Annotated in this window: 54 protein-coding genes and 4 tRNA genes; 41 read left to right on the top strand and 17 right to left on the bottom strand. The window is 43.6% G+C overall.

The window, feature by feature from the left end; translation table 11 throughout:
- Positions 1-117: 117 nt before the first annotated feature.
- From BLP92_RS14500 to BLP92_RS14490, 3 genes are read right to left on the bottom strand one after another with little or no spacing between them, the layout of a single operon-like run.
- Complete coding sequence (locus BLP92_RS14500; protein WP_090843668.1) at positions 118-2040, bottom strand: PTS fructose transporter subunit IIABC; 1923 nt, start codon at positions 2038-2040, stop codon at positions 118-120.
- 1 nt (position 2041) lies between these two features.
- Positions 2042-2968: a 1-phosphofructokinase gene (pfkB, locus tag BLP92_RS14495; RefSeq protein ID WP_090843667.1), complete on the bottom strand. Its 927-nt coding sequence runs from the start codon at positions 2966-2968 to the stop codon at positions 2042-2044.
- Positions 2965-3723 carry a DeoR/GlpR family DNA-binding transcription regulator gene (locus BLP92_RS14490; RefSeq protein ID WP_090843666.1) on the bottom strand — a complete coding sequence of 253 codons (759 nt, stop codon included), beginning with the start codon at positions 3721-3723 and terminating at the stop codon, positions 2965-2967. Before BLP92_RS14490 ends, pfkB begins: the two co-directional genes overlap by 4 nt.
- Positions 3724-4459: 736 nt before the next feature.
- On the opposite strand from BLP92_RS14490, the gene BLP92_RS14485 reads away from it, so the two are divergent.
- The 5 genes from BLP92_RS14485 (at position 4460) to ytvA (ending at position 10260) form a co-directional block, all read left to right on the top strand.
- Positions 4460-5620, top strand: a complete 1161-nt coding sequence (locus BLP92_RS14485; RefSeq protein ID WP_090843665.1) for a galactokinase — start codon at positions 4460-4462, stop codon at positions 5618-5620.
- A gap of 48 nt (positions 5621-5668) precedes the next feature.
- Positions 5669-6667, top strand: a complete 999-nt coding sequence (gene galE / locus BLP92_RS14480; protein WP_090843664.1) for a UDP-glucose 4-epimerase GalE — start codon at positions 5669-5671, stop codon at positions 6665-6667.
- Positions 6667-8175 (top strand): UDP-glucose--hexose-1-phosphate uridylyltransferase, encoded by a 1509-nt coding sequence (gene galT / locus BLP92_RS14475; protein WP_090843663.1) that lies wholly within the window; start codon positions 6667-6669, stop codon positions 8173-8175. The genes galE and galT overlap by 1 nt, the downstream gene beginning before the upstream one ends.
- A gap of 15 nt (positions 8176-8190) precedes the next feature.
- Complete coding sequence (locus BLP92_RS14470; RefSeq protein ID WP_090843662.1) at positions 8191-9402, top strand: ROK family transcriptional regulator; 1212 nt, start codon at positions 8191-8193, stop codon at positions 9400-9402.
- Positions 9403-9480: 78 nt separating this feature from the next.
- Positions 9481-10260 carry a YtvA family blue-light photoreceptor gene (gene ytvA / locus BLP92_RS14465; RefSeq protein ID WP_090843661.1) on the top strand — a complete coding sequence of 260 codons (780 nt, stop codon included), beginning with the start codon at positions 9481-9483 and terminating at the stop codon, positions 10258-10260.
- 179 nt (positions 10261-10439) lie between these two features.
- Here the strand turns inward: ytvA and modB are convergent, their stop codons facing one another.
- Positions 10440-11105 (bottom strand): molybdate ABC transporter permease subunit, encoded by a 666-nt coding sequence (modB, locus tag BLP92_RS14460; protein ID WP_244516867.1) that lies wholly within the window; start codon positions 11103-11105, stop codon positions 10440-10442.
- Between the two features lie 27 nt (positions 11106-11132).
- A complete protein-coding gene (locus tag BLP92_RS14455) occupies positions 11133-11516 on the bottom strand; it encodes a hypothetical protein (protein WP_090843660.1) in 384 nt (127 codons plus the stop codon).
- 265 nt (positions 11517-11781) lie between these two features.
- On the opposite strand from BLP92_RS14455, the gene BLP92_RS14450 reads away from it, so the two are divergent.
- The 3 genes from BLP92_RS14450 (at position 11782) to BLP92_RS14440 (ending at position 14824) form a co-directional block, all read left to right on the top strand.
- Positions 11782-12738, top strand: a complete 957-nt coding sequence (locus tag BLP92_RS14450; RefSeq protein ID WP_090843659.1) for a D-2-hydroxyacid dehydrogenase — start codon at positions 11782-11784, stop codon at positions 12736-12738.
- 246 nt (positions 12739-12984) lie between these two features.
- Positions 12985-13428 (top strand): MarR family winged helix-turn-helix transcriptional regulator, encoded by a 444-nt coding sequence (locus BLP92_RS14445; RefSeq protein WP_090843658.1) that lies wholly within the window; start codon positions 12985-12987, stop codon positions 13426-13428.
- Between the two features lies 1 nt (position 13429).
- Positions 13430-14824 (top strand): MATE family efflux transporter, encoded by a 1395-nt coding sequence (locus BLP92_RS14440; protein WP_090843657.1) that lies wholly within the window; start codon positions 13430-13432, stop codon positions 14822-14824.
- Positions 14825-15346: 522 nt separating this feature from the next.
- On the opposite strand, the gene BLP92_RS14435 is transcribed toward BLP92_RS14440, so the two are convergent.
- From BLP92_RS14435 to BLP92_RS14425, 3 genes are all read right to left on the bottom strand, one after another.
- Positions 15347-15973, bottom strand: coding sequence for a class I SAM-dependent methyltransferase (locus BLP92_RS14435; RefSeq protein ID WP_090843656.1), 627 nt, complete (start codon positions 15971-15973; stop codon positions 15347-15349).
- 110 nt (positions 15974-16083) lie between these two features.
- Entirely contained in the window at positions 16084-16509 is a 426-nt protein-coding gene (locus BLP92_RS14430; protein ID WP_090843655.1) for a universal stress protein, read from the bottom strand.
- A gap of 14 nt (positions 16510-16523) precedes the next feature.
- Complete coding sequence (locus tag BLP92_RS14425) at positions 16524-17987, bottom strand: SulP family inorganic anion transporter (RefSeq protein WP_425284449.1); 1464 nt, start codon at positions 17985-17987, stop codon at positions 16524-16526.
- 288 nt (positions 17988-18275) lie between these two features.
- Here BLP92_RS14425 and BLP92_RS14420 point away from each other — a divergent pair, with 288 nt between their 5' ends.
- The 5 genes from BLP92_RS14420 (at position 18276) to BLP92_RS14400 (ending at position 22733) form a co-directional block, all read left to right on the top strand.
- Complete coding sequence (locus tag BLP92_RS14420) at positions 18276-19094, top strand: HAD family hydrolase (RefSeq protein ID WP_090843654.1); 819 nt, start codon at positions 18276-18278, stop codon at positions 19092-19094.
- Positions 19095-19181: 87 nt separating this feature from the next.
- A complete protein-coding gene (locus BLP92_RS14415) occupies positions 19182-19619 on the top strand; it encodes a hypothetical protein (RefSeq protein WP_090843653.1) in 438 nt (145 codons plus the stop codon).
- A 194-nt stretch (positions 19620-19813) separates the two neighbouring features.
- Entirely contained in the window at positions 19814-20014 is a 201-nt protein-coding gene (locus BLP92_RS14410) for a cold-shock protein (protein ID WP_090843652.1), read from the top strand.
- Between the two features lie 219 nt (positions 20015-20233).
- Positions 20234-21226 carry a LacI family DNA-binding transcriptional regulator gene (locus BLP92_RS14405; RefSeq protein ID WP_090843651.1) on the top strand — a complete coding sequence of 331 codons (993 nt, stop codon included), beginning with the start codon at positions 20234-20236 and terminating at the stop codon, positions 21224-21226.
- Between the two features lie 130 nt (positions 21227-21356).
- Positions 21357-22733, top strand: a complete 1377-nt coding sequence (locus BLP92_RS14400; protein WP_090843650.1) for a sucrose-specific PTS transporter subunit IIBC — start codon at positions 21357-21359, stop codon at positions 22731-22733.
- 740 nt (positions 22734-23473) lie between these two features.
- On the opposite strand, the gene BLP92_RS14395 is transcribed toward BLP92_RS14400, so the two are convergent.
- Positions 23474-25297: a BCCT family transporter gene (locus BLP92_RS14395; protein WP_090843649.1), complete on the bottom strand. Its 1824-nt coding sequence runs from the start codon at positions 25295-25297 to the stop codon at positions 23474-23476.
- Positions 25298-25882: 585 nt separating this feature from the next.
- Here BLP92_RS14395 and csaA point away from each other — a divergent pair.
- Positions 25883-26215 carry a chaperone CsaA gene (gene csaA / locus BLP92_RS14390; RefSeq protein WP_090843648.1) on the top strand — a complete coding sequence of 111 codons (333 nt, stop codon included), beginning with the start codon at positions 25883-25885 and terminating at the stop codon, positions 26213-26215.
- 10 nt (positions 26216-26225) lie between these two features.
- On the opposite strand, the gene BLP92_RS14385 is transcribed toward csaA, so the two are convergent.
- Together BLP92_RS14385 and BLP92_RS14380 are read right to left on the bottom strand one after the other, a co-directional pair.
- Positions 26226-27062 carry a DUF2628 domain-containing protein gene (locus tag BLP92_RS14385; RefSeq protein WP_090843647.1) on the bottom strand — a complete coding sequence of 279 codons (837 nt, stop codon included), beginning with the start codon at positions 27060-27062 and terminating at the stop codon, positions 26226-26228.
- Between the two features lie 194 nt (positions 27063-27256).
- A complete protein-coding gene (locus BLP92_RS14380; RefSeq protein ID WP_090843646.1) occupies positions 27257-28114 on the bottom strand; it encodes a GerMN domain-containing protein in 858 nt (285 codons plus the stop codon).
- Between the two features lie 422 nt (positions 28115-28536).
- Here BLP92_RS14380 and BLP92_RS14375 point away from each other — a divergent pair, with 422 nt between their 5' ends.
- Positions 28537-29175, top strand: a complete 639-nt coding sequence (locus BLP92_RS14375; RefSeq protein WP_090843645.1) for a hypothetical protein — start codon at positions 28537-28539, stop codon at positions 29173-29175.
- Positions 29176-29527: 352 nt separating this feature from the next.
- On the opposite strand, the gene BLP92_RS18085 is transcribed toward BLP92_RS14375, so the two are convergent.
- The 4 genes from BLP92_RS18085 to BLP92_RS14360 all read right to left on the bottom strand — a co-directional run bounded on the left by BLP92_RS18085 (position 29528) and on the right by BLP92_RS14360 (position 32919).
- On the bottom strand, positions 29528-29683 hold the full coding sequence (locus tag BLP92_RS18085; RefSeq protein WP_175444314.1) for a hypothetical protein: 156 nt from the start codon (positions 29681-29683) through the stop codon (positions 29528-29530).
- Between the two features lie 66 nt (positions 29684-29749).
- Entirely contained in the window at positions 29750-30757 is a 1008-nt protein-coding gene (locus BLP92_RS14370; protein ID WP_090843644.1) for a glycine betaine ABC transporter substrate-binding protein, read from the bottom strand.
- Between the two features lie 70 nt (positions 30758-30827).
- Entirely contained in the window at positions 30828-31730 is a 903-nt protein-coding gene (locus BLP92_RS14365) for an ABC transporter permease (RefSeq protein WP_425284448.1), read from the bottom strand.
- A complete protein-coding gene (locus tag BLP92_RS14360; protein ID WP_090843643.1) occupies positions 31723-32919 on the bottom strand; it encodes a quaternary amine ABC transporter ATP-binding protein in 1197 nt (398 codons plus the stop codon). The genes BLP92_RS14365 and BLP92_RS14360 overlap by 8 nt, the downstream gene beginning before the upstream one ends.
- Before the next feature lie 538 nt (positions 32920-33457).
- On the opposite strand from BLP92_RS14360, the gene BLP92_RS14355 reads away from it, so the two are divergent.
- The 4 genes from BLP92_RS14355 to BLP92_RS14340 all read left to right on the top strand — a co-directional run bounded on the left by BLP92_RS14355 (position 33458) and on the right by BLP92_RS14340 (position 38178).
- On the top strand, positions 33458-34018 hold the full coding sequence (locus BLP92_RS14355; RefSeq protein ID WP_244516865.1) for a GbsR/MarR family transcriptional regulator: 561 nt from the start codon (positions 33458-33460) through the stop codon (positions 34016-34018).
- A 312-nt stretch (positions 34019-34330) separates the two neighbouring features.
- On the top strand, positions 34331-34879 hold the full coding sequence (gene sigX, locus BLP92_RS14350; protein ID WP_090843642.1) for an RNA polymerase sigma factor SigX: 549 nt from the start codon (positions 34331-34333) through the stop codon (positions 34877-34879).
- Complete coding sequence (locus BLP92_RS14345; RefSeq protein ID WP_090843641.1) at positions 34876-36219, top strand: hypothetical protein; 1344 nt, start codon at positions 34876-34878, stop codon at positions 36217-36219. The genes sigX and BLP92_RS14345 overlap by 4 nt, the downstream gene beginning before the upstream one ends.
- A gap of 225 nt (positions 36220-36444) precedes the next feature.
- Positions 36445-38178: an ABC transporter ATP-binding protein gene (locus BLP92_RS14340; RefSeq protein ID WP_090843640.1), complete on the top strand. Its 1734-nt coding sequence runs from the start codon at positions 36445-36447 to the stop codon at positions 38176-38178.
- Here BLP92_RS14340 and BLP92_RS14335 read toward each other — a convergent pair.
- Positions 38175-39551: a sigma-54 interaction domain-containing protein gene (locus BLP92_RS14335; protein ID WP_090843639.1), complete on the bottom strand. Its 1377-nt coding sequence runs from the start codon at positions 39549-39551 to the stop codon at positions 38175-38177. The two genes, BLP92_RS14340 and BLP92_RS14335, sit on opposite strands and share 4 nt — an antisense overlap.
- 383 nt (positions 39552-39934) lie before the next feature.
- Between BLP92_RS14335 and BLP92_RS14330 the strand changes: the two genes are divergently transcribed.
- The 5 genes from BLP92_RS14330 to BLP92_RS14310 all read left to right on the top strand — a co-directional run bounded on the left by BLP92_RS14330 (position 39935) and on the right by BLP92_RS14310 (position 46586).
- Positions 39935-40843: a proline dehydrogenase family protein gene (locus tag BLP92_RS14330; protein ID WP_090843638.1), complete on the top strand. Its 909-nt coding sequence runs from the start codon at positions 39935-39937 to the stop codon at positions 40841-40843.
- 73 nt (positions 40844-40916) lie between these two features.
- A complete protein-coding gene (gene rocF / locus BLP92_RS14325) occupies positions 40917-41786 on the top strand; it encodes an arginase (protein WP_244516873.1) in 870 nt (289 codons plus the stop codon).
- A 276-nt stretch (positions 41787-42062) separates the two neighbouring features.
- A complete protein-coding gene (locus BLP92_RS14320) occupies positions 42063-43121 on the top strand; it encodes an ABC transporter ATP-binding protein (RefSeq protein ID WP_090843636.1) in 1059 nt (352 codons plus the stop codon).
- Positions 43122-43498: 377 nt separating this feature from the next.
- The gene (locus BLP92_RS14315) at positions 43499-44704 is read left to right on the top strand and encodes an extracellular solute-binding protein (protein WP_244516863.1); all 1206 of its coding nucleotides are present in this window, start codon (positions 43499-43501) and stop codon (positions 44702-44704) included.
- Between the two features lie 232 nt (positions 44705-44936).
- Positions 44937-46586 carry an ABC transporter permease gene (locus tag BLP92_RS14310; RefSeq protein WP_090843635.1) on the top strand — a complete coding sequence of 550 codons (1650 nt, stop codon included), beginning with the start codon at positions 44937-44939 and terminating at the stop codon, positions 46584-46586.
- 33 nt (positions 46587-46619) lie between these two features.
- On the opposite strand, the gene BLP92_RS14305 is transcribed toward BLP92_RS14310, so the two are convergent.
- A complete protein-coding gene (locus BLP92_RS14305) occupies positions 46620-47384 on the bottom strand; it encodes a rhomboid family intramembrane serine protease (RefSeq protein ID WP_090843634.1) in 765 nt (254 codons plus the stop codon).
- A gap of 202 nt (positions 47385-47586) precedes the next feature.
- Between BLP92_RS14305 and acpS the strand changes: the two genes are divergently transcribed.
- The 17 genes from acpS (at position 47587) to BLP92_RS14220 (ending at position 57670) form a co-directional block, all read left to right on the top strand.
- On the top strand, positions 47587-47937 hold the full coding sequence (gene acpS / locus BLP92_RS14300; RefSeq protein ID WP_090843633.1) for a holo-ACP synthase: 351 nt from the start codon (positions 47587-47589) through the stop codon (positions 47935-47937).
- Positions 47938-48181: 244 nt separating this feature from the next.
- Complete coding sequence (locus BLP92_RS14295; protein ID WP_090843632.1) at positions 48182-48460, top strand: antitoxin; 279 nt, start codon at positions 48182-48184, stop codon at positions 48458-48460.
- 5 nt (positions 48461-48465) lie between these two features.
- On the top strand, positions 48466-48816 hold the full coding sequence (locus BLP92_RS14290) for a type II toxin-antitoxin system PemK/MazF family toxin (RefSeq protein ID WP_090843631.1): 351 nt from the start codon (positions 48466-48468) through the stop codon (positions 48814-48816).
- 469 nt (positions 48817-49285) lie between these two features.
- Positions 49286-50116 carry an STAS domain-containing protein gene (locus tag BLP92_RS14285; RefSeq protein WP_090843630.1) on the top strand — a complete coding sequence of 277 codons (831 nt, stop codon included), beginning with the start codon at positions 49286-49288 and terminating at the stop codon, positions 50114-50116.
- A gap of 2 nt (positions 50117-50118) precedes the next feature.
- Positions 50119-50475, top strand: coding sequence for an STAS domain-containing protein (locus tag BLP92_RS14280; protein ID WP_090843629.1), 357 nt, complete (start codon positions 50119-50121; stop codon positions 50473-50475).
- 3 nt (positions 50476-50478) lie between these two features.
- Positions 50479-50880: an anti-sigma regulatory factor gene (locus BLP92_RS14275; RefSeq protein WP_090843628.1), complete on the top strand. Its 402-nt coding sequence runs from the start codon at positions 50479-50481 to the stop codon at positions 50878-50880.
- A 15-nt stretch (positions 50881-50895) separates the two neighbouring features.
- Entirely contained in the window at positions 50896-51909 is a 1014-nt protein-coding gene (locus BLP92_RS14270) for a PP2C family protein-serine/threonine phosphatase (RefSeq protein WP_090843627.1), read from the top strand.
- A 58-nt stretch (positions 51910-51967) separates the two neighbouring features.
- Positions 51968-52297, top strand: a complete 330-nt coding sequence (locus BLP92_RS14265) for an STAS domain-containing protein (RefSeq protein WP_090843626.1) — start codon at positions 51968-51970, stop codon at positions 52295-52297.
- On the top strand, positions 52297-52791 hold the full coding sequence (rsbW, locus tag BLP92_RS14260; RefSeq protein WP_090843625.1) for an anti-sigma B factor RsbW: 495 nt from the start codon (positions 52297-52299) through the stop codon (positions 52789-52791). The genes BLP92_RS14265 and rsbW overlap by 1 nt, the downstream gene beginning before the upstream one ends.
- Positions 52751-53548 carry an RNA polymerase sigma factor SigB gene (sigB, locus tag BLP92_RS14255; RefSeq protein WP_090843624.1) on the top strand — a complete coding sequence of 266 codons (798 nt, stop codon included), beginning with the start codon at positions 52751-52753 and terminating at the stop codon, positions 53546-53548. Before rsbW ends, sigB begins: the two co-directional genes overlap by 41 nt.
- Positions 53549-54157 carry a SpoIIE family protein phosphatase gene (locus BLP92_RS14250; RefSeq protein ID WP_090843623.1) on the top strand — a complete coding sequence of 203 codons (609 nt, stop codon included), beginning with the start codon at positions 53549-53551 and terminating at the stop codon, positions 54155-54157.
- 144 nt (positions 54158-54301) lie between these two features.
- Positions 54302-56461, top strand: coding sequence for a Tex family protein (locus tag BLP92_RS14245; protein ID WP_175444313.1), 2160 nt, complete (start codon positions 54302-54304; stop codon positions 56459-56461).
- Positions 56462-56593: 132 nt separating this feature from the next.
- Entirely contained in the window at positions 56594-57088 is a 495-nt protein-coding gene (locus BLP92_RS14240; protein ID WP_090843718.1) for a SprT family protein, read from the top strand.
- A 135-nt stretch (positions 57089-57223) separates the two neighbouring features.
- Positions 57224-57298 (top strand) — tRNA-Asn (locus BLP92_RS14235).
- Positions 57299-57302: 4 nt separating this feature from the next.
- Positions 57303-57393: transfer RNA gene (locus BLP92_RS14230), tRNA-Ser, on the top strand.
- 8 nt (positions 57394-57401) lie between these two features.
- Positions 57402-57476: transfer RNA gene (locus tag BLP92_RS14225), tRNA-Glu, on the top strand.
- A 118-nt stretch (positions 57477-57594) separates the two neighbouring features.
- Positions 57595-57670 (top strand) — tRNA-Val (locus BLP92_RS14220).
- Position 57671 lies beyond the last annotated feature (1 nt).

Raw genomic sequence — 57671 nt, 5'->3', positions numbered from 1 at the left:
TTTGTTTATTTGAAGAATGACTGAAAGATAAATATGTACCGCCTGGGAAACAGTTCCCGGGTGGTTTTTCTATGCAAAAAAACCCCCGTTTCTTAATAAGAAATGGGGGAAGATTTATTATGCAGCTTTTGAATTTGTCGTTGTTGTCGTACCTGTACTGATATCTTTCTTTAAAATCTTGAGCATGATTGCCGTAACGAAAGCTCCGGCTAAAATTGCTACGATGTACATCGGCCAATTTTCAACCAGAAGGAGAACGAATACTCCGCCGTGAGGAGCAGGCGTTGCATTTCCGAACAGCATTGCTAGTGCACCTGCTGTTGCGGACCCGGCAATCAGCGATGGAATTACTCGGGCTGGATCAGCCGCTGCGAACGGGATCGCACCTTCTGTGATGAAAGAGGCACCCAGGATATAGTTTGTCTTACCTGCATCCTGCTGTTCTCTCGTAAACTTGTTTTTAAACAGTGTTGTAGCAAGTGCGATTCCAAGTGGCGGAACCATACCGCCGGCCATAATTGCAGCCATCGGCATAAGCGTGTTTGCCTCAAGCATTGCAATGCCAAATGCATAAGCGGATTTATTAACCGGTCCGCCCATATCTACTGCCATCATACCTCCAAGGATAATACCAAGGATGACTGCGTTTCCTGTTTCCATTCCGCTGAGCCAGCCGACAAGTGTTGTCTGTACCGCTGCCATCGGCACTACAAGGAAGTACATAATGAAACCTGTTAAAAAGATACCAAACAATGGAAGAATCAAGATCGTTTTAATGCCTTCAAGTGACTTCGGCATAAAGTTAAAGACTCTGCGAATTCCAAGTACAAGGTAACCTGCAAGGAAACCTGCGACAATACCGCCGAGGAAGCCCGCTTCTCCGGTGCTTGCCATTAAACCACCGACCATACCGGCCGCAAAACCAGGACGGTCAGCAATGCTGTAGGCAATGAAACCGGCAAGTACTGGCACGAGCAGGAAGAACGCGTTTGCGCCGCCGATCGTGGAAAGAATTTCACCAAACCAGGTGATTTCACCATTTACCGGGTCTTCGAAAAAGAAGGAAAGCGCAATGAGAATACCACCACCGACAACGAAAGGAAGCATATTGGAAACACCGCTCATCAGGTGCTTATAGATTGCAGCACCGACAGAGCGCTTGCCGCCTGTGCCTGCTTCTTCACTTCCGCCGCTTTCACCGGAAGCGCGGTGTACAGAAAGGTTGCCTTCATAAGCATCTTCAAGCAGTTTCGTCGGCTTTCGGATACCTGCTGTTACAGGTGCGTTAATCAATTTTTTACCGTCAAAGCGGTCCATTTCAATTTTCGTGTCTGCTGCGATGATAACCGCATCAGCGCGTTCGATATCTTCTTTCGTAAGACGGCTTTTCACACCGTCAGAACCATTTGTTTCCACTTTGATATCATAGCCAAGCTTATTTGCTGCATCTTTCAGTCCGTCTGCCGCCATGTACGTGTGGGCAATCCCGGTAGGGCACCCTGTAACAGCGACAAAGTAAGGCTTGGAACCATCTTTGGCCTGTGTTTTTTCTTTTTCCTCTTCTGCATCCTGTGCACTCAGCTTTTCTTTCTCTTTCAGATCCACTGCTTTTAAAATTGTGCCAGTCGAATCAGCGCTCATAAGGGACTCACGGAACTCTTCGTCCATTAGGAGGGTGGATAGACGGGAAAGTGCCTGAAGGTGAGTTTCATTCGCACCTTCACTCGCTGCAATCATGAAGAAGAGATGGCTCTTTTCGCCGTCGAGTGCGTCATAATCAATGCCTTCTTTGGAACGGCCGAACACTATCGCAGGCTCTGTTACTGCTGCTGTTTTCGCATGGGGGATAGCAACGCCTTCCCCGATCCCTGTGGAGCTCTGGGATTCTCTATTTTTAATAGCTTCGATGAAGGAAGCACGGTCGGATAAATGGCCGGCATCATCAAGCTTCGCAGCGAGTTCTTCAATGGCTTCATTTTTAGACGTTGCCTGCAGATCTAAAATCATCGTTTCTTTTTTTAGAAGCTCTGTAATTTTCATTTTATTTCCCTCCTATTTGAAATGTTTTTACCTGAATATCAGGGAGGAGCCGCTGAAAGGTTTCTTCAGTGACAAATCCCTGGGAAAAAGCAGTGGCTGATCCGAAGGCGACGCTTGTCTTAAGTGCCTGCACAAGGTCGTCTTTCTCAGTAAGGCTGAAAAGAAATCCTGCTACCATAGAATCACCTGCCCCGACAGAGTTTTTAACTTCTCCTTTTGGAACGGAAGCTTCCAGCACCTGCTCTTTACTTACCAGAAGCGCCGGGCTGCCGCCGGAAGAAACGAGCACATGCTGTGCACCGTCTTCTACAGCTCTTTTTGCTAAAGTAATAACTTCTTCCTGCGTTTCTGTTTTTGTATCGTAAAGCGCCTCCAGTTCAGCGATGTTCGGCTTGATGAGAAAAGGATTCGCTTTCAGGCCGGACCGGAGTGGTTCTCCACTCGTATCAAGCACAGTTCTTATATTTTTCACCGCTGCAGCCTCCATCAGGCTGGCGTAAAAGTCAGGGGAAAGATTCGTTGGAAGACTTCCCGATAACACCAGCGTATCTTCTTCCTGAAGCTGATCCAGCTGTTTAATGAGCTTTGCTGCATCCTGCTCGGTAATCTCCGGAGACTGGCCGTTTACTTCTGTTTCAGCGTCCGTTTTCAGCTTTACATTAATTCTCGTCATTCCTTCCACTTCGATAAAGCTGGTATCAAGTCCCTGCTTCTGAAGTGTGTTTTGAATGAATTCTCCGGTGAAACCTGCGGTAAAACCGAAAAGCTTCGTGGGAATATGAAATAACTGAAGGACTTTGGAAACATTGATTCCTTTTCCGCCGGGAACCATCCGCTGGGTATCCGCACGGTTCGTTTTACCAAGCTGGAAATTGTTAACGCTTACCAGATAATCCACGGAAGGATTCAAGGTCATCGTATATATCATATTTTCACCGCCTCTACAGAAGTTTGTTCTGCAAGTTTATGCAGATATTCTAAGGTGTCTTTATTGCTGTCTGTCAAAAGAGTGGCATCTTTTAAAGAGCCGAAGCAGGTAAAAGACGTCTGATCGAGCTTGGAAGAATCCGCAAGTATGAAAGCCTGCTGGGATTCGCGGATTGCAAGTTCTTTGATATATGCTTCCTCCGGATCGGGGGTGGAGTATCCAAAGGTAAGGTCGACTCCGTTCGTTCCGAGAAAAGCTTTATCAAAGCGGTATTTCTGCATGGCTTCTGCAGCGGCTTTCCCGATAAAAGCGTGTGTTCCGGTTTTAACATATCCTCCTAACACATAAGTATAAAAATCATGCTGGATGGAAGTGTTGATAATATTTAGTCCATTCGTGACAATGGTGACGTTTTTCGCAGTGATTTTACTGATCATGGCTTCGGTCGATGTGCCGGCATCAATGTAGATGGAATCATTATCCTCCACGTAGCTTGCTGCCAGTGCGCCGATTCTCTCTTTTTCTTTCGTAAAAGCAGTGATTTTCTCTGACATTCCAGGTTCATCTGATTTACGGGAGGGAAGGGAGGCACCGCCATGTATGCGCTTTAATTTTTGCTGTCGCTCAAGTTCGCTCAGATCGCGTCGAATAGTTGATTCAGAGGCACCTGTAGCATCGATAAGCTCAGCGATTTTAGCAATCTTCTGCTTTTGCAGCAGATTGAGGATTGCGTGCTGTCGTTCAAAAGTTAACATTCGCTTCACCTCATTTGGTTGTTAACTACATCATAAACGATCAAACAATCAAAATCAATCATTTTATTTCAAAAACAATCAAAAATATTTAAAACCAGTCATAGGCGGTTTTTTGAAGGGAGACTTTAGGAAAGGATGACTGCTCTCCTGTGCTTAATTCAAAACATCAGCCAGCTGGGGGATGGGGGACGCTGGTTAAAAATGAATTCCACGTCCATAAAAGTGAATAAATAGGAATATACCTTTTAAAAAATGAGTAACGCCCTCCAGCGCGAGAGTAAACAGACAGCACGTGAGTAAATCCTGTGAAAAATGAGTAAACTGCAATGGTAGATGAGTAACCCTTGTTACTGCGAGAGTAATGCCCGTTTTCTCACAGGTTCTTTGAAAACCTGAGATTAGGAAAATGTACTATTTCAAAAAGTGGTATTTCGTTAATGATGAATTAAGCTCCAATAACGATGAATAAAAGCAAAATTCCCTAAATTAAAATCAGATTCGTCTTTCATAAAATCAGAAAGGGAGCTTATTGACAGAAGACCACTAATGACAGAAAACCGTTCTTTTCATTAAACACGCTGAATCAGAGAGAAATAACTTAAATACTGTACCTGCCCCAAACTACCTTTATATAGAAGAACCCTTTTTCTTTCCCAAAAAATAAGTTATACTAAAACTAATACTTAATTAATTATTTTAATTAAGAAAGAATCCAACGGAAAGCGGGTGGCTTTTTATGAAGGAAAAAGTGCAGAAATCGTATAAAGAAATCTACGGTCATTCCCCGGAAAGAGTATTCTTTGCACCTGGAAGAGTAAACTTAATAGGAGAACATACGGATTACAACGGAGGTTACGTCTTTCCATGTGCACTGACGGTAGGAACATACATGGCAGTGTCGCCAAGAGAAGATCGGGAAGTTCATTTATATTCCGGTAATTTCACAGACAAAGGAGAAATTACCTTCTCGCTGGATGAACTGCAATATGAGGAAGCACACGACTGGGCAAATTACGTAAAAGGGGTGCTCTCTGTATTCGCAGAAGATGGTTATACGGGTACCAGCGGATTTAACGCATATGTTTACGGAAATATTCCGAACGGGGCAGGGCTTTCTTCTTCCGCTTCCATTGAACTTGCAGCGGCGGTTGCCTGGGATGCAATGCAGCAGTTTCACATGGACCGCATCCGGATGGTCCAGCTGGCGCAAAAAGCGGAAAATGAATTTATCGGCGTCAACTGCGGCATCATGGATCAGTTTGCGATCGGCATGGGGAAGGAGAATCATGCCATGCTCCTCGACTGTAATTCTCTGGATTACGAATACGCACCGGTCGAGCTGAAAGATATGAAACTTGTGATTGCAAATACCAATAAAAGACGTGGACTGGCCGATTCCAAATATAATGAAAGAAGAAGCGAATGTGAAGCAGCGCTGAAAGATCTGCAGCAGGAACTCGATATCGAATATCTCTGCCAGCTGACGCCTGGAGAACTCGCGGAAAAATCCCATCTCATTCAAAACGAAACAAATCTCCGCCGTGCAAAACATGCGGTGAAAGAAAATGCACGCACAGTAGAAGCACAGAGGAAACTCAGTGAAGGGAATCTGGCGGCCTTTGGCAAGCTGATGAATGAGTCCCACACTTCGCTGCGGGATGATTACGAAGTGACAGGAAAAGAACTTGACGCACTTGCAGAGGCAGCCTGGAACCAGGAAGGCGTGATCGGCTCAAGAATGACTGGTGCCGGGTTCGGTGGATGCACGGTAAGCTTAGTCAAAAAAACAGGAATGGATCAGACGCTTGAAGCAATCGAAGCAGACTATGAAAAAGCGACAGGGGTCAAACCTGATTTCTACGTAGTGGGAATTGGTGACGGCGCGAAAGAACTGTAGCAGCTTCATGGAAAGCAGCTTCGGTATAAATAAAAGGAGGAATGTACAATGGCAGTATTAGTTTGTGGAGGCGCAGGTTATATTGGAAGTCATGGAACAGCGGAGCTGATAGATCAAGGAGAAGAAGTAATTGTACTTGATAATCTGCAGATGGGACATGAGCAGGCTGTAATGGATAAAGCCGTCTTTTATAAAGGGGATTTAAGAGACGATAAAATACTTGACACCGTTTTTTCAAATCACCAGATTGAAGAAGTAATTCATTTTGCAGCAGATTCACTAGTAGGAGTAAGCATGGAGCAGCCTCTCGATTATTATGATAATAACGTTTACGGTATGCTCTGCCTTCTAAAGAAAATGAAGCAGTATGGCGCAAAAAGAATTGTATTTTCCTCTACTGCTGCGACCTACGGTGAACCTGAAGAGGTGCCTATCACTGAGGAGTCTGTAACGAAGCCGACCAATCCTTACGGACAGACGAAGCTTGCCATGGAAGAAATGATGCACTGGTGCAAAGAGGCGTATGGAATAGAATACGTGGCACTCCGTTATTTTAATGTTGCAGGCGCACATTCCAAATATGATATCGGCGAAGACCATCATCCGGAAACTCACTTGATTCCTATTATTCTGCAGGTCGCCCTTGGCCAGCGGGAGAAGATCTATGTTTTTGGAGACGACTACCCCACTGAAGATGGAACATGCATCCGTGATTATATTCATGTAGAAGATTTAATTCAGGCACATGTAAAAGCGCTGAATTACCTGAGAGAGGGAGGCGCTTCCGATGTATTCAACCTGGGTAACGGCAATGGCTTCAGTGTGCAGCAGGTGATTGATACCGTCGAAGAAGTGACAGGGAAAAGTATTTCCCGGGAAATTGCCCCCCGACGAGCGGGAGACCCTGCAGCGCTTGTAGCATCTTCTCAAAAAGCGCAGAAAACACTTGGATGGAAGCCGGAGTTTTCCGATTTGAAGGCAATTGTAAAAACGGCTTGGGACTGGCATCAAAAATATCCCCAGGGGTATAAAGCAGGTGAGAAGTAATGATAGATGCATTATTAAATGAGCTGATCGCTTATGCAAAAAAGAAGGCACTGGTGGAAGAAGAAGATATTGTTTTTATAAAAAATCAGCTGATGGAAAAGCTGGGGCTGCAGGAATCTTTAGAAATGCCTGGAGCGGACCTTGAACCACGCGAGCTTCCGGAAATAAAAGCTGAAATTCTTGCCTGGGCTGCGGAAACGGGTGTATTAAAAGATAATACTGTCACAGAACAGGACCTGCTGGATACGAAATTGATGGGCGTATTGGCAGAGCGTCCTTCTGGAATTATCAGCTTTTTCAGGCAGATACAGGAGGAAAAAGGAGTGGAAGCAGCAACTGCCTGGTTCTACAAGTGGAATCAGGATATTGATTATATCCGCAGAGACCGTATTGCGAAAAATATGAGCTGGCGGACTCCGACAGAATTTGGAGATCTGGATATTACTATCAATTTATCAAAGCCGGAAAAAGATCCAAAAGAAATTCAAGCAGCAAAGCAGGCTGCCACGGCGAACTATCCGCTCTGCCTGCTCTGCCGGGAAAATGTCGGCTATGCGGGAAGAATGAATCATCCAGCAAGACAGAACCTGCGGACGATTCCTGTAACGCTTGCAGAGGAAAACTGGCATGTGCAGTTTTCTCCATATGTGTATTATCATGAGCATGCAATCGTCTTAAAAGCTTCCCACGATCCAATGAAAATTACGAAGCAGACATTTCAGCGGCTGTTGGATTTTGTGGAACAGTATCCGCATTATTTTATCGGATCGAATGCGGATCTGCCGATCGTAGGCGGCTCTATTTTAAGTCATGATCATTATCAGGCAGGGAAGTATGAGTTTCCGATGGCAAGAGCGGAAGAGGAAGAAACTGTGGATGTGAAGCATTACAGCGGCGTTACTGCAGCGAAAGTGAAATGGCCGATGTCCGTGCTGAGAGTAAAAGGAGAAAACAAAAATTCTGTAGTGGAAGCATCTGATTATATTCTGGCTCAATGGAAGCAATATGAGGACACAACTGCAGAAATCTATCCGTTTTCAGGAAAAGAACCGCACCATACCATTACTCCTATTGCCCGTTACCGGGAAGGGAAGTATGAACTCGATCTCGTCCTTCGTAACAACAGAACTTCTGATGAGCACCCGATGGGGATTTTCCATCCGCATCAAGAAGTGCATCATATTAAAAAGGAAAATATCGGCTTAATTGAAGTAATGGGGCTCGCAGTGCTTCCAGGCAGATTAAAAGATGAACTGCAGCAGCTGGGGGAGGCTCTTTTAACGGAAGAACCTGAAGTGGAAATAGCTGCAAATGAAACAATTTCCAAGCATTTAAACTGGGCGCTGGAAGTGAAAAAACGTAATCCTCATATTTCTCTCGATAATTATCAGGAAATATTGCAGCAGGAAGTCGGATTGATTTTTGCGGAAATTCTAGGGCATTCCGGTGTTTTCAAACGTTCGGAAGAAGGACAGAAAGCTTTTGTCCGTTTTATGGAATCGCTATAGGCAGGAGGGAAAAATATGCTTTCGCAGCAGACAGGCAGTTTCCGTCATATGAAATCGTTAAACCGTTCTTTAATTTTGAATACGATCCGGCGGCACCAGGCGATTTCACGCGCGGAAATTGCAAAAGAAACTAACCTGACACCTCCTACCGTAACGAACATCGTAAACGAACTCATAAAGGAAAACATGGTATTTGAAAGCAGTGCTGGAGAATCCAAAGGTGGAAGAAAGCCGATTTTACTAAAGATAAAATCTGACAGCCGTTTTGTAATAGGAGTGGATATTGGGGTAAGCAAAGTGCGTCTTGTAGTGAGTGATCTGGAAGCATCCCTCTTTGAACGCAGCGTATTGGATACTCCGGCACATCTGACACGGACAAGCTTCCTCGAATTCATTACCAGTGCGCTGCAGGCTTTTTTGGAAGAACTCGGCAGTAAGAAGGAAAAGCTGATCGGTATCGGCGTAGCAATGCACGGCATTGTCGACCATCGTACCGGCGTTTCCATTCATGCACCGACACTTGGGCTTATGAATGTCCCTGTAAAAGAACATCTGGAACAGCATCTGCAGCTTCCGGTGGAAGTGTCCAATGACGCCAAAGCACTGGCAATCGCAGAAAAGTGGTTTGGCGCAGGAAAAGCCTTTGATAATTTTCTTTGTCTGAACATTGTAGAAGGCATCGGTTCCGGGCTGATTATTAATAATGAGCTGTTTCATGGGCATCACAGCCTGGCAGGAGAACTTGGACACATGCCGGTTTCTCAGGAAGGACCGCTTTGTTCCTGTGGCGCAGAAGGATGCCTGCAGACATTCATCTCCGAAAATGCGATCCAGAGAAATATGGAAGAGAAGCTGCTGGCCGGGGAAGGAAGTTCTCTACAAGCATCTTTTGAAAAGGACCAGACCCCGGATATGCAGCTGATTTATCAGCATGCTGCTGCAGGGGACGAATTAAGTAAACGGGTGTTTGAAGAAGCGGGCAGGTACCTTGGACTCGGTTTAACCAGTGCCATTCATTTTATGAATCCTCCGCTGATCATTCTCGGCGGCAGTATATTAAAGTATGTGGACGTGTTACTTCCGCCGATGAATAAGGTTCTCACAGGCAGGGCGCTCACAGAAGCTGCTGCTTCCACAAAAATTGAGATTTCTGAACTAGGGGAAGACGGCACATTAAAAGGTGCATGTACGCTTATTCTGGCAAATCTCTTTCAATCAGGAAACTGACTGGAGTCCTTTCTTTAATTATCGCAGGTTGTCGGGTACAATAGGAAATGTGCGAAATATGAAGAAGGAGGAGATCCTGTGGCAGAAGATTTGCAGGCTTTAAAAAATAAAGTGCTGGAAAAAACACAGCTCGTTTTTATTATCTGTGATCCCAGCAAGCCGGATAACCCAATTATCTATGCAAACCAAGGTTTTTCAAGGCTGACTGGCTATGAAAATGAGGAAATCATCGGTAAGAACTGCCGGTTTCTTCAAGGGGAAGACACTGATCCGGAGACGGTGGAAACGATCCGTAAAGCTATTAAAAACAAGGAGCCTGTTTCTGTAGAATTATTAAATTACAGGAAAGACGGAACTTCTTTCTGGAATTTACTTCATATTGATCCTATATACTTAGAAGATGAGGAACAGTTCTATTTTGTCGGGATTCAAAAAGATATCACTGCGTATAAAAAAGCTGAGCAGAAGCTGGAAGAGTACAATAATGAGATTGATCTTCTTTCTACGCCGATCGTTCCCGTAAAATCCGATGTGTCTGTTCTTCCGTTGATTGGTAATATTGATGAGAGAAGAATGAATGTTATTGTGGAAAGAATTCTTCCGGAGCTTAACAACACAAGTGTGGACACTCTTATTGTAGATCTTTCAGGGTTTCAGGACATCGATGAAACAGCAACCGGAAGCATCTTCCGGCTTGCAGATCTTTTAAAGTTAAAAGGAATAGAGATGATTCTTACAGGGATTACTCCTAAAATTGCGATTCGTGCAAGCGGGCTGGATATTGATCTCTCTGCTTTAAAGACCTATGGTTCTGTAAAGCAGGCGCTTGATACGCTTGATTCAGTAAAAGAATCTTAAAAAAGACCCCTGAATCAGCGGAGACTGCTGTCGGCCGCTTTCGGCGGAGGGTTTCTTTGCTCCAGAGACATTTCTTTATGAGTGTCTGCCATATATGTTTAAGCTGTGCAGATTTCCGGCACAGCTTTTTTGTGCCTGTATATATTGTACAAGAGGACCATTTGCAGGGAGGGCTGTCCTCAGACTTTTGCGGCGAAGCGCCGGTGCACGAGATAAAGAATGGCAACTGTGAAAGCTGTTAACACTGCCGCCATAAAATTTGCTTCTGCAATCCTGTCTGCCTGAACTGCATCATAGATTGCGATGGAAAGTGTCTGCGTCCGGCCCGGGATGTTCCCGGCAACCATCAGCGTTGCGCCAAATTCGCCCATTGCTCTCGCAAAGCCAAGGACTACCCCTGCAAGTACACCGCGCCAGGCAATCGGCAGAATAATAAAGCGCAGCAGCTGAAAGGAGGAAGCACCATCAAGGCGTGCCGCTCCTAAATAGTCTACATCAATAGACTCGAAAGCTGCCTGCATCGGACGAATGAGGAGAGGAAGCGCAGCGATCGCAGCCGCAGCAACCGCTGCCTGCCAGGTGAAGACAATGGGCCCCCCAAAGAGAGCTTCGTAAGTCTGGCCGATCACACTGTTGCGCCCGAGCGTTACCAGAAGATAATACCCCAGGACTGTAGGAGGGAGAATTAAGGGAATGGTAACGATAATAGATAAGAAGCTTGTGAGTTTATTTTTGTGAAAAGCAAAAATCCAGGCAAGCAGCACCCCTGCCGTAAACGCGAAAAACGTAGCGAATATTGAAATCTGCAGCGACAGCCGAAGCGGTCCCGCGATAGATTCAATCAAAACAATTTCCTCCCTCCGGTTCCCGGGTTATTCATCAGGGGTCTTTAACGCAATGATAAAGAAAAGAAAAAAGCTGAGCATTAAAACAGAACCGCTGATGATATAATACAGCAGACTGAATAAATCCGGGAGAGGTATTGTATCCAGCATAAATACGTACATCCCGGAAGTAAGTCCGATCGTTCCGATAATAGCTGTCCAGACATGCAGTGTCGTTAAGAGGCTGAGTTTCGGCCGGTACACTTTATAGTAGATGGACCAGACAAACAGTGACAGCCAGCCGACAACAAGAATATGCGCATGCACAGGCCGCAGAGCAGGGGAACCTGCCCCAGCCATATGTCCGCCCATAAAAGTACCGAGTACTCCAAAAGCTGCGGCTGCAATCAATAATTTTTTACTATGTGACATTTAAGAAAACTCCTTTGTTATTACTTACATACCAACTAATACAGTATAATAAATATTATACAGGTGTGCCAATTTCGTAGTATTTCTTTTTAAAAATTGTGTGAAGCGGATAAGATTATTAAAGAAAATGAGATTCGTTCGGCGTAAACAGGGAATTATATAATGAAGTACATAATAAAAGTAGACTTTCGGCAGGCATGCGCATGCAGCATGAACTAATATCCATGAGAAGAGCTGTTGTGACAGGGAAGAGGAGGAACTTAAAATGAAAAACACACTGATAGTAGCGCAGGATTTAAGCGAGCAGCTTCAAGAGGAAGTACGTGAGGCAGCGAAGGAATGGAAAGTAATTTTCGGACGTAAAGGGGAAGAGTGGAAATCCGAAATAAATAACGCTGAAATTGTAGCAGGCTGGAAACCGGAAATGGAAAAAGAATTGAGCAAAGATGCACCGCTGCGCTGGATTCAAACATGGAGTGCAGGGGTAGACAGTCTTCCATTGGATACTTACGAAAAGAAAGGTTATATCGTAACGAGTGCGAACGGAGTACATGCTTATCCAATTTCAGAAACGATTTTTGCCCTGCTTCTGGGGTGGACGAGGAAAATTCATAAATATGTGCGTCAGCAGGGACGGAAAGAGTGGCATCACGCACATTTAAATGGAGAAATTCACGGGAAAACAATGATGATATACGGAGTTGGAGCGATTGGGGAAGAAACTGCTAAAATAGCACAAGCCTTTGGCATGAAAGTAATAGGAGTACGAAAAAGTGGAAAATCTTCAGCGAATACAGATGAGGTTATAACTACAGCTGAAGCGGATCAGCGTATCAATGAAGCTGATGTTATCGTGAATGCCCTGCCGCTTACAGACGAAACGAAAGAATATTTCACGCTGAAAAGATTTCAAAAAATGAAAAAAGAAGCTTTTTTTATTAATATCGGCAGAGGAGATACTGTAGTGGAAGAAGCACTGATTGCAGTACTGGAAGCCGGGCAGCTTGCAGGAGCAGGGCTGGATGTGTTCCAAACAGAGCCGCTGCCAAAAAGCTCCTTGCTTTGGAACATGGAGCAGGTAATCATCACTCCCCATACCGCTGGGTCTACTGCGCTTTATAATGATCGGGTCATCCGCAATATCTTCCTGCCAAACTTAAAGGCGTATTTAAACAATGAGGAGCTTCCGGTGAACGTAGTGAATTTTAAAGAAGGGTATTAAGCAGAATATTTTAGGTGTATTTAGGAGAGCCTGCTGTTCATCCAGCAGGCTTTTTAAGTTGTCCAGGAATTTTCTATAGGTAACCTGCAGAGATAGAGTGCAGGGAGAGGGGGCATGCGGACGAACCTTGTTCCTATACTCAGAAATTTCGTTATGTAGATAAAACCAAAAGCATTGACTATTTATTTCGGTTAGCGTAATGTTAGGTAGCGAAGTAATCAGCAGAACGGAGAAAGAAGGACGAAAATGAATAATAAAAGAATGGAAGAAGCAGTGGGATATCAGCTCAGTCTGACTGCTCATTTAATTCACAATCAGCATAATCGCAGCTTAGCCAATAGAGGGCTGAGCCGTTCGCTCGTGAGAATTCTTTATCTGCTCAGAGAAGACGGCCCGCAGTCCCAGACAGAACTGCAGAACAAATTAAGGGTGCAGGGTTCCACGATGAATGGTCTTATTGAATCTTTATTAAAGAAGAACTTGATAATTAAAGCAGAAAGTGAAAATGACAGAAGACGGAAAGTCATCGAAATTACCGAGGCAGGCAGAGAAGTGGAAAGTGCTGTATGGAAAGAAATGCGTGAAATGGAAGAAGAACTTACTGCGGGAATCAGTGAAGATCAGCAGCAGTGGCTTTTAGAGACGTTAAAAAGCATGCAGCAGAAACTGGAACAAAGAAAGGAGCAGTGAAATGGTACAGCAAAAAGAACAAAGCACAAGGCTGGGCACTGAGCCGATTCCACAGCTCCTGAAGAGTCTTTCCATCCCGGCAATCATCGGAATGCTGGTCATGTCACTGTATAACATTGTAGATACAATCTTTATTTCCTATGCAGTAGGAATTGATGGGGTAGCAGCAGTAACCATTGCTTTTCCAGTGATGATTATTATGATGGCGCTCGCTGCTGCGCTTGGCATGGGTGGTTCCTCAGTTATTTCAAGAAGACTTGGGGAAAAACGGGAAGCAGAAGCAAATAGAGTGTTCAGTAATATCATAAGTCTCGTAGTCGTTCTCGGACTGCTCGGAGCAGCAGCTTCTTTTACGCTGCTGGAGCCGGTACTTACGATTTTTGGGGCGACTGAAAATATTATAGGATTGGCACATGATTATATATTTCCGATTACCCTCGCTACGATTTTCTTCACCTTTTCTTTTACGACGAACGCTATTATACGTTCTGAAGGAAACGCCCGCTTTGCGATGGTCACGATGATTATTCCTTCGGTGCTTAATATTATTTTAGACCCGATCTTTATTATCTGGCTGGACATGGGAGTACAGGGAGCATCGGTTGCTACGGTAATCTCCCAGGCAAGTGTTTCTTTCGTGGTGCTTTATTATTTTCTCGCCGGCAGGAGTTCACTTTTCATTCGGCTCAGCGAAATGATGCCGGAATTGAAAATAGTGAAAGAAGTATTTATTGTCGGCCTCCCCGCATTTGTCCGGCAGGTAGCGGGAAGTGTAATGATGGTAGCAATTAACGCGATGCTGATTCAGTACGGCGGTGAGTTTTACGTTGGCGTATTTGGAATCGTGCAGCGGATTGCAATGATTACTTTAATGCCGATGATGGGAATTTTACAGGGAATGCAGCCGATTGTCGGATATAACTATGGAGCACAGGATTTTGCGAGAATGCAGGAAGCAATTAAGCTCTCCTTAAAAGTAGTTACTGGGTTTTCAATAGGGGTGTTTTTACTTGTCATGCTGATTCCGCAATGGCTGATGACTGTGTTCACCTCAGATCCGGAAGTTATTGAAGCAGGTGTCTATGCGATGCGGATAATATTTGCGGCTGCTTTTGTAATTGGTGTGCAGGTAATCAGCGGCGGTTTGTATCAGGCACTCGGAAAAGCAAAACCGGCCTTAATTCTCTCGATGGCACGGCAGGTACTGTTTCTAATACCGCTCGTACTGATTCTGCCGCAGTTCATCGGCGTCTGGGGCGTCTGGATTGCATTTCCGGCAGCGGATATTCTGGCATTTGCCCTGTCCCTGTATTTCCTGTATAAAGATAGAAACTTATTCTTCAAAGGAGGAAATACTATCCACCGTCCGGAAGAAGTAGTAAGAACAGGCACTTAAGCCAGGGAAAATAATTTCAAAACAAAGAACCTGTTCCCTTCATCAGCAAGGGAACAGGTTCTTTTTATTTCTGTTAATATTCACTGGTGATAGAAGGAAACTTCGCTCCAATGACCTTAGATCTTCAGCTTCCTCGCTGTGGGATCTTCCCAGCTCTCTCTAAAAAGGCGTTTGCTGGTTTCCACTTTTTTCTTACTCCTATTACAAACTTTTTTTAACCAATAAAAAGTGAAGCCAAAGTGGTGTAGACGCCTGCGGAAAAAGGCGCCGCAGGCTTACCTCTCTTATATCAACACCTTAACAGAGACACTCATGCAAAATTTTTGCACCATGAAGTATGAAAATTAATACTGCTGTGTAACGAAGGAGAGGACGCCCAAAGGACTAGCGCAGTTGGAGAATCCATTTTGGCGGACGTTCTTTCCGTCAAAATTAGTCGAGAACAAGCCCTTGGGCAAGTCTCTCCGAAAGTGAAGCAGTATGATTACTTCTTTTTAGCAAAACTTTTATTTCAAGGCAGCCTTATTTTTTACATACTGCAATACCGATAGGATAGTGCACCTCTTCCCGTGGCTCTCGTTCAAAGCTTACTCCCGCCTGATAATAATATTCTACATGAGAGAAGCCGTAGCGGGATTCCTGGAACAGGGCAGTGAACTCTTCTTTTGTAAGCTGGAAGTAATGAAATGGAGTCCCGGATGGCTGGTTTCTTCCTGCCCCAAAGGGAGTAGAAAGAACAAGTGTACCTCCTGGATTCAGCATTTTTACAAGCTGTGCCAGAAACAATCGATCATCAGGTACATGCTCCATCGTTTCAAAAGATAAAATGGTGTCAAAGGTACCGAGCTTTTCTGGTAAAGAAGGGTCTAAAATGTCTCCCGTAATGAAATCTACTTTCGGATGGTAGTGTGCGCCTTTTGCGTATATGACTGTATCTTCATCCCGGTCGACTCCAACAAGGCTCGTAATATGTTTCTTGCGGGATTTTGCTGTCAGCTTTGTTCCATACCCGCTGCCACAGGCTATATCGAGCACACGCCCAGCCGCGTAGGGGAGTGCAAAATAATAGCGGGCAAGATGTTCAAGCCACATGCCGTTGTCAGGCTTCATGTATTCTGGAATCACTCTTTCTCCCGTATCTTTTAACATTCTACAGCACCGCTTTCCATAAGCTCTTACCGTTAGTTTAGCATACTTCCTATTCAGGTCCGGATAAGGAAAAACAGCCTCTCTTCATGGAAGAAAGGCTGTTTTTTAAATTACTTGACCATTAATACAGGAGCTTTTACGTACTTTACTACCTTGTGGCTGACACTGCCGAGCACCATTGTCTGCATCGTATTCAGTCCGCGGCTGCCGAGGACAAGCACGTCATAATCATGCTCATTTGCATGAGCAATAATAGCTTCCGCAGTTCCGTCTTTTCCATGGAGTACCGTAGTATCCGTAGAAATATTTTCTGCTTCGATCATTTCCTTATAATCAGCAAGCAGACGTTTACGCTTAAGAGAAGCGGTATCTGAATCCCCGTAATGCAGCACATCAGATTTCGATTTGTTGCCAGCAACTACATACAGCATTTCAATAGAAGCACTATCCTGCAGCTTGGCCAGTTCAATAGCTTTTTCTGTAGCACGTTCACTGTGTTTGGACCCGTCAATTGCTAAAAGAATTTTCTTGAACATTTGTTCAGCTCTCCTTAATGTCCGGAAGCTTTGCTTAAACCGCCGATTTTTTCCATAAGCTGCGAACTTTCTTTGTTCAGGCCTGTAATTTCTACAGTAATATTGCGCAGCCCATATTTATGCTCAATTTTGTCAAGCGCTCCTACCGCAGAATCATCCCACAAGTGAGCATTCGATAAATCAAGGATAACATGTTTTGCATCAAGTTCGTAATCCAGCTGAGTAACAAAATCCTGTACAGAAGCAAAGAACAGCTGGCCGTGCACTTCGTACGTCATCGTCTTCATTTTCATACTGTAATGCTCTTCAATTTTCACCTGAGAAAGCTTCCAGGCAAAGAAGATGGCACTCAAGATAACCCCGGCAAATACTCCGATAGCGAGGTCGTGCGTGTAAACTACGGTACCTACAACAGTGACCATAACAATGGCATCAGTACGGGGAATTTTATGGATATTCGTAACGGATGACCAGTCAAAAGTTCCAATTGAAACCATGATCATTACCCCGGCGAGCGCGGCCATAGGAATCTGCACGACCCAATTTCCGAGAACAATAATCAGAAACATCAGGAAGACTCCGGCTACAAGTGCGGACAATCTGCCGGTTCCGCCGGACTTCACGTTGATGACAGATTGCCCAATCATCGCACAGCCTGCCATTCCGCCGACAAATCCGGTAGCTACGTTCGCGATACCCTGTCCACGGCTTTCTTTATTCTTATCACTATCTGTATCTGTCATATCATCTACGATAGAGGCAGTCAGCAATGATTCCAGAATCCCTACCATTGCCAGTGCAAGAGAGTAAGGGAAAATAATTGCCAATGTTTCAAAGTTTAAAGGAATATTTGGAATCAGGAATACAGGAAGAGTATCCGGAAGTGCTCCCATATCTCCAACTGTACGAACTCCGAAATTCATCATAATCGCAAGCGCAGTTACTACTACAATAGCAACGAGTGTAGAAGGAACAGCTTTCGTAAAACGGGGCAGTATATAAATAATAACGAGCGTTAATGCTACTAAGGCATACATCACCCAGGTTTCATTTACAAAATGCTGCAGCTGCGAGGTGAAGATTAAAATTGCCAGTGCATTCACGAAGCCTATCATGACAGACCTCGGCACAAACTTCATCAGTTTCGCAAGTTTAAACACACCAAACAGGATCTGCAGGATACCAGTTAGAATCGTGGCGGCAAGGAGGTATTCTAAGCCATGGTCTGCTACAAGAGTAATCATGAGCAGCGCCATTGCTCCAGTTGCTGCGGAAATCATTCCGGGACGTCCGCCGACAAAAGAGATTATCACAGCAATACTGAAGCTGGCATACAAGCCAACCATCGGATCAACACCGGCGATAATAGAGAAGGCAATTGCCTCAGGGATCAGCGCGAGCGCTACTACCATCCCAGCAAGAACATCTCCTTTCACATTGCTGAACCATTCATTTTTAATTTTTTCGATCGTAGTCAAGCCGTGCACCTCTTTCCATATATTTTATTTTGAGCTCTTCCTCGAAGAACTCGGTCCGTAGTGAACACACGGATTATAACAGCTGCCGATCAAAAAACAAAATGGAATGTAAGCGTGCGTCATTAGCTGTTTTCTTCTATTTACTGTATTTAACTGCATAATTCTTTTATTCACATAAAATTGTTTACATAATATTAATGAAGAAAATAAAAAACTTACACTCTCTTTATACTGTCTTCATGTTGAAATGTTACGTTGAGAGCAAGCCGGACTTAGAGGAGTTTGAATATGAAAATAAAAGCGGTATTTATTGATATGGATGGCACACTGTTACAAAAAAATAACGAAATTTCTCCACTTACGCTTGCAGTAATCAGGGAGATTGCGAACCGTGGGGTGCATGTATTTCTTGCTACAGGAAGACACCTGGATATTACACTTCCCTATCACAGAAGACTCGGATTAAAAACACCGCTTATCTGCTTGAACGGGGCAGGTGTATACGACTGGTTTTCTTTAGATCCGCTGCAGCTGCGGACCATCCCTCCAAGCAAAGAACTTCACGCAGCACTTGTGAATAAAAAGCCAAGAAACATGATGATCCACACCGCAGATTCCCTTTATTGTGCAAAAGAGGACGAAATTACTGAGGGCTGGACTGCAGAAGCGAAAAGAAAGCCGCATTATATTGGGGATCTTGAGACGGTGGAACCGGAAAATATTTTAAAATACAGTATCAGATCACATGAAAGAATTGAGCTGCCGAAAGGAATATACGAAAAGAACTGTAACTTCATCAGGTGGGATGATGGATTTGAACTTGTACGAAAAGAAGTATCTAAATGGTCTGCTATCGAATATCTGCTGCATCAATATGGAGTCTCCAGACAGGAAACTGCAGCATTCGGAGATGGACCAAATGATCTGGAAATGATCCGTAACTGCGGGATGGGTGTGGCTATGGGCAATGCCATTACTCCGCTGAAAAAAGCAGCCGATTTTATTGCAGGTGACCACGAAGAAGACGGACTCGCACAATTTTTAGAGAGTTATATACTGAATACGCCTCTGAGGTCTTTGAAAAACGCAAAACCATTTGTTGTATAAATATATTTTCTCCTGAAATTACCAATTCGCCTGTTTACGAACTTCCGATATTTTCGTAAAATAAGGAAGAGACAGGGGGAGATAGGCATGAAGATGTTGTTCAAATTAATAGCTGCTTCCGTGATCACGCTGCAGGGGTGCAATGAAGCAGGGGCCCATGAAGAAGTAACCCTATCCTTAGCGCCTGAGTACAGCGGCGGCACTTTGTACGTATCACCCGTCGTTACATATGAAGGGGAAGAGGAAGCGGTTTTTCAATTTGGCCATAGTATAGCGAGGATTGTAGAAATTCGGGAGGAAGATGAGCTCCTGTTTGAAGGAGAAGAAGAAGATGTTGATGTGGACCAGCAGACGACAATGGAAGAAGATGATGAGCGGACAGGCTACACTGTAGAATTGGATGTGGAGCCGGGAATATATACGATAAAAGCTGAAGCAGAATATCATATTGTAACGGCAGAAAACGAATTGGAAAAATACAGACATGAACTTCAGCAGAAAGTAGAAGTGCAAAGTGAGAGATAAGTCTTTCATGACAATGTATAAAGCGCTGTCAATTTTCAGATTTTTTAAATTACAGCATTGATTTGAATTGGGAATAATGGTATTATTTCCATGTAGTTTATTTGAATTGAGAAACATTTTAAGGCCTCTTTCAAAGAAAAGGCAGGAAATGATTCAAACGATTCAAAGAATTTTATTTAGGAGGCCGATGAAGAATGGAAAAAGGAAAAGTAAAATGGTTTAACGCAGAAAAAGGATTTGGATTTATTGAGCGTGAAGATGGAGACGATGTATTTGTACACTTCTCTGCTATTCAGGCAGAAGGTTACAAAACGCTGGAAGAAGGCCAGGAAGTTGAATTCGAAATTACTGAAGGAAGCCGTGGGCCGCAGGCAAGCAACGTTACTGCAGTTTAATACACTCATAACAGGAGACCACCTTCAGGGGTGGTCTTTTTCATGCTTCCGGCAGGGTGGATCCACGGAGACAGTACCCGCAGAAAACCTTCCTTCCGTGAGTAAAGAGGCGGTTATAAAAGGGATGTTTTTTGGAAAGTTTACCTGCAGAACATCAGGTTTCAATTCATTAGATTTCAAATTATTTTAGTGGTAGGATATTTTAGGGGAGGTGAAATAATGGTAAATATCAATGAAATCGCCAGGCTTGCAGGAGTTTCGCGTACGACTGTATCACGTGCTTTAAATCAGTCAGGATATGTTAGTGAAAAAGCGCGGAAAAAAATAACGAAAGTAATTGAAGAAACCGGGTACGTTCCAAGTGAGCAGGCTAAATCTCTGCGGCTCCAAAGAACAAAAGTTATCGGGGTGGTACTTCCAAAAATCAGCACAGAAACGCTGGGCCGGATTGTGGAAGGAATAGATGAAATTTTAAGTGCATCCGGGTACCAGATTCTGCTTGCGAATTCCAGTTTAAATAAAGAAAAAGAAATTGCGCAGCTGAAGCTGTTGGAAAGCAGAAGAGTAGATGGCATTATTTTAGCCGCAACGAACCGGGAAGAAACGCTGATGCAGACGATCCGGGAACTGCGTGTGCCACTGATTGCGGTAGGACAGGATCTGCCGGAAGTTTCTTCAGTTATATATGACGATTTCAATGCAGCAAAAACAATAATGAAGAAAATGATTTCCAAAGGCTACCGCAGGATCGGCTTTATTGGAGTGGAAGAAACGGATCAGGCAGTAGGACAGTTTCGAAAACAAGCATATCTCGATGTAATGAACGAAGAAAATATTGAAATTCAGGAAGGCTGGATGCAGCAGGCTGACTTTAACATTCAGTCCGGGGAAGCTTCGATGGAGGCAATGCTGCAGGTATGCAGTACCAGGCCGGAAGCTGTCTTTGCAGTGACAGACCGGCTGGCAGTAGGGGCGATGCAGACTATCCGGAAGCGGGGACTCCGGGTACCGGAGGAAATTGGAATAGCCGGGATTGGCGCTTCGGAAATTTCCAGGTACGTCACACCGCCGCTTACAACGATTGATTATCAATATGAAGAGGCAGGAAGGGAGTCAGCAAGGCTGCTATTAGAGCAATTAGAATCAGGTAAAAAGAGTGTAAAAAAATCAGTAATGAACTATGGACTTTTAGAACGAGATAGTTTAATATAATAAATGGAATCGATTTCATAAATCGCTTTCATTTTTATTACCGTAAAGTGGAATCGATTACACATTCCTTCCATTTTTGAATTTTATATGGTGGTTAGTTAATTTTTTATTAAAGAAAGGGGCAGGCAGCATGGCAGAAGAAAACCGCAGAATAGCCGAGGAGCTGATTGAAGCCGTCGGCGGAGAAGACAACATTTTATCAGCTGCGCACTGTGCAACAAGACTGCGTTTGATGGTAAGAGACAAAGAGAAAATTGACCAGGAGAGGGTCGAAGAGATAGATAAGGTGAAAGGAGCTTTTTATAATTCCGGACAGTTCCAGGTAATACTTGGTACAGGAACAGTCAACAAAATTCATCATGAAATTGTAGAACTGGGAGTTTCCGAATCCTCAAAATCGGAGCAGAAAGAAGAAACGAGCAAGCAGGGAAATGCTATACAAAGATTGCTTCGTACTTTTGGAGACATTTTTGTTCCGATCATTCCTGTTCTTGTAGCAACGGGTTTATTTATGGGACTGCGAGGATTAATTACCAACGTATATCCGGACGCACTTCCAGATAACTTCCTTCTTTACACACAGGTACTGACTGACACCGCCTTTGCATTCTTGCCGGCGTTAATCGCCTGGTCCGCCTTCCGGGTATTCGGAGGAAGTCCGGTTATTGGTATTGTACTCGGCCTGATGCTTGTAAATCCGGCGCTTCCGAATGCTTATGATGTAGGTTCGGGAGACGTAGATCCGCTGCTTTTCTTTGGATTTATTCCGGTCATTGGCTATCAGGGCTCTGTACTGCCAGCATTTATTGCCGGATTTGTCGGTGCAAAGCTGGAAAAATGGCTTCGCGCTCGTATTCCGGAAGCACTGGACCTTATCTTAACACCGTTCTTAACGCTTTTGATTATGATCACAGCTGCATTGTTTGTACTTGGACCAATCTTTTCTGCTGTAGAAGCGGCAATTATGGCTGGAGCTACAGTAGTACTTGAGCTTCCATTTGGTATCAGCGGCTTAATCATTGGCGGCCTTCACCAGGTGATCGTTATTACAGGGGTACACCACATTTTCAATCTGTTTGAAATCCAGCTGCTGGCTGATAATGGATTAAATCCATTTAATGCGCTGATTACAGCAGGGATTGCAGCACAGGGTGGTGCAGCACTGGCAGTCGGACTGAAGACGAAAGCGAAAAAATTAAAAGCAATCGCGCTTCCTTCCTCGCTGTCTGCTTTTCTCGGTATTACAGAGCCGGCCATCTTTGGTGTAAACCTTCGTTACGGAAAGCCGTTTGTAATGGGGCTTATCGGGGGAGCAGCAGGTGGATTCTTTGCAGCACTTTTCAACCTCCAGGCAACAGGAATGGCTATTACTGTTATTCCAGGGTTCCTGTTATATCTTGATACTGTTACAGGTGCTTTATTATACGCACTTACAAATGTTATTGCAGCTGGAACTGCATTCCTTCTTACTTGGATGTTCGGCTACAATGACGAAATGCAAAAATAAAAAAAAGCTCCTGTCGATTGACTTCGGCAGGGGTATTTTTTATGGGAGGGAAAGGGGAACCTTCCTGTAAGCAGCCGGAGTCAGTAAAGCGGAAGCTGCCTTTTCCTGTATTTTCCCCGCCTATAGGTCCTGCTTTCCTCTGCAGAGCATATGAGCCTGTTTTATTTTTACCGGTTGGCATAAAAATCAGCTGACATTCTCTTCCTGCTGCGCTATTTTACTGTGGGCGGCCTTATTATCCTTCGAAGCTTCTATAATTTACTCTGGACCGCTTATATTTTACTCCGATCCCGCTATACTTTACTCCAATCCGCTTATAATATATTCAAATCCGCCTATGCTTCATCCTCACGGTCCTCTCCTGTGATGATCTTAGAGCCACAACCCCTTGCAGAGCATATGAGCCTGTTTTATTTCTACCGTTTGGCATAAAAATCAGCTGACATTCTCTTCCTGCTGCGCTATTTTACTGTGGGCGGCCTTATTATCGTTCGAAGCTTCTATAATTTACTCTGGACCGCTTATATTTTACTCCGATCACACTATACTTTACTCCGATCCACTTATAATATAATCAAATCCGGCTATGCTTCATCCTCACGGTCATCGCCGGACGTTACGGAGAAACGAAATCCACATAAAAAATATGCGGATTTTTACTGTGTCGGATAAATACCAATCTCTCTTATCCTCCAAAAAACAGCCCTCACAAATGCGAGGGCTGCCAGGTTAAAACTGTTTTATTTATTCTCCGGTGGTTTTTTCTCCGTAGTGTCATCGTTATTATTAAACTGTTCCTCAAACTCATCCCGAAGGTCTTCGTAAATCTTTTCTTTAAATTCCTGATATGCTTCTTCTTTAATATCGTCATATACTTCGTCTTTTACCTGTTCGTAAACTTCCTCTTTCACATCTGCCTTAATATCATCGTAGAGCTCTTCACGAACATCTTCTTTTAAATCATCCCGTATTTCTTCATCAAACACGTTTTCCTTCATTCCGCCGAACACTTCATCTTTCACCAGGCGGCGTTCTTTCTTTCGAACCTTTATTTTGTCAGCTTTCAAGTCTTTAGACATCATAATTATTAATGAAAAGATCATGACAACCATGATGATCGCGAAAGGAAGTGCTGCAACAATGGAGGCAGTCTGAAGACCTTCCAGCCCGCCGCTTAATAGAAGAACACTTGCTGTTCCTGCAATTAGGAGACCCCATAGGATTTTAACTGCAAGTTTAGGACTGAGGCTGCCGCTGCTCGTCATTGCTCCGAGCACATACGAAGCGGAGTCTGCAGAAGTAATGAAGAAGATAATAATTAATAAAATAGCGAGACCGCTCATCAGGCCGGCTAAAGGAAGCTCGCCAAGCGTTGCAAAGAGAGCCAGCTCGGCATCGGCTGTCACCATATCACCAATCACATCGTTCCCGCCGAGAATTAAATTCAGCGCGGTACCGCCAAATGTCGTAAACCATACTGCTGCCAGAATAGAGGGCACAATCAGTACGCCGGCAACGAATTCCCGAATTGTCCTTCCGCGGGAAATACGGGCAATAAAGATACCCATGAACGGTGCCCAGGAAATATGCCATGCCCAGAAAAAGATAGTATTATTGCCAAGCCACTCACCATCGCCATAAGGGTCAAGATCAAGGCTCATGGATAGAACGTTGGACAAGTAGCCGCCTATCGTTGTTACAAAATTCTGTGCAATAAATAATGTCGGGCCAACAACAATAACAAATAAAAGCAAAAGTGATGCAAGAGAAAGGTTAATCGTACTCAGAATACGAATCCCTTTGTTCACCCCTGTAGCAGCTGAAAACATAAACAGTACGGTAACAATACCGATAATTGTCAGCTGGGTTGTTGCTGTATTTTCAATTCCATCAAACAGGTAGGAAAAACCTCCAGAGATCTGCAGCGCGCTCAATCCGAAAGTAGTAGCGACCCCGGTAGAGGTGGCGAGCACAGCAAGAGTGTCTATCCCTTTTCCGAAAGCTCCTGAGGCTTTATCGCCAATAAGCGGATGAAATGCAGAGCTGATTAACGCAGGCTGATCTTTTCGGAACTGTACATAAGCAAGCGTTAAAGCTACCAGGGAGAAAATTGCCCAGGGATGCAGTGCCCAGTGAAAAACACCATATCGGAGTCCTGCTGTTGCTCTTGTGCCTTCTGTCGCACCTGCATAGTCAGGGTGAGGATCAAAGAAATAAAGTACAGGTTCTGCAACGCCCCAGAAAACAAAACCTACCCCGATTCCGGCAGAGAACAGCATTCCAAGCCAGGTAAAAAAATTATACTCAGGTTTTTCATCAGGTTTCCCCAGCTTTAACTTTCCGAAGGGGCTGGCGGCGAGAAAAAGAACAAATCCAATAAAGAAAGCGGTCGACAGCATATAAAACCAGCCGAAATTGTTGAGCGTGAAGGCAAGCCCTATACCGGAAGCCTCCTCCAGTGAACCTGGAGAAAAAAGTCCCCAGAGAACAAAGGCAAGTACAAGTGGTGCAGAGATGAAAAAAACAATACTTGGTTTTTTCGTTTCATAGGAGTAATTTTTCATATAGTAGTGTGATCTGCTGAGATGCAGATACTCCCCCTTTTTTAAGATTTTTTTCGACGAATTAAGAAATTAATACTGCTGGATACAATAAAGAGGTTATTCATCAGAAAGAAATATCCAGAATAAAAGAAAATGCATTTTTTCATCTGGAGGGCTTCCTTTTCCGCGCATACATCCTGTTTCTCAAAAGTATCTCCCTATGTTACTCATCGAATCGTACAGAAAAATAAAAGAGCAGCTGTAAATTAAGAGTACTGAAATAATTATGTATTTCTTCTGGGAAAGAAGTGACAGCACTCATCATATTTTATTATTCCCTAAGTGTCTACCCTCAGAAACGCATATTTATTTCAATAATAGGAAGAAGGAGGTAAATTGTCCTGTAAAGCAGGAAAAAGAGGAGAAATGTTGAATGCTTAGACGAGGAAGAAATTCAAAAGCAATGCAGACGGAAAATAAATAAGGAAATAAAGTATATTCAGGATTTAAGCTGCGCATGTTCGCCGATACACGAAAGCAGATAAATAAAGACCTGTATTCGCAGAATTATTTTTTATCGTCTGTATAAAGAAGGAGAGAAAAAACATGGCAGAATTTGAAGATTTTTTAAAGCTGGACATTCGGATTGGAACAGTAATAGAAGCAGGGGAGCTGGAAAAAGCAAGGGTGCCAGCAGTGAAAATGGTGATTAATTTCGGTGATGAGATAGGAAAGAAGCAATCAAGCGCCCAGATTACGAAGCGGTACACCCCGGAAGAAATGGTAGGAAAACAAGTTGCAGCTGTTGTAAATTTTCCACCGCGGAAAATTGCCGGATTTACTTCAGAAGTTCTTGTGCTGGGAGGCATTCCAGGGGAAGGGGATGTCGTATTATTAAATATTGACGAGCCGGTGCCGAACGGAACAAAAATAGGCTGAACCAGATTCATTAAGAACCTGGTGCAGCCACATAAAACGTCTGTGAATCGTAGAGCTGTGTATCAATAAAAAGATCTACGCGGTATTCTCCTGTTCTGACCGCAGGATCTTCGGCGTCCAGTAAGCCGAGAGAAAGCCGGTCCTGGGAAAAGAAAGTAAAAGAACGGTCGTTTATACTTTCCCAGATACCGTTATTTAGAAAAAACAACTCAAAAGCTAATGTGCGGTTTTCCAGTGATTCACCTACATAAAGAAGGTTAATTCTGGCGTCATACTTTTGGAACACAGGCTCTTCGGCGACATTGATTTGTCCAGCAGGGGTCTGGGCTTCGTCATTATATACATATATCCCATTTTCGAGCGGAGGATTATACATCCATTCTTCTGCAAGTACAAACGGATAAGCAGTCAGGGCTGCCAAAAGCGCTGTTACAAGTACTCCTGCAGCAGTACTCCGTCCGGAAGCGCGAAACAAAGGTGCAGTGCTTTTTCCACTTTCCTGCATCTGCAGCTGCCTGCGGATTTTCCGAAGGTACAGCGGATTTCCTGCCAGCCCAAAAAACGAGTGAAGCAGCAGCATTGGAAAAACTAATAAAAACAGCGAAGGCTCCGCATCGGCAGTAAGGTTCAGCAGCGCTGGCAGAAATGATTCTATTAACAGGAATAACAGCACCGTACCAAAATATGCTGCGCTGAGTATGTACATATGTCTTGAAGCGGCCCAAAAAGGTGCAAGCAGAAAAGCAGCCCAGTTCCAGCCGGAAAATCGAAAAGGGTTCTTATAAGATGCAGCATTATAATAGTAATTACTGTTTTGGCCGACAAGGGTGTGAGGGAAATTATCCATATTTCAAGCTCCTTCTAAAACTTACATTCCAACATTCAGTGTAGCATGAAATGAATAAAAAGAAGAAGTGACGAATTCTTTACAGCCGGAGAAATACTGTGATGAAACTATTAGAGCCGTGATTACCCATAAAAAAGCTGAGCATCTGAAAATCACTTCAGTATGGCTCAGCTTTCTAAAGATAGTTATACTATTTATTCGAAAATTTCATATTCATCCGGGCTGCCGGCTTGGATTGGAGTACTGAGATCCATATGCCCAAGAAAATTTTCGGATGTTTCACCATCAATTAAGATAAGTGTTTTCTCCGCATTAAACTGCTCCATCATCATAGCCACCTGCTCTGTAAGCATGCCTTCGCCGCTTGAGCCCAGATTCGCATCTTGAATTTCAGAGGAAAATGAAACGTGTGCTGTATCATCTTCAAGTTCCACGGACTGTACACTGACACCTTCAGGAAGGAGGCTGTAGAGCTCTTCAGAAGTAGGACCGGCTGCCCAGAGCTCCATGGCTTCCATCGCACCAGCTTCATTCAGGGGCACATCTGTATCCGCTTCTACACGATAAGTATTCATTAATTCAGCATCTGAAAAGTAAAGATATAAAGGGGATACTCCTGCAGCTGCCTCTGCTTCCCCCTCATTGCTCTCTGTATTGGCATCTTCACTTTCATTATCTGCTTCTTCATTGTTATTGGAAGCATCTGTAGGATCTTCAATCACCTGATCATCTTCTTCAATTACCTCTGCATTATTATCTGCAGCGTTATTTTCCGTATCGTTATTTTCGTTGTTTCCACTGTTGTTCTCAGTAGAAACTTCATTATCCGTGTTATCAGCATCTGCTTCGTTTGTATCGGAATTCTCTTCCACATTGTTGTTTTCATTATTTTCTTCAGTTAGGTTATTTTCCTCGTTCACTTCATCCAGATTTTCTTCCACTTCATCCGCTCCACCGATATTTTCATTGTCAGTATCTTCGTTTCCCTGCCCGCATGCTGCCAATGTACCAATAACGAAAGTACTAAATAAAATATAAGATAATTTCTTCATAAAAAACGCCCCTTTTATATTTATATTATGTAATGAATGTTCTCTATATTAGACGGCTTTATAGGAAAAAGGTTACACGTTAGAAGACAGAATGTTATCTCGCTTTTTTTTTTTGAGGAAATTCGTCGAATAAAAGTCCTTGGAGCAGTCTCTCCGAAAGTGAAGCAGTATTATTAACTTCTTTTTAGCAAAACTTTTATTTTCAAGGCAGCCTTCTCTCCATTCGATGGAGCTTGTTAATACTGCTTTTATAAGGAAGAAACAAACTTAATGATAACCAGGAAGTGACAATCACTTTTTATGCGTAAGAGCCATGAGCATTAACTGGGCTAAAATAATAAGAGAAATCTTCAGGGAAGTTAGAATGAGGTAGAAAGAGGGAAATTGTTTGGTTATAGTAGAAGGAGGGAGGGGGATAAAGTTTGAAAAACAGAAGTATTCCCGAGATGATATACGAAGGTTTTATGGTGCTTCTGGCTTTTGCTGCCGTAGCAACCATCTGGTATGAAACGAGATTCGAAGATGTGATTGTCTGGGGAACATGGGGAATCTTTTTTGTGGATTTTTCCATTCGTTTTTATAAAGCAGAGAAAAAGTGGAAGTTTATTAAAGGGCATCCTTTTATGGTAATTGCTATTATACCGCTGGATGCGATTTTTCAATTTGCGAGAATTGCCCGGGTACTGCATTTTTTCCGGCTGAAAGTAATGACAAAATATTATACGAAGCCAGCCATTAAATTAATTGCGAAACAAAAATTAACACATATTATTCCTGCTATTATACTGCTCGTATTTATATGTACGATCCCCCTTTATTTAGCGGAGACAGAACAGCTGGAGCATTATGCAGAAGCATGGCTCGGGAGTGTGGCTTCGCTTGTGTTTTTTGGATACGCCTATATTGACCCGCAGACAACAACAGGGACGATCATTGTTACACTTCTTACAGTAAGCGGCGTAATTATGCACACAGTGGCGATCAGGTTTATTATTTACTGGATCCGGGACACCTATGTGGCTAAGAAAGCACAGAAAAAAGCAAAAAAAGTAGTCGATTGATTTGAAAATAAGTATCAAAAAAGCGGCCCCCAAAGGGACCGCTTTTTACAAGCTGTTGAAAAATATTTTTCTGTATAAGTATGTGCTTTTATGCTTTGCCTTTGAAGGTACGCTTTCCGGAGGGAACTCTCTCAGCTGACCTGCCTTTTTAAAAGAGGAGGATGGCTTCACGCAGCCAAATCATTGGCTGGTTTCTCGCATGCTTACTATATTCTCCCGGTAAAAACACTTGAGAAGATTTAAGAATCGTTCTTCATCCTCACGGGAGTCGACCTTCTGCGGCTGCAGCTGAAAAACAGGATTATATTTTATACAGCGTCTCCAGTACAAGCGCAGCTTTTTCTATAAAAAACTATTCTCCATATCTTCCGGCGGTGACGCCTGTGGAATTGAGCGCAGTCTGAAGATCCTTTCCAATGCCCACGGGTATTGGAAATAGCTGAAGACCAGCCCACGGCAAGCTTCCGCCGGAAAGCGGAGGAAAACCCATACCCAGCAAATCATACATATACAAAAATCCTTGCTTTATAAACACTCTAAAAAAAGCGGCCCCCAAAGGGACCGCTTTTTACTATTACTGCTGAAGATCTTCGATAGAATCAATATCCATGTATTCAGGAACTACAAGTCCAGTGCGTGCACCTTCAAGGTTTGCTCCGAGATCTTCCATAGAATCACCGTAATCTTCTAAAAGATGCTCATGTGTGCCCGGCAGCCAAGCAGCTACCATTGCATCAGCTTCACCTTCAGAAACAGCCTGGAACATAAAGTTTGCTTCCAGTGGATTCATTGTTACATCGTAACCAAGATCTTCAAGAACAAGTGCAATCATATTCGTAGAAGCAATTTCAGAATCCCATGCTACGAATACAAGCTCGATTTCTTCTCCATCGACAGAATCAACACCATCTGTCCACTCAGAAACCATATCTTCGTTTTCATCAACCCAGGCGCGTGCAGCTTCTTCTTCATCTTCGCCTTCCTGGATAGCGGACATGATTTCACCCATTTCATCTTCTGACCACTGGAAGTTATTTAGTACTTCATAAGCTTCCGGCATATCGTCAGAAAGACCTTCACGTACGAAAGTGTGAATATCTTCTGCTTCACCGAACACGTTTTCAGGGTCGTCAAGGAACTTCAGGTCGAATTCCGCGAATTTCCAGTGAGGTGTCCATCCAGTAACAATCACCGGCTCTTCATTTTCATATGCATCTGCAAGTGCCTGTGTCATTGCAGCATCAGAGCTTGCCTGCACAGTCCAGTCTCCAAGCTCATAAACTTCCACTGCTTCTTCTGCTGCAGACATAACGCCTGCTCCAGCATCAATACCAGTGATTGTGTAATCAAGCTCTTCACCATAGTCGCCGCCGGCAGCTTCACCGTCTTCTGCGTTATTGTTTTCTGCATCGTCCGCTGCATTGTTTTCCTCGTTCGCATTATTATCTTCTGTAACGTTGGCATTGTTATTATCAGCCGCGTTATTCGTGTTGTCTTCGTTCTCTGTGTCGTTTCCGCAGCCTGCAATAACGAGGCCTAGTGATAAACTTGCAGCTAGTCCGAACTTATTCATTTTCTTCATGGTAATAACCACTCCTTTTGTTTCTATTTTTTCTATATCATCCTTTTTGAGAAAAAGGCGAAAACCATTTTTATGCTTTACGGCTGGCTGGATTTAAAGCCTGCGTCAAGCGGTCAAGAATAATTGCGAGAATTACAAGGCTGATACCTGCTTCAAAGCCCATCGCCATGTCATTTCGTCCTACCGCGTAATAAACCTGGCGGCCGATACCGTCCGTACCGATCATCGCAGCGATTACTACCATGGAAAGGGCAAGCATGATTGTCTGGTTCACACCAGCCATCATTGTTACCTTGGCCATCGGCAGCTGTACTTTAAAAAGTTTTTGTTTGGAAGTAGAACCAAACGCATCTGATGCTTCAATAATTTCACTTGGCACCTGCCGGATACCGAGGTTGGTAAACCGGACCGTAGGCGGCATTGCGAAAATAACTGATGCGATAACCCCTGGCACAATACCAATGCTGAAGAAAGCCACGGCCGGGATCAGGTATACGAAAGCAGGCATAGTCTGCATGAAATCCAGTATTGGAGTAACTATATTCCTTACAAGATCACTCTGCGCCATCCAGATTCCAACAGGAATACCGATAATGACGGAAATTAATGTTGCTGTAATTACTAGGGAGAGGGTAAGGATTAAGTCATCCCAGTAACCGATACTTTCAATAAAGAGCAGGCCGAAGAATACTAAAATCGGCAGTCCATACTTACCTGATTTGCGTACAAGCAGGTAACTGAGAACAGTTAAGATAAGAATAAATAACACTGGGGGAATTAAACTGAAAAAACCATCAAATAATTCCGTGGTCCAGCCGACTGCTCCCCGGATTCCGCCGAAGATAAGCCCGGCAAACTCTGCGCCTCTCAGCCAGTCAACGAAATCTTCAATCCACGTGCCGACCGGCAGTTCAGGGAGAAAGTCAAGAATAGCATCAAACCAGTTATAAATTGCTTCCCATGCTTCACTCAACGATATTCACCTCTTTTCCAGACAACGCAGCAAGAATTTGACTGCGGATAACAATGCCTTCCAGTTTATTGTTTTCGCCGACCACCGCAATTGGAACGGAGGAGGTTGAAGTTAAATCAAACAGGTCATGCATCGGCATTGTTTTTTCGCAGGTTGGCACGTCCGTCTGAATATAAGGACGGATATCCCGCTCATCATTTTTTACAGCTTCTGCAATATCGGCAGCGTGGACAATTCCCTGCAGCTGCCGTGAGCGGTTGACTACATAAATGCTGGATATATTCGCATCACGCATGCGTTTCAGCGCCACACGGGCACCATCTTTTTCGCCGTTGATTGTTTCGGGACGAATCATAATATTTTCTGCTGTATAAACTTTAGAACGGTCTACGTCTTCAACGAAGCGTCTGACATACTCATCCGCCGGATTCATGAGAATATCTTCAGGCGTACCAATCTGCACGATGGCACCGTCTTTCATAATCATGATGCGGTCTCCAATTCGCAGTGCTTCATCCAGGTCGTGTGTAATAAAAACGATTGTTTTCTGCATGGTCACCTGCAGATCAAGCAGTTCATCCTGCATATCTTTTCGAATAAGCGGATCCAGAGCAGAGAAAGCTTCATCCATCAGCAGGATATCCGGATCGTTCGCAAGTGCACGCGCAAGTCCTACACGCTGCTGCATACCTCCGGAAAGCTGGTCAGGATATTGATCCTCATAACCTTTTAGTCCTACAAGCGCTAAAGATTCCGTAGCTTTCTTTTTACGCTCCGCTTTTTCCATCCCTTGAATTTCAAGCCCATATTCTACATTCTGCAGAATTGTTCTGAATGGGAATAAACCAAATTTCTGGAACACCATACTCATTTTTTTTCTGCGCACTTCATTTAACGCCTGTTTATCCATCTTCGCCAGGTCATCTCCATCAAGCTGGATCTGCCCGTCCGTTGGATCAATCAATCTGTTTAATAGACGCACCAGAGTAGACTTCCCGCTTCCGGAGAGGCCCATGATTACAAATACTTCTCCCTCTTCTACATCGAAGGTGGCCCGGTTTACGCCGACTGTTAATCCTGTTTCTTTAAGGATTTCATCTTTCGATCGCTTTTCCCGCAGCATTTCCAGTGCAGGTTTAGGACGTTTACCAAAAATCTTTGATAGGTTGCGTACTTCGATTTTAGCCAAGAGGATCACCTCGTTTCATAATTTTTTAAAGCATTCCTAAGTAAAACTAAATTTTACGAATAAATCTCTCAAGCTCCGCTTTCTCCGTTTATGTAATATCACTGAAGAAAACAGTACGCCCAACTTTAGGTCAAAGGAAAAGTGGACTTTCAAACGGGCGGAGAATAAACTTCTTCGTTGAACAGCTTCTGCAGCCAGAAGATAGATGCTATGTTCACTGCAGCAGAGAAAGTTTTTACGGAACTTTTCTATGCAGTAAGGTAGAACAATAGCCGCATTTCCATTGAAAAATGTAATAATCTCAAATAAAAATCGGACCTTTCATACTATACGTGTAATAGATTTAGAATTCAAATGATAAAATTCGACAAATACGTATAAAAAGTTCGTACAGAAAAAACTGTACAAAGATTATATAAGCATATCTCTATAATACTACAATTCCCTCTTGCTTACACATTGAAGTGGTATTTTTGAAAGGGAAAGCGCTTTGATACTATAGGTAGATAAGAAGTTAGGAGTAGGGAGGACTGACACCGTGAATGAACAGCACCAGGAAGAAATGGAGTTAGACAAAGCCAGGGACCGTTTTATTACCGAAATTGCAAATAATGTACATCTATATGATATCACGAATTCGATAGGGAGGCTTTACGGCACTATTTTCTTCGCAGAAAAGCCAATGACGCTTGATGAAATGAGTGAGTCTCTGGGCATGAGTAAAACGAGTATGAGCACTGGAGTGAGAGCACTTTCTGAAGCAAACATGATAGAAAAAGCCTGGGAGAAAGGTGTGAGAAAAGATCTCTACCGGACGAACCCCGACTGGTATAAATCTTTTTCAACCGTATTTATTAAACGCTGGAGCCAGTCGGCTGCCAAGAACCATCAGGCGTTGTGTGATACAAAGCAGAAGCTGCAGGAATTAAGTAAAAATGCAGACAGCGAAGAAGTAAAACATAAAGCATCTCTTGATTTGGAAAAACTTCGCTCTGCTGAAGCATATTATGAATGGTTAAATGAAGTCATTTCCCTTTTTGAAACAGGAGAAATATTTAATATTGTTCCAAAAAGAAATGAACCATCTCAAAAAGTATGAAATAATATACTTACAGGAAGCCGTCGGTTTAATCCCGGGGGCTTTTTAATTGTGTTCAGCGGTCTATCGATATTTCAAAATTATTTCCCAGATCAATTTCATCATGGGGTGTTTGAAAGGGAACGAACGATTTTGAAATCACTTCTCCTGAAAATTGAACAGGAATGCTTCTTTTTAAGGAATATAAGGAGAAAAAGGTTACATCCTTTCCCCAGAATAATTCTGGTACAATAGAGCATGTACATATTTCAAATTATGGTGTAACATTCACCAATTGAAAACGACAAATAGATTAAGCAGGGAGGTAATGTTGTGAGGGAGGAGTTTGAACGGCTTTACTCTGCCTACCATCAGCAATTATTCCAATATTTATTTTACCTCGTCCGAAATCGTGAAACTGCGGAAGAACTTGTGCAGGAAGTATATATAAAAGTACTCCATTCGTTCGAAACCTTTGAAGGAAAAAGCAGTGAAAAAACCTGGCTGTATTCGATTGCAAAGCATGTAGCCATCGACTGGATCAGAAGGCAGTCTCGAAAAAAACGGAAATTTGAGGGCAAAGAATATGAGTGGAGCGAACGCGAATTTGAAATAGAAGATAAGCAGCCGCTTCCGGATCAGATTGTTGCACAGCAGGATGAGATTCAGCACATATATAAAATGCTCGAAAAATGCACACATGATCAGCAGCAGGTAATGATCCTCCGCTATGTGCAGGCCCTTTCCATTGCAGAAAGCGCTGAAATACTCGGCTGGTCAGAAAGCAAAGTGAAAACAACCCAGCACCGGGCAATTAAAGCACTTCAAAAACATTTAAAAGCATATGAAGATTCTTTTGAAAGAAAGGAGGAAACGCAGTGAGCAAGAAGGACTGGTCTGAAGAAGAGATTGAGAAAACATTAACAAAACTGCCGAAAATTGAAGACAGCCAGACGAAAGATGAATTGTTCCAGGCGATAGAACAGCGGAAGGCTTCCGGAACACCTTCCAGAATAAAACAGCAGCATGGGAAACAGTGGTTTTTTCCAACGCTTGCTTCAGCGGCAGCTGTACTTCTCGTCATATTAATGATCCCTTCATTTATGAACAGCGGGATGTTTATGTCCAGTGAAAACCAGGCGCCTCAAAATCAAATTGCAGTAACCGGGAATAACGTTCCAGATGAAAACAGTACAGACAATGCAGTTCCTGCGCAGGAAAGTGATAACAACACTGCATCGGAATCTGAAGAGTCTGCTGCAGATGAAGCAGCAGAGAGCAGTAATGAAACTGTGAATGACCCGCAGGAGGAAGGTGTCCCATCTTCTTCAGATAACAGCAGCAATATAGATAATGAAGAAAACATTTTTACAGCAGCAGGCGAAGAAAATAATAGTGAAGAAAATATGAATGAAGAAGAAGCTTTGGAAGAAAACGGGAACGAAATAAATGCTGTAGAAGTGGAGTATGTATATGAAGAAGAAGGAACCACATATGTTACTGCCTCTGTAAGCGATTTAGATGGCGGCCAGGTCATTTCTCTTTCCACTGTGGAAACTGCAGGAGTGACAAAAGAGGAAGCTTCCTTTATGGCAATTCAGGATAGTCTCGCAGTATCGACCGAGGCGTTTGAAGCTTTGGAAGAAGTAGCTTTTGATTCCCCATCCCCGGGGGAGGCGACTCTCATTTTTGAAGAAGACACTATGCTTGAGTCACTGGCAAGTACTGAACAGCTGTATGCAGCGGATATGCTGCAGGAAATTCTGTCTATTCATCAAGTGACGAATGTACATTTTCTTGCGGGAAGTGAAGAGGTGTCCTTTGGACAAAGTGGGGAAAGCTATCTCGAACTGTCTTTAATGAATCGTGGATACTATCTTACAGAAGGTGATGAATTTGTGAGTGCACGTGCGGCTGGTGAACAAATGACCAACGGTGCGGGAGACCCGCTCTCATTTGATGAAACGCTTGAAAGAATGGAGAATCCTTCAGCAGGCAATCCTTATCTGTCACCGATTACCGAAGACATTGAAGTAGAAGATGTAAGATATGAAGAAGAAATTGCGTATGTGTTTTATCGTTTTTCCGGAAACGATACCGAAGATCTGGCATTGTTTCAGGAAGCTGTAGAGCTTACGGCCAAGTTTTTCAGTTTGGAAGAAGTCCAGTTTGTTAATGAGGAAAGAGAAGAGATTACTGTAGTACCGGTCCAGCTTCCTTAAATTTTGAGGGAAGGCTCAGTTAACTGCACTTATAACTTATCTGTCTCTTCTATATTATGTTCCGCGGGGGCACTTCTTGTTTCTCCTGGCAGAGATGTAAGACCACTCCGCGGCAGTTTTTGACTGACCTGAAAACATTCAATGAGTGACGTCATTTAAATAATCTGTAAAACGAAGGTGTCCTTGAAGAAATGAGGAGACCTCCTTTTTGTGGGGAGGAATAAAATGTCTGATGAAAAGAAAATAAACCAATGGCGCCCTTTTCTGCGATTAATCCGGGAAACGAAGCCGCCTGTCTGGATCTTAAGTTTTGCGATTGTTTTGAGCATCGTAGAAACTGCGGTGGGGCTGATGATTCCGTTATTCACGCAGCAGATAGTGGATAATATTGCAGCAGGCGGAATTGAATATACATTTGTATTTCTGTTTTTAGGGCTGTTTTTTGTACAGGCTTTAAGTACTGGTTTTTCTTTATATCTGCTTACATATATCGGGGAATACATCGTGCGCGGACTGCGGACGCGGATATGGAAAAAAGTGCTCGCACTTCCGGTCAGTTATTTTGATACACAGGAAACCGGTGAAACAGTAAGCAGGCTGACAAACGATACCAACATTGTAAAAAGCCTGATTACAAGACACCTGGTATCTGCGGTTACAGGTGTTTTATCTATGGTCGGAGCCGTGGCAATTCTGCTTTGGCTTGATTGGCAGATGACCGTAGTAATGCTTACTTCTGTACCGGTAATGCTGTTTGTGATACTGCCGATCGGGCGGAAGATGTACCGGATCTCCAAATCACTGCAGGGAGAGATGGCAAAATATACAGCTGTGTTAAGCGGCGTGCTTTCAGAAATCAGGCTCGTAAAAATGTATACTTCCGAGCGTCAGGAACAGGAACGCGGCACGGAACGGACAAATGAATTGTTCCGCTACGGTTTAAAGGAAGCGAAACTGATGGCGATACTTAATCCGCTGATATCTCTTGCGATGATGCTGATGCTTGTCTTTATTATTGGATACGGTGGTGTACGCGTAGCGGCAGGGGCACTTACTGCCGGGGAACTGGTCGCCTTTATCTTATATTTGTTTTTAATTATCGTTCCCGTGACGCAGTTTACTTCGTTCTTTGCGGAGCTTCAAAAAGCGATGGGAGCAACGGAGCGCATCCGGGAGCTCCTGGAACATGAAGAAGAAGAAGGCGGGAAATACGAATCAGCAGCTTCTCACAAATCAGTTCTTTTTGAAGAGGTGTATTTCAGCTATCCCTCCTCCAGTCCTGTCCTGAAAAAAGTATCTTTTGTCCTTCCCGCAAATCGAGTTACTGCGATTGTGGGACCGAGTGGAGCAGGGAAAACAACAGTATTTTCTCTGCTGGAAAGATTTTATCAGCCGGTCGAGGGACGTATTCTCTATGGAGAGCAGCGGATAGATAAGCTGGAGCTGAAGCAGTGGCGCCAGAAAATCGGCTACGTTTCGCAGGACAGCCCCCTCATGGCAGGATCGATCTGGGAGAATTTGAATTATGGACTTCCGGAAGAAGCCGCTGAAAAAGAAAGTTGGGCTTCTCTGGAAGCAGCGCATGTAAAAGACTTTGTGGAGTCTCTGCCGGACAAGCTGCATACACAGGTGGGAGAGCGGGGAATTATGCTTTCCGGAGGGCAGAAGCAGCGGATTGCGATTGCAAGAGCACTGCTTCGTGATCCGGAGATACTGCTGTTGGATGAAGCAACAGCAAGTCTTGACAGCCAGTCTGAAAAACATGTGCAGGATGCACTTGCGAAACTGATGGAAGGGAGAACGACGGTAATTATTGCCCATCGTTTCTCCACGATTACCGGAGCTGACCAGATTATTGTATTGGAAGAAGGTGAGGTCACAGGTAGCGGCACGCATGCTTCTCTGTATGAAAATCACCTTCTTTACCGAAAACTCGCAGATCATCAAATGAAAAGTTAAAATTCAAGACGGCGGATTCTGTACTGCAGACTCTGCCTGCTGACGCCAAGCTCTGCTGCGGTTTTTGTGACATTCTGATTGTTGCGGGCGAGCATCTGCTGAATGTACTCCCGCTCCACGTCTTCCAGGTAAGTTTTCAGCGGCTTGGCCACAAAGGTGGATGCCTCTGCCTCAAGCGGGGGGAGCATGTCCATTGAAGTAGAGAATTTTGTACGCAGATGCAGCGGAAGGTGGCTGTATTCAATTGCTTCGCTGCTGTAAATTAAATTCATTGCCCCTTCAATCATATGTTCAAGCTCACGGATATTTCCCGGCCAGTCATAGCGGTTGAACACTGCTTCTACTTCCTCCGTAATTGCAGGTACTTCCAGCTGGAACATTTCATTATATTTGGAAATAAAATAACTTGTTAATACAGGGATGTCCTGCCTGCGCTGTCTTAAAGGAGGTACAACGATTGAGACGACGCTCAGTCTGTAATACAAATCTTCTCTCAGGCGGTTTTCTTCAATAGCTGCAGCGGGATCTTCGTTCATAGTGGCAATAATTCTCACATCAACTTTTCTGTCTTTAGTATCGCCCAGTCTGCGGATCGTTTTTTCCTGCAGTGCGCGGAGAAGTTTTGCCTGAAGCGGTGCGCTGAGGGAATTGATTTCATCAAGCATTAACGTACCGCCTTCTGCCTGTTCAAAGAGACCGGCATGGCTGGAAGCTCCTGTAAATGCCCCTTTGACTGAGCCGAATAAAAGACCTTCAATGAGGGAATCAGGAAGAGCGGCACAGTTCTGGCTGACAAACGGAGCCGAAGCTCTGCTGCTCGCGTTGTGTATACTCTGTGCAAACAGTTCTTTTCCGGTTCCGGTCTCCCCATAGATTAAAACAGAAGAAGAAGTTCTCGCAGCTCTTTCTGCATGGTGAATAACTTCCCGAAGGACAGGGCTGTCTCCGATTATCTGATCGAATGTAAAACGTGCGGCCGTTCGTTCTTTTGCATTTTCTCTCGTAAGAAGCTGCAGTTTTGTAATATCTCTTGCGATTTCTACAGCGCCGATTCTCCTTCCTTCGGAAACCAGCGGAAATGTATCGTTAATCGTAGTGATTTCCTGCCCCTTAAAGTTGAAATATACCTGCTTTTCATTTTTATGTACTTTTCCAGACTGAAGCGCCTGCAGCAGCCTGCTTTCTTCCTCTGACTGAAAAAGAAAAATTTCCATAATGTTTTTCCTCAGTACTTCTTCTTTATTCATTTCTTCGATCTCAGACATTTTCCGGTTGTAAACGAGAGAACTGCCATCCATGTCTATAATATGGATACCGACATCAATTGCGTCGAGCAGTTCTTTATATACTTCAGGAATTGTGGGAATTGTCATCAGTTTCCCCTCCTTTGTTTTAGTTCTCCACTTTGTATTGTAAGTGCAAACCTGCTTTGGTGCAAAAATTTTTTTCGTTTGTATGCAAAAAAATAAAACAGTGCAAAAAAATAAACTGAAAAAATTTATTGTAAGTGCTTTCATAGAAGTAAAAATAAGTTGGCATGAACTTTGCATAATTAATATTAACGTATAAGCAATCATCTGTCTTTCACTTTTAGATGGTAGTTGTACCGTTGGAGAGTATTCTATGGAAGACAGCTGCTTAGTTTCCAGACGCTCTGATTAAAAAGACTTCATTCAGGGAAACAATTAAATACAGTCGTCAATTGTTCAGGTTTTGCATTTATTAATAAGAAGAATTCGAAAGGGGATGGAAGCGTATGATTACAAGAGATTTTTTCTTGTTCCTGGCCAAAAATGATTTTATGAAAGATAAAGCCCGTAAATGGGGGCCGAAATTCGGTGCGAAATCAGTAATCGCTGGTGAAACGATTGAAGAAGCAATGCAGACGGCAAAAGAATTAAATGAAAAAGGACTGAAAGTAACCGTCGATCACTTAGGTGAATTTGTTTATAATAAAGAAGAAGCAATGGATGCTGCGGATTATTGTATTCGCACACTTGAAGGAATGGAAGAGAGCGGGGTAGACTGCAATCTTTCTCTCAAGCTGACACAGCTCGGGCTTGATATAGATAAAGAACTCTGCATTTCAAATATGAGAGCAATCCTGGATACTGCGAAAAAATATAATAATTTTGTTCGTATTGATATGGAAGATTACTCTCACATTGAAGCAACCTTTGAAGTGCTGGAAGAACTCAGAAAAACACATGATAACGTAGGACCGGCAATTCAGGCTTACTTATTTCGTTCAGAACAGGATGTGGAAGCGCTTAAAGGCATGAACATCCGGCTGATGAAAGGTGCTTATAATGAATCTCCGGAAGTTGCGTTTAAAGATCAGAAGGAAATTGACAACAATTATATAAATATTATTAAAAGACACATGCGCAACGGCAGCTATGCGGCTGTAGCTACGCACGACCATAAAATTATTGCCGAAGTGAAAAAGTTTGCGGAAGAAAACGGAATTTCCAAAGACCAGTTTGAATTTCAGATGCTTTATGGGTTCCGTTCGGAGCTGCAGGAAGAAATAGCTGCAGAAGGATTTAAAATGCGCGTATATGTGCCATTTGGAAATGACTGGTACGGCTACTTTATGCGCCGTCTTGCAGAACGCCCGCAGAATATTACCTTTGCGGTGCGCGGTGTCCTGACAAATAAATAACAAAATTTTAAATAATCAGCAGCAGATGGGAAGTGACAGTGTGAATAAGAAAGTTACGATAATTGGAGTGCCGATGGACTTGGGACAGATGCGGCGCGGAGTAGATATGGGTCCTAGTGTGATCCGCTATGCGGGTGTGGTAGAACGCCTGGAAAACCTTGGACATGAGGTGGAAGACCGGGGAGATATACAAATTGGGCGCCCGTCAAAATATGATATTAAAAATGAAGAAAATCTCAAAGACCTGGATGTAGTAGTGAATGCGAATGAAATGCTTGCAGACGAAGTGATAGACGTAATCTCAGAAGGGTCTTTCCCTCTAATTCTCGGAGGAGACCACAGCATTGCGCTGGGATCGCTTGCAGGTGTAGCAAAAGATAAAGAAAATCTGGGAGTAATCTGGTACGATGCCCATGGTGATTTAAATACAGGGGAAACTTCACCATCAGGAAATATCCATGGGATGCCCCTCTCAGCTAGTATGGGAATCGGTCATGAGGCATTAAAAAATATCGGCGGCTACAGCCCGAAAGTAAAGCCTGAAAATGTAGTAATTATCGGAGCTCGTTCTTTAGATGAAGGAGAGCGTAAATTAATTAAGGAAAAGGGTATCCGGGTGTATACGATGCATGAAGTCGATCGCTTAGGAATGTCACGTGTAATGGAAGAGGCGGTGGAGCATGTATCCAATGGGACAGACGGCGTTCACTTGAGCCTCGATCTCGATGCACTTGACCCTAACGATGCGCCTGGTGTGGGAACGCCTGTAATGGGTGGTCCTTCCTACCGGGAAACACATCTGGCAATGGAAATCTTAGCAGAAAGCAATATTATTACTTCGGCAGAATTTGTGGAAGTAAATCCGATTCTGGATAATAAAAACCAGACGGCAGAAGCAGCAGTGGCTTTAATAGGTTCTTTGTTCGGAGAAAAGCTATTGTAACTACTGAAAGCTGGCAGCGGAGCTCCTCCGTCTTCCAGCTTTTTCAAGTATGTGCGTGAACATTCAGTGACAATAACATTATCTCTATTAAAACAGCAGGCACCGCGTTGACCTGGCAATTCCGGCTGTGCTATACTCAATAGAAATGAAAATCATTCTCAACTAGATTCGAATTATTCTAAATAAGCTCTCATTCAGGAAGTGAATGATGAAGCAGTACTGCTGACGAGATGTGCTTTGAAAATCGGAACCGATAATGTACGGAGGGGAATAGTCATGAGTTTCATTCAACTGGAAAACATCACGAAAGCTTTTACAGGTTCGGGCAGGCCGGCTGTAGATAAGCTGAGCTTAAAAATAAAAGAAGGAGAAATTATTTCTCTTCTTGGGCCGAGCGGCTGTGGAAAAACTACGACACTTCGTATGATTGCCGGATTTGAAAATCCTTCTTCCGGAAGTATCCATATAGATGGAGCAACTATTGTGAACGAATCGCGTATACTCCCGCCTGAAAAACGGGGGATCGGAATGGTATTCCAGGATTACGCTTTATTTCCACATATGACAATACAAAAAAATGTAATGTTCGGACTGAATAAATGGAAAACCCGTGAAAAAAAAGCGAGAGTGAAAGAAGTACTTGAGCTGGTAGGCCTGGAGGAGTATGGAGATCGTTATCCTACACAGCTTTCCGGCGGCCAGCAGCAGCGGGTGGCACTTGCCAGAGCACTGGCTCCGAAGCCGCATGTAGTACTGATGGATGAGCCGTTCAGTAATCTGGACGCAGGACTGCGTGAAAAAATGCGCTTTGATGTTACGAACATCCTCCGCCGTGCAAATACTACTGCAATTATTGTTACCCACGACCAAAAAGATGCGTTTGCAGTTTCTGACCGTGTTGTCGTAATGAATGAAGGAGTAATTCAACAGATAGCTGCACCAAAAGAAATGTACCGCTGTCCGAAAAATTGTTTCGTAGCGCAGTTTGTGGGAAAAACAAATATTCTTACTGGAAAAATGGACAATGACCTTCGCAATATTCATACACATATTGGGAAAGTAATGCTTCCGGAAGAATCAAAGGAACGTCTGGAAAGCGTCACACTTTCTATTCGCCCGGAAGGCTGCATGCTTTCAGAGAAAGGTGCATTCTGCGGCGTAGTGGACAGAGTCACTTACGGAGGAGAATACCAGGAACTGCATGTCCGCCTGCATAACGAACCAGGCCTTTCCAAAGCTCCGATGATGATTTATGCTCCGGTAGAGCAGGATGTGGAAATAGGATCGATCGTTTCCTTTGATATTAAACCGGAACTTGTAGCGCTTGTTGAGTAAGAATTGATGAAAAAGCTCCTCTGCCGTAACTTCGGCAGCAGGGCTTTTTTTAGGTGTATTCGAATAACTAAGAAATAGTTTTCTGCGCGAACCAGGCACCCATACAAACAATGTCAAAAATACGAAAATTATTCCTTTATAAATACACGGCGTTTACAGGAAGCGGTGCTTCGTTCGAAGTAGTCGAAGGCAAGCCCTGCCGCAGGAAAACAATAGGAATTTTTCTGCTTAGAAAAGAATTTTATTTTCACAGCAGTAGTAATAATTACTTACAAAAAGCATTGACAAAAGATTTCTGATAAATTAAACTGAGTATTGTTGAGATTGATAATCATTTTCAATTAACTATACATAAACAATAGGGAGTGGCATAACAAGTGAAAGTAAATCGTAAAATTTTAACAGCATCTGTTTTAACTGCAGTATTACTTGCAGCGTGTGGCAATAACGAAGGTAACAATACAGAAGCAAATGAGAATGCGGCAGGCAACACGAATAATGCTGCAGAAAATACGAACAATGAATCAAATATAGAAAACGAAACAAACGAGACAAATGAAAATGAAGCAGAAGAGACCAATGAAGCTGAAAACGAAGCAGGAGAAGAAACCGCATCAGAAACAGAACTTGACGGTGAATTAATTGTTTACTCTTCTAGAAATGAAATTTTTACGGATGCACTTTTAGATAAGTTTGAAGAAGATACAGGAGTTGAGGTCAGAGCATTACATGAAGCTGAACCGCTCCAGATTCAGGAAGAAGCTGGAAATGTGCAGGCAGATATCTTTATTTCCAACGATATCGGCGGACTCGAATACTTAAACCAGGAAGGACTTCTGGAAGAGAGCGATCCGGAAAATATTGAAACGATTGATGAGCAGTTCCGCGCGGATAACAACGAATGGTTCGCCCTCTCTACGCGTGCCAGAGGATTTATTTATAACAAGGATATGATTGAAGAAGAAGAGGTACCTTCACGTATGGAAGATCTGCTCGATGATTCTTATGCAGAAGTGGAAAACGGCTATGCAATTACCCGCGGCGGTAACGGCGGCATGATCGGAAACGTGTCCGCGCTTCGTCACGAATGGGGAGATGAGCGGACGGAAGAATGGATTAATTCGATCCAGGAAAACGCAGCAGGAATTTATGAAGGACACGGAGATATCCGCCGCGCTGTCGGAGAAGGTACCCATGCTTTCGGCCTTGTAAACAACTATTACTATCACCAGCAGCTGGAAGAGCCAAGTGATAACAATGTAGGGTTTGTTTACGCAGACCAGGGAGAAGGAGAAATGGGAGCGATCGCAAACGCAGCAGGTGTAGGTCTTGTTGCAGATGGCCCAAACCCTGAAAATGCACAGGCATTTCTTGACTGGGTGCTTGAAGAAGAGAACCAGCTGGAATTTGTCGGCGAATCGCTGGAAGTGCCTATTAATCCTGAGCTAGATCCTCCTTTTGAGGAAGCAGTTCCATTCAGTGAGCTTCAGGTACAGGATATGCCGTTAAGAGAACTGGGCAACTATTTTGAAGATACCCGCCAGCTTATTGAAGATGCAGGTCTTGATCTTGAACTTCGTTAAATAAAATTTCAAAACCCACCAGCTGCCAGGATATTTCAAACAGTGAGACTGCGGTCTTGCTGTTGAAGTATTACTGACCGGACTGGTGGGCTTTTTTTTGCAGTAAAAGTAATGGAGGCAGTGTCCTCGTAATTTCTGTAAGTGAAAACGCATTATTTGTGTGGTATCTTTTTTTCAATTATGGTTGAATGAGAGAGGAAGAATTACTTCGCTGAATGTCAGGAGAATTTGTATGTCCAGAAAGAAAGAAGAGGAAAAAAATCATAGAACACAGGAGGGGAACTTCCAGTTTCTGCAGAAACGCTGGCGCAGCATTTGGAACGGAAATCCGCCGGGAATGGTGCTGCTTACGATCGGGCTGATCACGGGGATACTTATGTCTGTGCCGCTGGTGTATGTAATTATCAGATCTTTAGCAGCAGGCAGGGACAGCTGGGCACGGCTGATTGGAGACCGGATCCCCGGGCTGATGTGGAACACTTTGTCCTTAACTTTCGCCGTGACTGCTTTTGCCATAGTAATTGGAGTATCCCTGGCCTGGCTTGTAATCCGCACAGATATACCAGGGCGAAAAGTATGGCAGTGGCTGCTTGCTATTCCTTTGGTCATTCCTCCGTACGTTGGAGCGGTTACATACATTATCGTATTCGGGCCAAGCGGCTGGATGAGAGACTTGTGGAATGGAGGGGTACTAAACGTATTCGGAGACTATCCTATACAGATTTACTCTTTCTGGGGTGTGTTTTTCGTTATGACGATGTTTACATACCCATATGTATTTCTTATCGCCAGTGCTTCGCTTCGAAAAATGAACCGTAACTACGAAGAGGTAGCCCGCTCGCAGGGAATGACAACTTCTCAAATATTCTGGAAGGTGAATCTGCCGCTGCTGCGGCCGGCAATCGGGGCAGGTGCCATCCTTATTTCTCTTTATGTACTTTCAGATTTCGGGGCGATTGCGATGATGCGCTATGTAACCTTTACCGCTGCTATCTATTATCAGCGGGCAGGGTTTGATATTCCGTCTGCCTCTGTACTGAGTCTTGTATTAATTGTGCTGACTGTGATAATTCTATGGATAGAATCTTATTCCAGAAGAAAAAACAAATTTTATCAGACGTCGAATACATTTCGTCCGCCGGAAATATTAAAACTGGGCAGATGGAAGCCGCTGGCCCTGATTTACGTTATTTCCGTATTTACAATGGCTGTCGTACTTCCGATATTTGTACTTGTTTACTGGACGGTAGTAGGGGCAGAAGCTGGAGCGATTGACGCGAGTTTCTTTGAATATGCATGGAACAGTGTAAAAGTTTCCGGCATTGCAGCGGTGCTCTGTATGCTGCTTGCACTTCCGTTAATTTATTTGAAATCAAGGCATCCGTCATTCATTTCTTCAGGGATTGATAAGCTGAGCTATACTGGTTATGCGCTTCCCGGGGTGATTGTAGCATTAGGAATGGTATTTATTTTTAATAATCATATTCCTGTTCTCTACAACACTTTTTACATGATTGCTATCGCTTTTGTGGTACGCTTCCTGCCGCAGGCAATGCAGGCGGGAGAAGCTTCCTTGAGTCTCGTTTCTCCACGGATGGACGAAGCGGCGCGCAGCCTCGGGTATCCAGCCTGGAAAGTAATGCTGAAAGTAACGCTGCCTTCCATCCTGCCGGGGGTGCTTGCCGGCGGGGCGTTGGTATTCGTAAGTTCTATTAAGGAGCTGCCCGCGACTTTGATGCTGCGGCCGCCTGGATTTGATACGCTTGCTGTACGCGTTTACTATAATGCGAGTGAAGCAATTTACCATCAGGCAGCGCCGGGAGCACTGCTGATTGTACTCGTATCTATTATTCCGCTCCATTACCTGCTGAAAAGATATTAAAACAAGCCCGCTGCGCAATGCAGCGGGCTTGTTTTACGGAAGTAAAAAGAAATCAACGAGAAAGAAGAAGGTGACCATTGCCAGCAGTCCGCAGGCCAGATAGAACCAGATTTTCTTTTTCCGGTTTTCTTTTTTGCGCCAGCGGTCCGGATCAAAACCTATTTCATCCGGATCATGCACTCTTCTGGACTGAAACTGATCTTCATAGCGTACTTTCGCGAGAAATAAAGGAGCGAGTACTGCTCCGGCCGCGAGCCCGAAGATATGGGCAATAATATTTACGCCGGGGTTAATAAACGTCATGACGACCCCGATGATAACAATTACCATAATCAGCTGGGAATTCATATTTGAAATTAAGTCCTTACGCACAAGTACCATGTATACATATACTCCGAAAAGACCGAATACTGCCCCGGAAGCTCCCAGATGAATAACACGAGGATCGCCGAGCACGTAAAAAACAATATTTGCAAGAACCCCTGTACCGAGATATATCATCAGGAATTTCCCTTTGCCAAGCATTTTTTCCAGTGCAGGACCGAAAAGAAACAGAGCAAAAGAGTTGAATGCGACGTGTGCCAGTCCTCCATGCAGGAAAATGGGGGTAATTAGGCGCCACCAGTCACCTGCGGCAATTGCTAAGTTATTTCCTACCCCGAGAAGCTGAATTTCCCGGCCGCCGAGAAAAGTAAAAATATCTGTCCAAAGATAGAAAAACAGATTTATCGCAATCAGTGCAGTTACAACTTTGTATAGTCGTATATACTCATCAAAACTTTCATTTCTAAGAAACATGTCATCCCGCCTTCACAAGAATAGCTGAACCAAGCTGATACCAATTATGTTAAAATGAAAAATTATAACTGCAGCCCGAAGAAAGTTATCATTTTCGAACTGCTTTCAAAAAGTTCACAGCGAGTATTCATAACAGATTATTTATAATTTTAGCATAAAGCAGCTGGAAAAAGCATGAGGGAAAGACTGGGGGACAGAGCGCATGATTAGAGGGATTGGAATAGATATCGTGGAATTAAAAAGAATTGAACGAATTGCAGAAAGGCTTTCTTCAAGAATATTGACGCCTGCAGAAAAAGAGACATTCCAGCGGCTTCAGGGACAAAGAAAAACAGAATTTTTAGGAGGGCGTTTTGCAGCAAAAGAAGCATATGCAAAAGCTGCCGGCACCGGCATAGGGAAAGAACTTGCTTTTTTGGATATAGAAATTTTTAACAATGAAGCAGGGAAACCGGAATTAAGCGTATCCGGAAAAGAGGAGCTGGTGCATGTATCGATCTCGCACAGCCGGGAATATGCCTGTGCCCAGGTAATTATTGAAGAAAGACTATAAACACTGCTGCGCGCAGCGGAGAGAAAAGACGGTGGAGCCAGGGAGCATCGGTTTGGCGGGGAAATCGCTCACTTTATTTTAAAAAGTATATAAACAACTGCCTCGGGCACATGTCCTTGCATAATTTTAAGAATATTCCCAAGAAATTTAGAAAATTCGTTAAAACGGTTTTGCATTACGAAAAGTCAAGTGTTATGATTATTGTGGATATAAATAAGAGAGTTTGCTGCATGGGGGTGTTTTAGTGTCGAACGAAGCGAGCAAAGACATTACGATAAGCTTACCAGCACAGCTTGTACAAGAACTGGATGCTTTAACTGGAGGGGATTGCTTGGAACGAAGTGATGTAATTCAAAAAGCGGCAAAGCAATATGTGCAGGAACAAAAGAAGATTCACATTCGTGAAACGATGCAGCAGGGTTATATGGAAATGGCAAAAATCAACCTTAATATTGCAACGGAGTCCTTTTTAGCTGAAGAGGAGGCTGAAAGCACGCTGGATCGCCTAGTTAGCGGGGTGTAGCAGAGTTGATTGTGAAACGTGGTGACGTGTATTTCGCGGATTTATCTCCCGTAGTCGGATCCGAGCAAGGCGGAGTAAGACCGGTACTCATTGTACAAAATGATATAGGAAACCGTTTCAGCCCAACCGTGATCGTTGCTGCGATAACCGCACAGATCCAGAAGGCCAAACTTCCGACGCATGTAGAAATTGATGCGAAAAAGTATGGATTTGATCGGGACTCAGTTATACTTCTTGAACAAATCAGAACCATCGACAAACAGCGTCTGACTGATAAAATTACGCAGTTGGATGAAGACATGATGTTAAAAGTGAATGAAGCGTTGAACATCAGCATAGGCCTTATTGACTTTTAAATATCATCTTGAGAAGAGGAGATTGAACATATAATGTTCGATCTCTTCTTTTTTTTTGTGCAGAAACATGACGACTGGCTGGTAAACTCTTATATATGAATGGGTATTAAAAGATCCCGCAGCGCAAGTGCGGCAGGCTGGAAATAAATATAAAGCGGGCGTCGCATAATATTTTCGAATACATCGGAATTCCCCTGAAAAACTTTGATATTTATCCTATAGGAAATTCGAACGTAGCTTTCTTCAGCTGAACTTTTTGAGAATAGTACTATTATTGTGTGCTGGCGCAAAAAAATATCTCAGTTCTCATAATTTAAGAGATTCCTCATGAATAAAGGTGGAATAGATTTCTTTTCGATTTAAAACGTGTAAAAATAGTTCATTTCCTGTTCGCAACGTTTGCAAAAGCAGTAAATCAGTGGAATAATGGTTATATAACTTTGTCGTAAAGAGTGGAGGAACATACAAGATGAATTTGAAAGTGAGAGAAGAAGTTCTCCAGTATCAGGATCAGATTATTACCTCATGGCTGGAACAAATAGAGCAGTATCGTAATGATGATTCCCTGCAGAATATTTCAGGAGCTGTGTACGATAGTACTAGTCAGGATTTTGTACATAAACTGCTGGTTACACTGCAGCAGGAGGATACTGGTGATGCTGATCTCAACCAGTTTGTGGAGCGTTTAATTCAAATGGGATGGCCGCTTACCTTTGCTACCCGCGGACTTCAGGAATTCAGAAAAGCCTCTGTGAAAGCAATCTCAGAGAATTCAAACGATATGAAGGATGGTATTTTTCATTACCAGGAGATAGAAAGCTGGGTGGATAATATTATAAACCATCTGGTGGACCAATATTCAGGTTCCTGGGAAAATACAGTCTTTCTTCAAAAAATGGCGTTGAAGGAGCTTTCTGCCCCGTTGATTCCTGTTTTTGAAAATATCAGTGTAATGCCGCTTGTAGGCACAATTGATACAGAACGTGCCAAGCTGATTATGGAAAACCTGCTGGATGGCGTGATCGAACACCGCTCGCAGGTAGTATTAATTGACATTACCGGTGTTCCGGTAGTTGATACAATGGTTGCCCACCACATTATTCAGGCTTCAGAAGCAGTGCGGCTGGTGGGAGCTACGTGTATACTTGTTGGTATTCGTCCTGAAATAGCTCAGACAATTGTAAATCTGGGAATAGATCTTGGGAAATTCCCGACAAAAAGTACATTGAAAAAGGGAATTGAAACTGCGCTTGGGATGACGAAGCGGGAAATTATTGATCTTGAGATACAGGAGGGCTAACTTTGCGGATTCCAATATTAAAATTACATGATTATTTATTAATATCTGTGCAAGTGGATTTAGATGATCAGACTGCTCTTCAGTTTCAGGAAGACGTTCTGGGAAAAATACATGAAGAAGGTTCACGCGGCGTAGTAATCGATTTAACATCTGTGGAAATGATTGATTCCTTTATAGCGAAAGTGCTCGGTGATGTTGTTGATATGTCTAATTTAATGGGCGCAAAAGTTGTATTAACCGGGATTCAGCCGGCTGTAGCGATTACATTAATTGATATGGGGATAGTACTAGATGACGTGCCAACTGCATTGGACCTTGAACAAGGGTTGGAAAGACTCCAACTCGAATTGGAGGGTTGATATATGCAAGTTCAGACCCATGTCGATATAAACAGTGAGTGGGGTATTGTGGCCGCCAGACAGGCGGGGAGAAAGTTAGCTCGGGAAATTGGTTTTGGTTCTGTAGACCAGGCGAGAATTACCACGGCAATTTCAGAGCTTGCAAGAAACATATATCTCTATGCAAATCAGGGACAGATAAAAATAGAAGAAGTATCAGCCGGCGGGAAACAGGGCATGAAAATTATTGCGTCTGATGAAGGACCCGGCATTAAAGATTTAAGAAGAGTTATGGAAGATGGTTTTACTACTTCCGGCGGTCTAGGAGCAGGCCTTCCAGGGGTGAAACGCCTGATGGATGACTTTTCCATTGAATCTGAAGTAGAGCAGGGGACTGTGATTACAGCGGTCAAATGGCTGCGATAGAGGGGGTGCGGTCGATTGGAAGATATGAAGGTGTCGATGTATCAGCTTTATAAGGATATGCTAACCAGTTACCTTGAAGATAAAAGTGAGCATGCTCTTTATCATGCACAGCAGTTCAGCAAGCAGATGATGGAGCAGGATATGTCTCCGGAGGAAACAGTCAGTATGCATCTGTCTGTCTTCCAGGACATAGCGGATGACCTTCCGGAAGAAGTCACGGATTCTTTTGATCTTCTTTTGGAGGTTATGATCGGCTATGGACTTGCTTACAGGGAACATCAGAGCCTTCGGGATCGCCAGCAGGAACTGGAATCAGAGTTGAACGTCGCTGCGCACATGCAGCGTACGCTTCTTCCGAACAAAAAAATTGAAATAGATGCTTTGGACTTTGGCGTGGTCAGTGTTCCGGCCGGAAAGATGAGCGGGGACTATTACCACTATGATATTGATGACCGTGGAAATTTTGCGGTGGCAGTAGCGGACGTTATTGGAAAAGGCGTACCTGCAGCTATGTCCATGTCCATGATCAAGTATGCGATGGATACACTAACAGATAAGCAGATGCAGCCATCCGTGGTGCTGGAAAGCTTAAACCGGGTTGTAGAAAGAAATATTGATGACGATATGTTCATTACGATGATGTACGGAGTTTATCATCCTGATGATCATTATTTTTATTTTTCAAGCGCGGGACATGAACCTGGGTTTTTTTACACTGCCAAAGATGATACTTTTGTAAGTCTGGAAGCAAAGGGGCTGGTCCTCGGAGTTTCCCCGAAAGTACGTTATGAAGAGCAGAAGTTAAAACTTGATCCAGGTGATTTTGTCGTGTTCTTATCTGATGGAGTTACAGAAAGCAGAGTGAACGGAGAATTTATAGAACGCGAACAAATCGTCGATATGATCCGCGAGCGGTTACATATGGACTCGCAGGAAATCGTAAATGAAATATATGAACAGCTGGAAAAGGCCCAGGAGTTTCAGCTGCGGGATGACTTTACATTAATGATTTTAAGAAGAAAGGTTTAAAATCCTATCTGTTGTGGTAAAGCATTTAAGATAGCGTATGCCTTGAGGAGGGTAAGGAATGAATTTAGATATTCAAGTATCAGAACACGAAAATAAAAATGTTGCACAGGTTTCAGGAGAAGTAGATGTTTATACAGCTACAAAATTAAAAGAAACGTTAACACCGCTGGCAGAGCAGGAAGATAAAGAGCTTGTGGTAGATCTGTCGGGCGTTGACTATATTGACAGTACCGGCCTTGGTATTTTTATCGGGGCTTTAAAAGCGAGTGAAAAATCAGGGACATCACTTACGTTAACCGGATTGAATTCCCGGGTGAAACGTCTATTTGAAATCACTGGCCTGCATGAAGTGATCGACATTGATTCAACAAAGAGGGAGGAAGCGTAATGACACAATCTTCTGAACTGATCGAAATGAAGGTGCCTGCGCGTCCGGAGTATGTTGGAGTTGTCCGTCTTACAGTTTCAGGTATCGCGAACAGACTCGGCTATTCTTATGATGATATTGAAGATATTAAAATTGCGATTGCCGAAGCATGTACGAATGTAGTAAATCATGCCTATCCGGATGATACTGAACAGGACAGCATGCATATTACGTTTGCCGTGTATGAAGATCGGATGGAACTTATTGTAGCTGATCAGGGCGGCGCAGTAGACGTGGATCAATTAAATAAAGGCCGGGGCCCAATTACAAAGGAGCAGCCTGTTGAGGATCTTAAGGAAGGAGGGCTTGGGCTTTTCTTAATTGAAACACTGATGGATGAGGTAGAAATTCGCGGGGAATCAGGTGTAATGATTATCATGACAAAATTCCTCCAAAGAGATGAGGTGGATCCGTATGTCAACACAGCCTCAGAAGAATCACCAGAACACCAGTGAAGCTAAGCAGAAAATTCTTGAAAAAATCGCAGAATTTCAACGGACAAACGATGAAGAACTTCAGACAGAACTAGTATTGGAATTTGAAAGTCTTGTGCATGCACTTGCAAGAAAATTTTCGCGTGGACAAAGACATGATGAAGATTTAATACAAGTCGGCATGATAGGCTTACTGGCTGCGCTGAGAAGATTCGACCCCTCATTCGCACGGAGTTTCGAGTCCTTCGCCGTTCCAACCATCGTCGGGGAAATAAAAAGGTTTATTCGCGATAAGACGTGGAGTGTACACGTACCGCGGCGAATCAAGGAGCTCGGTCCTAAAATTAAAGGCGCGGTAGAAGATTTAACTACTACCTTACAGCGTTCTCCGAGTGTACATGAAATAGCTGAACACCTCGGCGTTTCCGAAGAAGAAATTCTGGAAACGATGGAGATGGGGAAAAGCTATCAGGCTTTATCGGTCGACAGGTCTATTGAAGCAGATGATGAGGGCAGTGCTGTGACACTGCTGGATCTTGTTGGCCAGAATGAAGACGGCTATGAAAAAACAGACCAGCAGCTTCTTCTGCAGAAAGCATTTGCAGTTTTAACTGAGAGAGAAAAACAGATACTGCAGCTTACCTATTTCGAAAACATGAGTCAAAAAGAAACTGGAGAAAAGCTTGGTATATCTCAAATGCACGTCTCCCGCCTGCAGCGCAGAGCACTTCAGAAACTGCGTGAATCTATAAGAATCGAGCCGACGGAGGCTTTTTAAATGCTTGAACATCTGCATCTCGGAGATTCAAATATCAGTGTCTATCAAACAGCGAAACAAGGTAACTGGTGCTCGGGGGACAGTTACTTTGCTTCATATCAGAACGGTTTTGTTACATGTGCCCTTGCAGACGGTCTGGGCAGCGGGGAAGAGGCGATGCACGCGTCAAAGCTTGCAATGCGTGAGATCGAAGAAAATCCTCATCTGGAGCTTCCTGAATTAGTAGACCGGTGCAATGAAAAAATGTGGGGAACGCGTGGGATAGTGCTGTCGATTTTACGTATTCATCTTGAGGATAAGGTGTGTGAATACATTAATATAGGGAATATCACCTGTAATTTCTATCATCCGGATGGAAGGATGATACGACCGGTGCCGAAGCGAGGTTATTTGTCAGGAAGAAGACAGAACCTTCGCGTCCAGCGCTGGCCCTATGAAAAAGATATGGTATTCACTATGTATTCCGATGGATTTCCTGTAGACCCTTTAGCGAAAAAATCATTTTGTCCAAATGATACTCCAGAAGAGATTATGAACAGAATATCTGATCTGTTTAAAGGAGTAGACGATGATGCGACAGTAATGATAGGAAAAGCAAATGTGCAGTAAAGATGACAGTCCTGCTAATAAAAGCAGGGCTGTTTTTCTATCTCTTTTTGTGAACAGGCGGACCTGGCAAATGAAATCAGTTTTTAATATGAGGAGAAAAACAGTTATACTGAATAGGAAGTTTTATTTTTTGGAGGAATGAATATGAATGAAGCACTGTTGAAAATTGTACATAAAGAAGTGTCCCTGCCAATGAATCAATTAAAGAAAGTAATTGAACTCACTGAAGAAGGAAACACAGTTCCTTTTATTGCCCGTTACCGGAAAGAAATGACAGGCGGACTGGATGAAGAACAAATCAGAGCAATTCTCGATTCCTGGAATTACGCCCAGGCGCTTGATAAAAGAAAAGAAGAAGTACTGCGTTTAATAGAAGAACAGGGAAAGCTGACAGAGGAATTATCTGCTTCGATTACAAATGCAGTAAAGCTGCAGGAAGTAGAAGATTTATACCGTCCGTATAAACAAAAGCGGCGCACCCGGGCCACGAAAGCAAAGGAAAAAGGACTCGAACCATTGGCCCAGTGGCTGTACAGCTGTCCAAAAGAGGGAGATGTCCAGAACGAGGCAGCAAAATATATTGATGAAGAAAAAGAAGTGGCAGCTGCAGAAGATGCCATAGAAGGTGCGCAGGATATTATTGCAGAATATATTTCCGACGATCCTGACATTCGTAAGCACCTCCGCTTTCTTACCTGGAAAGAAGGAAAGCTGCATGCAGAGAAAAAAGCAAAAGCGGAAGATGAAAAAGAAGTGTTCGCCATGTATTACGAATATGAGGATCAAGTATCCAAAATTGTTCCGCACCGCGTACTCGCAGTAAACCGCGGGGAGAGTGAAGAGGTACTTCGCGTGAAAATTGAAGCACCGGAAACGAAGGTACTGGCCTGGCTGGAAAAGCAGGTGATTCATTCACGGCCCACAGTAGCAGAGCCTTACTTAACAGCAGCGCTGGAAGACAGCTTTAAGCGTCTGCTCCACCCTTCAATAGAAAGAGATATTCGCGCAGAATTAAATGAAACGGCAGAAGCACACGCGATTGAAATCTTCTCCCAGAATTTAAAACAGCTGCTCCTGCAGCCGCCGTTAAAAGGGAATGTAGTACTGGGCGTCGATCCGGCTTTTCGGACCGGGTGTAAGCTGGCAGTGGTGGATGCCACAGGTAAAAGGCTTTATACAGGAGTGATTTATCCAACAGCGCCAAGGCACGAAACGAAGCAGGCTGCCAAAACGGTGAAGGAAGTTATAGCGGAATACGGCGTTACGATGATCGCGATCGGCAATGGAACAGCTTCCCGGGAAACAGAGCAGTTTATTGCAGAAGTAATGAAAGATATTAAGGAAGAGATCTATTATTTAATCGTCAACGAGGCGGGAGCGAGTGTATATTCTGCTTCCAAGCTTGCAAAAGAGGAATTCCCGGATCTGCAGGTAGAAGAGCGGAGCGCAATTTCTATCGCCCGCAGGCTGCAGGACCCTCTTGCAGAACTTGTGAAAATCGATCCCAAATCTGTAGGGGTCGGGCAGTACCAGCATGATGTCACACAGTCCAAGCTGGGGGACAGTCTTACCTTTGTAGTAGAAACAGTGGTAAACCGCGTAGGTGTAAATGTTAATACTGCTTCGGCCTCTTTACTTCAGTATGTATCCGGTCTTTCAAAGACCGTAGCTTTAAATGTAGTGAAGGCCCGGGAAGATGCAGGAGTATTTACGAACAGAAAACAGCTGAAAAAGATTCCGAGACTTGGAGCGAAAACTTATGAACAGAGTATCGGTTTCTTGAGAGTAAGTAACGGAGAAGAGCCGCTGGATGGAACAGCGATTCACCCGGAAAGCTATGATACCGCAAAAAAACTGCTGAAATATTTAAATCTTACTGCAGAAGATATAGGTACGGAGGCTGCGGTAGAATCGGTGAAATCACTTTCTATAGAAGAAGCTGCTGAAGAATTTGAAGTTGGGGTTCCTACGCTGAAAGATATTGTGGATTCTATCCAGCAGCCTGGAAGAGATCCGCGGGATGAAGTAACAAAGCCGCTGTTAAAACAGGATGTTCTTTCTATGGAAGATTTAAGTCCGGGGATTGAGCTGGAAGGCACGGTAAGAAACGTAGTTGATTTTGGGGCTTTTGTAGATATTGGTGTGAAACAGGATGGTCTCGTTCACATTTCTAAACTCGCCAGCAAATTTGTAAAGCATCCGATGGATATCGTATCCGTGGGCGATGTGGTAACGGTATGGGTGGAAAATGTTGATGTAAATAAAGGACGCATTGCGCTGACAATGCTCGAACCAAAGAAATAAAAAGGAAACCCGCTGATTCAGTTCAGCGGGTTTTTGTGTGTATAATAAGAATCAGGAATTGCTTTTCAGATCACAAAGGAAGATGATATGATAATAAAAGCAAATTACCGAAGAGAGATGGAGTGGCAGGGAATGAATAATGAAGAGCTGCAGCGGCTGACAGAAGAGATTTCCCTGGATTTTTTCAGGAAGAGATTTAAGCATAAAGCTTCTTTTAACAAAAGACTGCGGACAACCGGAGGCAGGTATGCCCTGCAGTCTCATAATATAGAAATTAACCCGAAACATTTAGAGCATTACGGCAGAGATGAAGTAATCAGTATTATTAAACATGAGCTTTGTCACTATCACCTTCATATAGAGGGAAGAGGATACCAGCACCGTGACCGTGAATTCAAACAGCTGCTCAAACAGGTAGGGGGATCGAGACACTGCCAATCTATACCGGCGGTAAGAAACAAGTCTGTCACTATACATGTTTATCGTTGTCTCACGTGCAGCCATGAATACTTAAGAAAAAGAAGGATGAATACGAAAAAGTATGTCTGCGGTAAGTGTCATGGAAGATTAGAAAAAACAGCAGAAAAAAATGAAGGAAAAACGTTGACGGCTTTCCAAGGGATATGATACATTAATAAAGTCGCTGAAACGGCAGAGCAACGATCGCCTACATATAAAGCGAGTGGAAATGCAAAAATATATTGACATAACATTTTGAAGAATGTTAAGATATAATCTGTCCTCATTAGAGAGAGGCACTATTCCACAGTAGCTCAGTGGTAGAGCTATCGGCTGTTAACCGATCGGTCGTAGGTTCGAATCCTACCTGTGGAGCCATACTGGAGAAGTACTCAAGTGGCTGAAGAGGCGCCCCTGCTAAGGGTGTAGGTCGCGCAAGCGGCGCGAGGGTTCAAATCCCTCCTTCTCCGCCAGTTATTAAGGCCCGTTGGTCAAGTGGTTAAGACACCGCCCTTTCACGGCGGTAACACGGGTTCGAATCCCGTACGGGTCACCATTACTTAATTTTCACAGCAGTTGATATTCGCCCGAGTTTTCAAACATGATCTTCATGCAAGAAGGTAGAGGAAACGAGTACAATTGATGAAGAGATTCGCAGCTTATTGCATTAAGATGGAGGATTAGCTCAGTTGGGAGAGCATCTGCCTTACAAGCAGGGGGTCGGCGGTTCGAGCCCGTCATCCTCCACCAT

The sequence above is a fragment of the Alkalicoccus daliensis genome (assembly GCF_900103955.1).
GTDB lineage: Bacteria > Bacillota > Bacilli > Bacillales > Salisediminibacteriaceae > Alkalicoccus > Alkalicoccus daliensis.
The sequence above is the reverse complement of the archived record's forward strand: the minus strand, read 5'-3'. Positions and strand labels throughout refer to the sequence as shown.

Bases quoted from the DNA above. Each gene is read 5' to 3' on its own strand.
- BLP92_RS14380 (WP_090843646.1), bottom strand. From the start codon at position 28,114: ATGAAGAAATTATCTTATATTTTATTTAGTACTTTCGTTATTGGTACA.
- BLP92_RS14450 (WP_090843659.1), top strand. From the start codon at position 11,782: ATGAAAAACACACTGATAGTAGCGCAGGATTTAAGCGAGCAGCTTCAA.
- BLP92_RS14320 (WP_090843636.1), top strand. From the start codon at position 42,063: ATGAGTTTCATTCAACTGGAAAACATCACGAAAGCTTTTACAGGTTCG.
- galT (WP_090843663.1), top strand. From the start codon at position 6,667: ATGATAGATGCATTATTAAATGAGCTGATCGCTTATGCAAAAAAGAAG.
- csaA (WP_090843648.1), top strand. From the start codon at position 25,883: ATGGCAGAATTTGAAGATTTTTTAAAGCTGGACATTCGGATTGGAACA.
- BLP92_RS18085 (WP_175444314.1), bottom strand. From the start codon at position 29,683: ATGTATGATTTGCTGGGTATGGGTTTTCCTCCGCTTTCCGGCGGAAGC.
- BLP92_RS14405 (WP_090843651.1), top strand. From the start codon at position 20,234: ATGGTAAATATCAATGAAATCGCCAGGCTTGCAGGAGTTTCGCGTACG.
- BLP92_RS14340 (WP_090843640.1), top strand. From the start codon at position 36,445: ATGTCTGATGAAAAGAAAATAAACCAATGGCGCCCTTTTCTGCGATTA.
- BLP92_RS14410 (WP_090843652.1), top strand. From the start codon at position 19,814: ATGGAAAAAGGAAAAGTAAAATGGTTTAACGCAGAAAAAGGATTTGGA.
- BLP92_RS14330 (WP_090843638.1), top strand. From the start codon at position 39,935: ATGATTACAAGAGATTTTTTCTTGTTCCTGGCCAAAAATGATTTTATG.
- BLP92_RS14500 (WP_090843668.1), bottom strand. From the start codon at position 2,040: ATGAAAATTACAGAGCTTCTAAAAAAAGAAACGATGATTTTAGATCTG.
- BLP92_RS14455 (WP_090843660.1), bottom strand. From the start codon at position 11,516: ATGTCACATAGTAAAAAATTATTGATTGCAGCCGCAGCTTTTGGAGTA.
- BLP92_RS14400 (WP_090843650.1), top strand. From the start codon at position 21,357: ATGGCAGAAGAAAACCGCAGAATAGCCGAGGAGCTGATTGAAGCCGTC.
- pfkB (WP_090843667.1), bottom strand. From the start codon at position 2,968: ATGATATATACGATGACCTTGAATCCTTCCGTGGATTATCTGGTAAGC.
- galE (WP_090843664.1), top strand. From the start codon at position 5,669: ATGGCAGTATTAGTTTGTGGAGGCGCAGGTTATATTGGAAGTCATGGA.
- BLP92_RS14240 (WP_090843718.1), top strand. From the start codon at position 56,594: ATGAATAATGAAGAGCTGCAGCGGCTGACAGAAGAGATTTCCCTGGAT.
- BLP92_RS14370 (WP_090843644.1), bottom strand. From the start codon at position 30,757: ATGAAGAAAATGAATAAGTTCGGACTAGCTGCAAGTTTATCACTAGGC.
- rocF (WP_244516873.1), top strand. From the start codon at position 40,917: ATGGACTTGGGACAGATGCGGCGCGGAGTAGATATGGGTCCTAGTGTG.
- BLP92_RS14430 (WP_090843655.1), bottom strand. From the start codon at position 16,509: ATGTTCAAGAAAATTCTTTTAGCAATTGACGGGTCCAAACACAGTGAA.
- BLP92_RS14435 (WP_090843656.1), bottom strand. From the start codon at position 15,973: ATGTTAAAAGATACGGGAGAAAGAGTGATTCCAGAATACATGAAGCCT.
- BLP92_RS14440 (WP_090843657.1), top strand. From the start codon at position 13,430: ATGGTACAGCAAAAAGAACAAAGCACAAGGCTGGGCACTGAGCCGATT.
- BLP92_RS14395 (WP_090843649.1), bottom strand. From the start codon at position 25,297: ATGAAAAATTACTCCTATGAAACGAAAAAACCAAGTATTGTTTTTTTC.
- acpS (WP_090843633.1), top strand. From the start codon at position 47,587: ATGATTAGAGGGATTGGAATAGATATCGTGGAATTAAAAAGAATTGAA.
- BLP92_RS14420 (WP_090843654.1), top strand. From the start codon at position 18,276: ATGAAAATAAAAGCGGTATTTATTGATATGGATGGCACACTGTTACAA.
- BLP92_RS14385 (WP_090843647.1), bottom strand. From the start codon at position 27,062: ATGGATAATTTCCCTCACACCCTTGTCGGCCAAAACAGTAATTACTAT.
- BLP92_RS14305 (WP_090843634.1), bottom strand. From the start codon at position 47,384: ATGTTTCTTAGAAATGAAAGTTTTGATGAGTATATACGACTATACAAA.
- BLP92_RS14485 (WP_090843665.1), top strand. From the start codon at position 4,460: ATGAAGGAAAAAGTGCAGAAATCGTATAAAGAAATCTACGGTCATTCC.
- BLP92_RS14445 (WP_090843658.1), top strand. From the start codon at position 12,985: ATGAATAATAAAAGAATGGAAGAAGCAGTGGGATATCAGCTCAGTCTG.
- BLP92_RS14470 (WP_090843662.1), top strand. From the start codon at position 8,191: ATGCTTTCGCAGCAGACAGGCAGTTTCCGTCATATGAAATCGTTAAAC.
- BLP92_RS14275 (WP_090843628.1), top strand. From the start codon at position 50,479: ATGCAAGTTCAGACCCATGTCGATATAAACAGTGAGTGGGGTATTGTG.
- sigB (WP_090843624.1), top strand. From the start codon at position 52,751: ATGTCAACACAGCCTCAGAAGAATCACCAGAACACCAGTGAAGCTAAG.
- rsbW (WP_090843625.1), top strand. From the start codon at position 52,297: ATGACACAATCTTCTGAACTGATCGAAATGAAGGTGCCTGCGCGTCCG.
- BLP92_RS14250 (WP_090843623.1), top strand. From the start codon at position 53,549: ATGCTTGAACATCTGCATCTCGGAGATTCAAATATCAGTGTCTATCAA.
- BLP92_RS14245 (WP_175444313.1), top strand. From the start codon at position 54,302: ATGAATGAAGCACTGTTGAAAATTGTACATAAAGAAGTGTCCCTGCCA.
- BLP92_RS14265 (WP_090843626.1), top strand. From the start codon at position 51,968: ATGAATTTAGATATTCAAGTATCAGAACACGAAAATAAAAATGTTGCA.
- BLP92_RS14490 (WP_090843666.1), bottom strand. From the start codon at position 3,723: ATGTTAACTTTTGAACGACAGCACGCAATCCTCAATCTGCTGCAAAAG.
- BLP92_RS14285 (WP_090843630.1), top strand. From the start codon at position 49,286: ATGAATTTGAAAGTGAGAGAAGAAGTTCTCCAGTATCAGGATCAGATT.
- BLP92_RS14415 (WP_090843653.1), top strand. From the start codon at position 19,182: ATGAAGATGTTGTTCAAATTAATAGCTGCTTCCGTGATCACGCTGCAG.
- BLP92_RS14335 (WP_090843639.1), bottom strand. From the start codon at position 39,551: ATGACAATTCCCACAATTCCTGAAGTATATAAAGAACTGCTCGACGCA.
- BLP92_RS14310 (WP_090843635.1), top strand. From the start codon at position 44,937: ATGTCCAGAAAGAAAGAAGAGGAAAAAAATCATAGAACACAGGAGGGG.